We start from the raw sequence: 55,284 nt of genomic DNA, 5'->3' as shown, positions 1-55,284 counted from the left end.
CGTTCAGGGCATTGCGGACCTTGTCCAGGTTGCGGCCAGTCGCAACGACGCGATCGCCGGCCTTCAACGCCGCCCTGGCGGTTGCCGCGCCAATGCCGCTGCCGGCGCCCGTGATGAACCAGACCTTGCTCATGATTACTTCCTGTTCCCGGTGTTGAAAGGGCACTGGCGCCGGGGCTTGGCGGTCAGCCGCTAATTTGCAGGGACTGCGCCGATTTGCTGAAGCAATCCGAGCAGATCGGGCTGGCCGGTTTCTTCGATGATCTGCCCGTGCGACAGCCGATAGATGTTCAGCGCCTGGACCTCGATCTTCTTCCCGGTCGATGGGGTGCCGAAGAAGGTGCCGAGGTGAGTGCCTCGCATCGTGAAGCGAGCGGCCACCTTGTCATCTTCGGCGACCGTTTCATCGAGTGTCCATTGAATATCCGGGAAACCTCCGCGCATCATCTGGATAATGGCAAGATAACCCGCCGGTCCCCGCATCGGCTCGCTGCGCCCGGGGACATGGAAGATCGCATCGGGAGAAATGAGCTCTGCGGCCAGAGTCTCACTGGCAGTGTTGATGAACTCCGTGAAACGGATCATCACTTGCTTGCTCGCGCCTGATGTCATGACGTCATCTCGCTCTTCATGGACAATGTGGATCTTCGGACGACCACCGGGGCGGCCGCCGCCTGATCAGGCCAGTTTGAACGGGAGCTGACGCAGCGGCTTGCCGGTCAGCCGCGCGATGGCATTGGCGAAGGCTGGTGCCAGAGGTGGCAGGCCGGGTTCGCCCACGCCCGTGGGCGGCTCGGCGCTGGGCACGATGTGGACGTTGAATTCGGGCATGTCGGTGATGCGTGCGACGGTGTAGCCGTCAAAATTGCTCTGTTCGACCACGCCGTCCCTGAGCGTGATCGCCGACCCCGGCAGGCACATCGAGAGGCCAGTGACTGCGGCGCCCTGTACCTGGGCCTCCACGGTGCGTGGGTTCACGGCCAGATTGCAATGCACGCCGGCGGTCACGCGATGCAGCGCAGGCCGGCCGTCCTTCGCCGAGGCTTCCACCACATAGGCCACCACGGTATCGAAGGACTCGTGCACGGCCACGCCCCAGGCTCGACCCTCGGGCAGGCGCGTCTTGCCGTAGCCACTCTTGTCCACCGCCAATTGCAGCGCATCCCTGTGGCGCGGATGCTTGTCGCCGAACATCTGCATGCGATAGGCGACCGGATCCTGCTCTGTCGCGCGGGCGATCTCGTCGAGCAGGGTCTCCATCACGAAGGCGGTGTGGGTGGAGCCCACGCTGCGCCACCACAGCACCGGCACGTTGAGCTTGGGATGATGCACGGTCAGGCGCATTGGCAGCGGGTAGGGATCGCGCATGCCTTCGGTGGCCGTGCCGTCGATGCCGTTCTTGACCTGGAACTGCTCGAACACAGAGCCGGTGGTGATGGACTGACCCACAATGACGTGGTCCCAGGCCAGAACGTTGCCGCGCTCGTCGAAGCCGATGCGGGCGCGATGCAGATGCATGGGACGATAAAAGCCGCCCCGCATGTCATCTTCTCGGCTCCACAGCGTGCGGACCGGCGCGTTCAGCCCGGCGGCGCGCGCGGCCTTCGCGATCTCGCAGGCCTCGACCACCATGTCGCTCGTGCTGGAGAAACGCCGGCCGAAGCCGCCGCCGGCCATTTGCACGTTCACCGTGACCTGCTCGGGCTTGAGGTTCAGCACGCGTGCCGCCGCGCCCGCGTCCAGCCCGGCGCACTGGCTGCCGATCCACAATTCGGCGCGGCCCTCGGTGACGGCAACGGTGCAGTTCAACGGCTCCATCGCCGCGTGGGCGAGGTAGGGGAAAACGAACTCGGCTTCCAGTTGCCGGGGGGCCGTGGCGAGGGGCGCCATATCGGCGTCGAACTTGCGCGGGCCGGGGTGGCCAGCCAGTTCGCGATACTGGGCGAGCTGCCGTCCGCTGTCGACCTTCTCCACCTTCGCGGTGTCCCATTCCAGCTTCAGGGCGTCGCGGCCCTGCGTGGCCTGCCAGTATCCGTCGGCGACCACCGCGATGCCTTCGGCGCCGCCATCCAGCGGCACGCGCAGCACGACCTTGACGCCCTTGACGGCGCGCGCCGCGCTGTCATCCACCCGGGCAAGGCGCGCCCCGAACACTGGCGGACGCGCCACGACGGCGGTCAGTTGGCCGGGCAGGCGCATATCGATGCCGAAATCCTGTCGCCCGCTGCTCTTGGCGCGCGCATCCAGGCGCGGCGTCGGGCGGCCGATGATGCGGAAATCCTTCGGATCCTTCAGCGTAACCTTCTCGGGCACCGGCTGGGCCATGGCAGCCTTGGCCAGTTCGCCGTAACCGAGCTTGCGGCCGCCGGGGCCGAGCACCGTGCCGGCCTGCGTGCGCAGCGTGGCCACATCGACCTTCCAGCGTGCGGCGGCGGCGCCGAGCAGCATGGCCCGCGCGCGTGCGCCGAGTTCGCGGTATTGCGTAAAGCTGTTCTTGATCGAATGGGAGCCGCCGGTGAGATGAATGCCGAAGATCGGATCGGCGTAGGCTGCATCGCTCGTGCCGTGCCGGCTGCGCACCAGGCTCCAATCGGCGTCGAGCTCCTCCGCCAGGATCATCGGCAGCGCAGTATGAACGCCCTGTCCAAATTCCAGCCGGTTGATCGTCACCATGACCTCGCCATTGCCTTCGATTTGAACGAAGGCCGACGGCTGCTGCGTCGGCTTGAGGCTGCTGGCGGCATTACCACCGGCGGTCGTCGCGCCCATCGCGATATGCGGAAAGGCGCCGAGCGCCAGGCCGGTGGCGCCGGCGAATTTCAGGAAGCTGCGGCGTGGCAGCGTCTTCACGGTCTGATCCCGCTCCAGCATGTGCTGTAGCGCGCGCGGCAGGTCGGTATAGTCGATGTTGGGCAACATGGCGGCTCCTTCAGGCGAGCGTGCGTGCGGCGTCGGCTACGGCGGCGCGGATGCGGACATAGGTGCCGCAGCGGCAGATGTTGCCGGCCATCGCCTCGTCGATTTTGTCGGCGCCGGGTTGCTGGCCGCGGGGCAGCGACTTGAGCAGAGCGATGGCGCTCATGATCTGGCCGCTCTGGCAGTAGCCGCACTGCGCCACGTCGTGCTTGATCCAGGCGGCATGCACGGCGGCACCGACGCGGTCGGTGCCGTCGGTCGCGGCTTCGATGGTGGTGAGTTTCTTGCCCTCGGCCTCGGAGACGGGTGTGATGCAGGAACGAATGGCCTCGCCATCCAGATGCACCGTGCAGGCTCCGCACTGGGCGGCGCCGCAGCCGAACTTCGTGCCGGTCAGCCCAATGACGTCGCGCAGCGCCCAGAGCAGGGGCATCGCAGGATCGGCATCGATCGTGACCTCTCGGTTGTTCACCGTCAGCTTCATGAGTTTGCTCCTTGCGGACTGTCGAGCAGACCGGCGTGATCAATCGGAGTTGCCGACATCCGGATTATGTTCGGACGGTCGCCTCGGCGTCGTCTGAACCGGTGCGGCCCGCTGACTGATAACCCTGGTTGTCGATTCCGATTAGGCGCTATAATTCGCTTAAGCTTATGCATGTGGTGCATGAATGAAACGCGACGATCTCTATGACCTCGCCGCCTTCGCGGTTGTCGCGGAGCAGGGCAGTTTCACCCGCGCGGCAGCCGAGCTCGGCATGTCGCAGTCGGCGTTGAGCCATGCCATGAAGGCGCTGGAAGAGCGGCTCGGGGTGCGGCTGCTGTCGCGCACCACGCGCTCGGTATCGACGACGGAGGCGGGCGAGACGCTGCTGCGTTCGCTGCGTCCCGCGCTGGACGAAATTTCCTCAGGCGTGAATGCGGTCGGCGCTCTGCGCGGCAAGCCGTCCGGCACCGTCCGCCTCACCGCAACCAAGCATGCCGTCTCATCCGTCGTGATGCCTGTCCTGCCGCGTTTCCTCGCGGCCTATCCCGATATCCGGGTGGATATGATCGTTGATGACAACCTGACCGACATCGTCGCGGAGCGTATCGACGCCGGCATCCGTTTCGGCGACATCGTCGAGAAGGACATGATCGCCGTCCGCATCGGGCCGGACATCCGGATGGCCGTCGTCGGCGCGCCCTCGTATTTCGCCGACCATCCGGTGCCCAGGACACCCCGCGAGCTCGCCCGGCACCGCTGTATCAACTACCGGCATGTCAGATCAGGCGGGCTCTATGCCTGGGACTTCGAGGAGAAGGGGCGACCGTTCGAGGTTCGTGTGGAAGGCCCCCTGGTCTTCAACAACTCCGACCTGACGCGAGAGGCGGCCCTGGCAGGCCAGGGGCTCGCCTATGTCTACGAGGATGAGGTGATGGCTGACGTCAAGGCCGGGCGGCTCAGGCGAATTCTGGAGAGATGGTGCCCGACTTTCCCCGGCTACTATCTGTATCACACCAGCCGCCGGCAAACGCCGCCCGCACTGGCTGCACTCATTGCTGCGCTTCGTTACAAGCCGTAAGCGAGGACGTCGTGTGGCTACGATGCCGCCCGCGATGCGTCGGCCGACAGCCGCGCCAGCAGTGACCTTGCCGTATCCGACGACGACAGCGAGTCCACGCTGACCACGGGATCGCTGCGCATCTCGTGCTTGCCGTTGGAGGTGTGCCGCATCACCGCGGAGAGGCGGCGGGCGATCATGTGTGCCGTGCGGAAGTCGGTCTCGGCGAACACGACGATGACCGAGCCGTCCTTCTGCGCCGCGCCAAAGTCCATCTGCCGCATCAGGCGGCTCAGGATGCGCGCGGCATCGAGCTGGGCGCGGGGATTGTTGGGATCGAACGCGAAGCGTGCCACCGACAGGCCGCCGCCGCGGGCCAGTGCCTGCTCGACAGCCTTGGCAAAATCGCGGGCAAAGGCTTCCGTCGTGAGCAGGCCGCTGCGCGGATCGAGCCAGCCGCCGGCGTCGATCGAGCGCAGCGTGCGGCTCAATTGCGCTTCCATCGCGTGCTGACGGATCAGCGGCAGCGCGTTGGCAGCGACCTTCGCCGGCTCGCCCGGAATGAGCTCGAGATTGGGCAGATCGTAGGTCTGCACCAGCTGGTGTGCGGTGACGACCACGGGCAGGGTGCGGAAGCGGGTGTCCTCGGCCAGCACCGTGAGAAAGGCATCCGTGACGCGCGCGGTAAAGCCTTCGGCGAGCACGACGCCGTCGATGTCGCGGGTGTTGAGATGCTTGGCCGCGGCCTCGATCGAGAGCGCGCCGATGACGCCGACGCGCTCACCAAGCGCAACGGAGAGCGCAGGATAGGCCGCGCCACGACCGATCAGCAGCACGGTCGCGTCGCGCGACGGATCGCTCTCCGGCAGCACGACCTTCATCTCGGGCAGCCGGCGCAGCACGGTGGCATGAAGGGTGCGCACCCGTAGCGCGGCGCGCAACCGCGCGCTGAGGCGATCGGGATGGCCGGCACGCGAGGCGAAGGGCAGGGCGTTGTGGGGCAGCGTGCCCGGCGCATCCAGGGCGACGAAGGGAAGGTAGGGCGATTGGTCGGCGATCTTGCGGGCGAGCAGCGCCAGATGCGGCTCGCGTTCACTGGTCATCGCGGCGAGGACCGCGGCCGGCTGCACCTGCTCGACCGCGCGCGCCGCGCTGGCCCAGTCGGTGTCGACCACGGGGAAGAGACGGGCCTCGTCCAGCGCCGCGACGATTGCGGGTCGCTCGGCATTGGACACAAAGAGGATCGGGCCCGCCTGGGACATTAAGGAACTCTGATGACGCAACAGATGCTGCGCAATCTAGTCCGGCCGCCTTAATGCAGCGTCAATGATGGGTGCGAAAGTGCGCCTAGGCCGCCCCGGAGCGGTCGCGAAAAGCCTCGACCATCAGGGGGTTAAGCCCGAGCTCGTTGAGCGCCTCGCGGGCGCGGGCATTGTCCTGGGCTCTTCCCGCCAGCCGGTGACCGCTGAGGCGGTCCGGCAGCGCGGTGAGCAGGGCGCCCTGGCCGAGCCGGCGCGCCCATTCCTGAAGGTCGTTGGAGAGGAAGCGGTAGCCGCCGACGGCCATGATGCCGGAGGGCGGCGCGGTGATGCAGATCGCGCCGCTCGGACGGTCGAGCCGCGCCGCATAGCCGGTGTCGACAAAGTCGCGCGGCGGCTGCGCGATCAGGGTGTCACCGACCGGCTGCGGTGGGGCGTAGGCGGCGATCGGCACCATCGGGCCGCGCAGGCCAAGTGTGCCCTTCGGCGTCAGCAGGATCTCGCCGGCGATGGAGGAGCCGGACTGTTCGCGCGGAGCACCGTGCGGCCCGGGCATCACCGCCACAGGCATGCCGTCCTCGCCGCGGCGGGCGCCGAACAGGCCGGCCTCGCCGAACAGATAGACGTCGGTCAGCGGCGCATGCGGCGCGGTCCACGCCTCGCTCGTCGACACCTGCTCTGGCGCGCGCCACAGGCCGATGACGTTACGCAAGCTCGGCATTCGCGCCGCCAGGCCGGAATCGCCGAGCCGCAGCGCGAGCTGCGCGGGCGCGATCAGCACCTCGCATTCATGCTCGTTGATCTGCTGCTCCAGCACGTCGTTCTCGAATGGATGATGCAGCGCCAGCGTGCCGCCCGAGAGCAGCCACACCGCGAGCGAGGAGGCGAGCCCTGCGAACGACATCGGCGTGAATGCCGCCATCACGGTCGCGCCCTGCCTGATGTCGGCTTCGAGCGACATCGCAAGCCCACCGGCGATCAGGCTGAAATGCGGCCGCGGCACCGGGCGAAAGCCTTCCGCCGTGACGTCGAAGGAGATCATCGCCGCCTTGCGGCCGTCCTGGATCACGGCGCGCCCGGTGCCGGGCGGGCGGGCCAGCACGTCGTCGAGCGAGGCCATGCCTTCGGGCAGATCGGTACCGAAGCCGCAGACATGGCGAATCGAGAAGGCTTCCGCGGCGGCATGCATCGCGAGGTCGGCATAGCTGACGCCGTCGACCTTGCTCATGGTGACGATGGCGCGCGCCGCGGTGCGGTTGAGCGCGGCGGTCAATTCCGCATGGCGCCATAGCAGCGGCAGCACCGCAACGACGAGGCCGGCGCGATGGGCGGCGAGCACGGTCAGCACGAACTCGACCGTGGCGGGCAACTGGATCGCGATGACCGAATTGGCCGGCAGGCCCGATTCGACGAAATAGGCCGACAGCGCCTCGATGGCGGTATCGGCCTCGGCATAGCTCAGCCGCCGCGGCTCGTGCCCGGTCACGCGCGCCTTGTTGAGCGGATCGAGCAAGGCGGGCGCATGCGCCTGCCGCATCAGCGTGCGCTGGAACAGCGTGTCGAGCGTCGGCGATATTGCTGGCTGGTTCACGGCGTCACTTCGCTTGCCTGGCCCTAAGGCTCACCCTTCGACCACCAGCTCTCCGGCAGGTAGCCGGACAGCGCGGTAGCCTTTGGTCGTTCTATCCGATTCCAGCGCGCGATCCATTGCTCGGATACGTTAAACAGGGGGATTGTGTAGAAGCCCGCGATCAGGGCGCGGTCGAGCGCGCGCACCGCCGAGACGAAGGCCGTATGTTCACGGGCTTCCAGCAGGGCGGCGATCATGGCGTCGACGGCCGGATCCCTGGCGCCCATGTAGTTGCGGGTGCCCGGATTGTCGGCGGCAGCGCTGCCCCAATAGAAATACTGCTCGTTGCCGGGGGAGAGCGACTGGTCCCAGCGGTTCTGGATCATGTCGAACTCGTAGGCGAGCCGGCGCTGGTCGAACTGGACGGGATCGACCGCGCGCACGCTCGGCTCGATGCCGGCGCGCTTGAGGTCGCGCTGGAAGGCAAGCGCAACGCGCTCCTGGTCGCGGGTGGTGACCAGGATCTCGAAGGTGAAGGGCGCCTTGGTCGTGCGGTTGCGCAGCACGGTGCCGTCGAGATCGTAGCCGGCCTCCGACAACAGCTTGAGCGCCGCGCGCAGCGTGGTGCGGTCGCGCCCGGATCCGTCGGTCACCGGCAGGCGGTAGCTGCCGTCCATGATATCGGGCGGGATTTGTGCCGCGAACGGTTTGAGCAGCTCGCGTTCGCGCGCATCCGCAGCCTTGCCATAGGCCGACAGGTCCGAGCCGGCGAAATAGCCGGCAGCGCGTGAATAGAGCGAGAAGAAGTAGTTGCGGTTGACCAGCTCGAAATCGAACAGCAACGTCAGGGCCTGGCGCACGCGGATATCGGCGAATACAGGACGGCGGGTGTTGAAGACCAGGAATTCGGAAGGCTGCGGCACGCCGGGCTTGACGGTGTCACGGATCACCTCGCCAGTCTTCGCCGCGGGAAAATCGTAGCCGTCGTGCCAGCGCAGCGGCTCGTTCTCGACACGGAAATCATAAAGGCCGCGCTTGAAGGCTTCGAACTGGCCGTTGGCCTCGCGGAAATAGTCGAGCCTGATCTCGTCGAAATTGTAGAGCCCGCGATTGGTGGGAAGGTCGCGGCCCCAATAGTCGGGATTGCGCGTCAGCGTCACGCTGGCGCCGGGCTTCACCGCGGTGACGCGATAGGGCCCCGAGCCGACCGGGCCCGTCAGCGTCGTCTCCTCGAAGGTCGCGACATCGACCGCGTGCTTCGGCAGGATCGGCATCAGGCCGAGGATCAGCGGCAGCTCCCGGTCGTTGGCACCGGTCAGATCAAAGCGGACCGTGAGGGGATCCGTCGCCTCGGCCCTGGTGGCCTTGGCATAGTATTGCCGCAGGTTCGGACGGCCGTGGTCGCGCAGCAGCTGCCAGGAGAACAGCACGTCCTCGGCGGTGACCGGCTTGCCGTCGGAGAAGCGGGCGCGGGGATCGAGACGGAAGGTGACATAGCTCCGCTCGTCGTCGGTCTCGACAGATTTGGCGAGCAGGCCGTAGAGCGTAAACGGTTCGTCCTGGCCGCGCGCCAAAAGGCTCTCGACGACGTAGCTCCGCATCTGCTGCACGGCCAGTCCCCTCACGATGAAGGGATTGAGGCTGTCGAAGGTGCCGAGCAGGCCCCAGGTCAGCCGGCCGCCCTTGGGGGCATCCGGGTTGGCGTAGGGCATGTGGGTGAAATCGGCTGATAGCGCCGGCTTGCCGTGCATGGCGATGGCATGGGCCGGCTCGGCGCGCGCGCTGCCGGCCGTCAGCCCAACTGCGAGCGCAACGGCAAGGACGCAGAGGCGGATACCGGGGCCCTCGAGCAGGCGCTGGAACATGAACATCGGCACACGTTGATTCGAGGACCGGCTACCTTGAATCCTATCACAGGGAATTTGACTGAACGCTGAGTCCGATGCGGTCAAAGACGCTTGTCGGCATTGATCTTTTCGTCGGCCACGTTAAGAAGGCACGCAATCGCGCAAGAGCGTCGAGCCCGTCACTTATCCGCCTCAATTGACGGGGAGAGAGCCGCGCCCAAGGCGGCCAGGTTCGGCGCTTCGGAGCGGTTCGGGCACTTCCCGTTCAGAAAGGGTTTTCCGCAATGAATTTCCGTTATTTGGCCGCGCCCGTCCGGCCGCGCGGGCAGCTTCTCGCCCTGCTGACGGCGACGGCGTTGGCCGTTCCGTTTGCCGCCGAGGCCCAGACCCCGGCGCCGGCTCCAGGCGCGCCCGCCGCACCAAAGGCGGCTCCGGCCCCGAAAGCGGCTCCCAAGGCTGCCCCCAAGGCTCCCGCACCGGCGGCCCAGGCGCCCGCCCAGCCAGCTCCTGCTCAGGGCGCTCCGGCGCAGCAGGGCGCGGCTCAGCCGGCCGATCAGCAGATCCAGCTGATCTACGCCCCCTGGACCAAGTTTTGCCTGAAGGGCCAGGACGCCAACGCCAAGCAGGTTTGCTTCACCGGCAAGGACGGCCGCATCGAATCGGGCCAGCCGGTCATCGCGGCCGTGATCATCGAGCCGGAAGGCGAGCCGAAGAAGATCCTGCGCGTGACGCTGCCGCTCGGCATGCAGCTCGTGCACGGCACCCGCATCATCGTGGACAACAACGCGCCGCTGCAGAGCCCGTATGTGATCTGCTTCCAGAACGGCTGCATGTCGGACTACGAGGCCACGCCCGAGTTCATCGCCGCCATGAAGAAGGGGCAGAATCTGGTGGTGCAGGCGATCAATGCCAACGGCGCGCCGCTGACCCTGCCGCTGCCGCTCGCCGGCGAATTCCAGAAGGCCTATGACGGTCCGCCGACCGATCCGAAGGTGTTCGAGGAAAACCAGAAGAAGCTCCAGGAAGAGCTTCAGAAGAAGGCCGACGAGCAGCGCAAGAAGCTCGAGCAGGGCGGTGGTGTCCCCGGCGCGCCCGCGGCGCCGCAGAAATAATCGGACGGCCGACGTCCAGACATGAAAAAGGCGCTCGTTTCGAGCGCCTTTTTTGCTGGGTCGCGTGTTGGCGGCAAAACTTCAAAGCGATTTAATTCAGCGACGGGTTGCGCGGACGGTAACCGCCGGTCTTGTCCTTGATGAAGATCTCGGCGACCTGGGAATGACGGATCGGCTCGCCGGACTCGTCGGGCAGCAGGTTCTGCTCGGAGACGTAGGCGACGTATTCCGACTCAGCGTTCTCCGCGAGCAGGTGGTAGAACGGCTGGTCCTTGTGGGGCCGCACTTCCTCGGGGATCGACAGCCACCACTCCTCGGTGTTGTTGAATTCCGGATCAATGTCGAAAATCACGCCCCGGAACGAGAAGATCCGGTGGCGCACGACCTGTCCGATCTGGAATTTGGCGGTCCGCGCTTTAATCATTCCCCGTCGATAGACCAGGATTGTGGCCGATGCTAGTGCCCTCATCTGGAATTAGCCTGCGCTTCAGGGGCGGATAGCCCCCAAATCTTCAGAAAACACTTCATCAATGGTCGATATCCTCAATCTGGCGCTACCTTATTTCGGCTTGATCTTCGTCGGATTTGCCTGCGGCAAGGTCAAGTCTCTGCCGGAATCGGGTCTGGCCTGGATGAACTTCTTCCTGCTCTACGTGTCGCTGCCGGCGCTGCTGTTCGCGATCATGTCGAAGACGCCGTTTGCGGAGTTGAACAACCCGCCGTTCCTGATTGCGACCACGCTGTCGACGGTTACCGCGTTCACCCTGGCGCTGCTTGTCGGCAAGGTGCTGGGACGGCTGACGCTGCGCGAGGCGACACTGGCGGGGCTGTCCGGCGGCTACGGCAACATCGGCTATATGGGTCCGGGGCTGGCGCTGGCCGTGCTGGGGACCAAGGCCTCGGCGCCGACCGCGCTGATCTTCTGCTGCGACAGCATCTTCCTGTTCACGATCGTGCCGCTGCTGATCGAACTGTCCGACCGCGACCATCCCTCGATCGTGCATGCCTTCGGCGTCGTGCTGAAGCAGATCGTGCTGAACCCGCTGATCATGTCCGCCTGCTTTGGCGCGGCGGTGGCAGCGCTGCATATCGAGCTGCCGGTCGCGCTCGACCGCACCATCACCTTTCTCCAGAACGCAGCCGCGCCGACCGCGCTGTTCGTGTTGGGGGTGACCGTGGCGCTCCGCCCGTTCGACCGGGTGCCGTGGGAAGTGCCGGGCGTGGTCGCGGTCAAGCTCCTGATCCATCCGCTCACTGCGTTCGGCCTGATGCTGGCATTCGGTCCGTTCGCGCAGCCCTGGGCCGCGACCGCCGTGCTGATGGCCTCGCTGCCGCCGGCGCTGAATGTGTTCGTGATCGCCCGGCAGAATGACGCCTGGATCGAATCCGCCTCCGTCGCGGTCTTGCTCGGGACCTTTGCGTCCGTGGTCACGCTGACCAGCGTGATGTGGCTGCTCCAGACCGGGCGGCTGGCGTTTCCCTGAGAAGCTTTACCTTCGCCAGGTTGGCGTCAGCCCCTCGCGCATCGCAAAGCGCCGGAGCGGGCCGATGGCGCCGAGCAGGTGCATGCCGACGGCGCGGACCGGCTGCAGCGGCAGGAAATCGTTGAGCAGCGAGCGATTGGCGATGTCGATCGCAAAGGTCCGGCTCAGGATATCCGGGCGCCGCGCCCGGTCGTAGCGCTTGAGCACCTCGTCCGCGCCGGGATCCCGGCCTGATGCGATGGCCTCGCCCGCAAGCCGCGCAATATCGGCGGCATCGCGCAGGCCGAGATTGAGGCCCTGGGCCCCGATCGGGGGGACCACATGGGCGGCTTCGCCGACCAGCGCGATGCGGTCGCGGCCGAAGGATTTTGGACGCTCGATGGCGAGCGGGAACAGGTTGCGTCCGGGCTCGACGGTCATGCGTCCGAGGATGGAATGCGACTGCGTCTCGATCGCGGCGGACAGCTCCGCGTCGCTCAAGCCGCGCAGCCGCTCGGCCTCCGCAGGCGCCGAGACCCAGACGACGCTGGAGCGGTCGCCGGGCAGGGGCACGAACACACAAGGGCCATGCGGCGTGTGGAACTCGGTCGAGACATTGCGATGCGGCCGCGCATGGCCGACGTTGAAGGTCAGCGCGGTCTGCGTCAGCTCGCGCCGCGTCACCGCGATGCCCGCAGCTTCGCGGCACAGCGAATGCCGGCCGTCGGCGCCGACCACGAGCCGGGCCGAGAGGAATTGCGCGGAGGCGGTGCGGATCGCGACGTCATCGGCCTCGATCAAGACAGTCTCTGCCTCGTCGTCGAAACGGACGATCTCCGGCAGCTCAGCCGCGCGCGCTTCCAGCGCCAGCATCAGCGAGCGATTGTCGATGTTGTAGCCGAACGCGGCGAGCGCGATTTCGTGACAGGAGAAGCGGACCTCGGGCGCGCGGAACAGCCGGCCGGTGTCGTCGACGAGACGCATGACCTCCAGCGCAGCCGCCTTGTCCTTGCAACGCGGCCAGACGTCGAGGCTCTCCAGGAGATCGACGGAGGCCCCCAGCAGTGCGGTGGTGCGATTGTCGGCATAGGGCAGGCGCCGCGCTACCAGCGCGGTCCGCGCGCCCGCCTGCGCCAGTGCGATGGCTGCGCTCAGGCCGGCGGGTCCGCCGCCGATCACGGCCGCGTCAAAAAGTGTCGATGCCTCTGTCATGGAACGACATTTGACACGCCCCGCGGCAAATTCAAGCCCACCTGTTTTTCCTTGGTTTTATGACGAATTGTGCGACAGGGCGCCGCAATGGCTTGTGTGCAAATCGCCCCCGTTCTGATAGCAGGAGCCATGGATATTCAGCAGGATTCCCTGAAGCCGAGACCGGCGGTCCGCGCCGCGGCCTTCTCGGTGCACATCTTCACCGCGTTCGGTGCGGCGATCGCGCTGCTGGCGATGCTGGAGGCCGTGCGCGAGCACTGGGCGGGGATGTTTCAGTGGCTCGGCGTCGCCCTGATCATCGACGCGATCGACGGCCCGATCGCGCGCCGACTCAACGTCAAGGACGTGCAGCCGAACTGGTCGGGCGACGTGCTCGACCTCGTGGTCGATTTCGTCACCTATGTCTTCGTGCCGGCTTACGCGATCGTGGCCAGCGGGCTGCTGCTGCCGGTCGCTGCGCCGCTGCTCGGCGTCGCCATCATCGTCACCAGCGCATTATATTTCGCCGATCTGCGCATGAAGGCGGACGACAATCATTTCCGCGGTTTTCCGGCGCTGTGGAATGCGGCGGCGTTCTATCTGTTCCTGCTGCACTGGCCGCCGCTGTGGTCAACACTGCTCGTCGCAGCGCTGGTGGTGCTGACCTTCGTGCCGTTTCATGTGCTGCATCCGGTCCGCGTCGTGCGGCTGCGCTGGCTGACGATGTCGCTGATCGCGGTCTGGGCGGGGCTCTCCCTCTACACGCTGGACATGGACTTTCGCGTCGGCACCGGCGTGACGCTCGCGCTATGCGCGATCGCGCTCTGGATCAGCTTCAGCGACGCATTGATCCGCCTGGCAAGATCGTTTGCATGATGCATCTCCTCACAAGCCCCGAAGCCTGGGCCGCGCTGCTGACCCTGACCGCGCTCGAGATCGTGCTCGGCATCGACAACGTCATCTTCCTGTCGGTGATCGTCTCGCGAATCCCCGAGAAGCAGGCGAACCGCGCCCGTCAGATCGGGCTGGCGCTGGCGCTGATCTTCCGCATCATCCTGCTCAGCGTGCTGGTCTGGCTGATCGGCCTGACCGCGCCGGTGTTTTCATTTTCCGGCTACGACTTCTCTTGGCGTGACCTGATCCTGATCGGCGGCGGCCTGTTCCTGATCGCGAAGGCGACGCACGAGATCCACGCCGAAGTCGAGGCGGATGACGGCGAGGGCGATCAGAAGTCCAGCGGCAACGCCTTCTTCTGGGTAATCGTGCAGATCGTCATCATCGACATCGTGTTCTCGCTGGACTCGATCATCACCGCGATCGGCATGGCGCAGGACATCGAGATCATGATCGCGGCCGTCGTGATCGCCTGCCTGATCATGTACATTTCGTCCGGGCCGGTGTCGCGATTCGTCGCGGAGCATCCGACCACGAAAATGCTGGCGCTGGCCTTCCTGGTGCTGATCGGCGTCGCGCTGGTCGCCGACGGATTCAAATTCCACATTCCGCGCGGCTACATCTATTTCGCAATTGCGTTCTCGGCGGCGGTCGAATTCTTCAACGTGCTGGCCAAGCGTAATCGCAAGAAGGCGAGCAAGCCGTCGGTTTAATCGTTCCAGCCAGCGCCGAGTTGACAAGGCGGGCGCGATGGCTTTCGCTCAGCCGCGAGAAGAGGAGGTCAGGCGATGACCAAAGCGGTCCGTGTGCACAAGGTCGGAGGCCCCGAAGCCCTCGTCTATGAGAGCGTCGACGTGCCGGCGCCCGGTCCCGGCGAGGTGCGCATCCGCCAGCATGCGGTCGGGCTGAACTTCATCGACGTCTATTACCGCACCGGCCTCTACAAGGCGCCGGGATTGCCCTTCATCGCCGGCAACGAGGCCTCGGGCGAGGTCATCGCCGTGGGACCCGGTGTGACCAATTTCCATCCCGGCGACCGCGTCGCCTACTACCACAACCTCGGCGCGTATACGAGCGAGCGCAACATCCCTTGGGAGAAGCTGGTCAAGCTGCCCGACCACATCACCCACGAGCAGGGCGCCGTGCTGATGCTGAAGGGGCTGACGGTCTGGTATCTCTTGCACAAGACCTTCAAGGTCGAGCCGCATCACCGCGTGCTGATCCACGCCGCGGCGGGCGGCATCGGCCTGCTTGCCTGCCAATGGGCAAGGGCGCTCGGCGCCCACGTCATCGGCACGGTCGGTTCGCGCGAAAAGGCGGAGCTTGCGGAAGCCAATGGCTGCGACCACGTCATCCTCTACAACGAGGAAGATTTCGTCGCGCGCGTCAAACAGATCAGCCGCAACGAGGGCTGCGACGTCGTCTATGACGGCGTCGGCAAGGCGACCTTCCCGGGCTCGCTGTCCTGCCTGAAACCGCGCGGCATGTTCGTTTCTTTCGGCAACGCGTCGGGTCCGGTGCCGCCGTTCTCGATCGCCGAATTGAACAATCACGGCTCGCTGTTCGCGACCCGGCCGAAGCTCAACGATTATGTCGGCACGCGCAAGGAACTGCTGGAAGGCGCCGACACGCTGTTTTCCGCTGTCATCAACGGCAAGCTGCACGTGCCGATCAACCATGCCTACGCGCTGAAGGACGCCGCGAAGGCGCATATCGATCTCGAAAGCCGCAAGACCACCGGCGCGTCGATCTTGAAGCCGTAGCCCGCGCCGTCATTGCCCGCTCCCGTGTCCCGGACAAGCTGCAACGCGCAAGCGTTGCGGCGCAGAGCCGGGACCCAGATGCGGCCCCCGGTGCGGAGAGATGGGCCCCGGCTCTGCAGCGCACCGCCGAAGGGGCGCTGCGCTGCGTCCGGGGCACGAGACCGTCCTCACGCCACCCGACGTGCCGCGCCGGCCTTGGTCAATATCCCGTCGAGACAATCGATCATCTCGGCGATCTCTCCCTTCGTGACGTTCAGCGCCGGCATGAAGCGCAAGCTGTCGACCTGAGGTGCGTTCAGCAGCACGCCGGCCTCGAACGCCTGCGCGATGATCCCGGGCGCGATCGGCAGCTTGAGGTCGAGCGCGAGCAAGAGCCCGCGTCCCCGCACGCCGCCGAGGCCGTGCCGGGCCGAGACCTTCTGCAACTCGCTTTCGAGCAGCAGGCCGGTCTCGGTGGCCGACTTAAGGAAATCGGGCTTGCCGACCTCCTCGAGCACGGCGAGCCCCGCCGCGCACATGATCGGGTTGCCGTTGAACGTGCCGCCCTGGTCGCCATGCTCGAAGCAGGAGGCGCGTTCGGTCGCGAGCAGGGCAGCCAGCGGCACGCCGCCGCCGATGCCCTTGCCGAGCGTCATGATATCAGGGGCGATGCCGGCGTGCTCATAGTGGAACAGCTTTCCGGTCCGGCCCATGCCGGTCTGGATCTCGTCAAAAATGAGCAGCAGGCCGTGCGCCTCGGTCAGCGTGCGCAGCTCCTTCAGGAACTGATCGGTCGCCGGCCACACGCCTGATTCACCCTGGATCGGCTCGAGCATCACGGCGACGGTGTTGGCGCTGATCAGTTTCTCGACCGAGGCAATGTCGTTCAGCTTCGCCTTCTTGAAGCCGGCGACCTTCGGCTCGAACAGCGGCTCGAACGCCTTCTTGCCCGAGGCCGACATCGTTGCCAGCGTCCGGCCGTGGAAGCCGCCTTCGAAACTGATGATCTCGAACGCGCCGCCCTTGTGCAGGCTGCCATATTTGCGCGCGAGCTTGATCGCGCCTTCATTGGCTTCCGCGCCGGAATTGGCAAAGAACACCTGGTCGAACGCACTGTTCGCGACCAGCGCCTCGGCAAGCTTCAGGCTCGGCTCGTTGTAGAACGCCGGGCTCGGCGTCAGCAGCCGCCTGGCCTGCGAGGCAAGCGCATCGGCGATCGCAGGCGGGGAGTGGCCGAGGCAGTTCACGGCCCAGCCCTGCACGAAATCGAGATAGCGCTTGCGGCTGTCGTCCCAGAGGTAGGAGCCGGCGCCACGAACGAACACGGTCTTGGGCCGTGCGGTGATGTCCATCAACGCGTCATACGGATGGGTGGCGGTGGTCATGTCGAACTCCTCTTGAGATAGCGAAGATCTGGGGGCGGGTGGAAAATGGACGCAAAAAGCAAGAAGGCCGCACTTTGCGGGTGCGGCCTTCTCGAAAACTGGCTGAATTCAGTGCTTCAGCGGCGTCGTCGGACATGGCGCAACCCATCATCGTCGCGGGAGCGACGACGCATGGCCTGGCGCAGTTGGGTCCGAGAATTGATCATGGGCGGGTCCCTACAGCCGAATGACGGAGCTTGTCAAGCGGTCGTTTTGCGAAACACCCGTCCGGCGTGCATCGACGATGGAGCATGTCACTCAACACCGTAGCGCGCGAACATATCGGCGATGCCGGCGTTGATCGCCTTCGCCGCCGCGATGTCGCGCTCCGCAGCTTCGGCATCGCCTTTTCTGCGCTTCGCAAGGCCGCGGCCGTAGAGCGCGCTGTCGAGCCCGGGCTTCGCGCGCAGCGCCGCGTCGTAGTCCGCAATCGCCGCATCGACGTTGCCGAGCTTGAGGTGGGTGAGGGCGCGGCTGTCGAGCGTGTCGGGATCGCCGGGGCGCATCCGCAGCGACTGCTCGCAATCGGCCAGCGCCTCCCGCAAGCGGCCGAGGATCGCGCGCGTCATGCAGCGGGCATTGAACACGCCGGCATAGCTCGCATTGGCGTTGATGGCGCGGTCGTAATCCTCCAGCGCCCGCGCATAATCGTGGTCGTCGAAATACATGTTGGCGCGCGCAAAGGCGTCGCGGTCGTTGTTCGGCGTGAGCTGGAGCGACTTGGCGAAATCGGCCAGTGCCCGTGGCCGCTCACCCTTGTCGCGGAAGAGGCGCGCGCGGTTGCCATAGGCCGGGCCGTAATCGGGATCGAGCTTGATCGACATGTCGAAGTCGGCAAGCGCCCGCTCGGCCTCGCGGTGCTCGCGCAACGCAGTGCCGCGGTTGAAATAGGCGAGCGCGAATTTCGGATCGAGCTTGATCGCCCGATCATAATCGGCCATCGCATGATCGTAGTCGGTCTTGCCGATGTAGGAATTGCCGCGGTTGTTGTAGTAGCGCGCCTCATCGGGCCTCAGCCGGATCGCACTCGTATAGTCGCTGATGGCGTGGTCGCGATCGCCGAGATCGTCATAGGTGATGCCGCGATTGTACCAGGCGATGGCGTCCTTGGGATCAAGATCAATGGCCCGGTTGAGATCGGCAAGAGCCCGCTCGGTTTCGCCCTTGCGCCGAAAAACCTCGCCGCGATTGGCAAGCGCCTCCGCATTGGATGGATTGGCCTGCAACACCGCCGAGCAGCTGGCGAGGCGCTGGTCGTCACCGAGCTTGCTGGTGCCGAAGCACCATTGCCGCGCCTGCCCGGGCGAGGGAGATTGCGCCGCCGCGGGAAGTGCAAGCAGGATCAACGCCGTGCCGATTGTGCATAGCCCGGTCCGGGTACCAGCCTTGTGATTGAATTTCATCGATTGCCGCGCAGAAACCATTGAGCCTCTGGCGCGTTTGTGATCGAAGGACGCGAATTGGTTCGAACCGAACGCCGGATGGTTGAGACCAATTTGGCGGGACCAACCAGATAGTTTTCAGCCTTGTCCGACACCCCTTACCCGATCGATCTCGACAGCATTCGCGGCGCATTTCCGCCGGGCATCGAGGCGCCGCCGCTGCTGGTGGATTTTGCCGACTGGCTGAACGGGCGCCCCTGGGGCAGCGTCGGTTGCTTCTCCCTGCAAGGCCAGTTCTCAGATCAGGCACCGATCTTCGACGGCAGTCCGCTGCGCGACAGGTTCTCGCTGTTCATGCGGCTGCCTGACGGCTCGGCCGTCGGCGGCTGGTATGGCGCGGGTCTTGATCGCGACAATCCGCCGATCGTCGGTCTGGGATCGGAGGGCGACTACGAGCTGCTCGCACCAAGTCTCGACGGGCTGCTGGCAAAACTGACGTCGCAGCAATTCGACAAGGCCTGGAGCGATCTCAAGCCGCATGACGAGGTCGAGTGCCAGACCGTCGAGCTTGCGCAATGGCTCGCCGGGCAGCCGATCGGCGACAGGACGGCGTGTGACGACGGCGTGGCGGAGCTTCCCGACTTTCGCGGCTTCGTCGAAAAATGGAGCCGGGATCGCGAAGACTATTGGGCCAATCACCGGATGATGGCCGAGCTCGGCTGGCGGCTTGCCGCGCATCTGCCCAAGGGCAAGAACCCCTGGGACAAGACCCATTTCGAGGTTGCGATCGTCGGTGCGCAATACCAGGCGCGCGTGCTCTCACGCGGGCCGCAGCCGTTCGAGGAAGCCGCCTCGATCGAATCCCTGCTGCGCGATCTGCGCGAGGAAATGCGCAAGGCTCAGCCCGAGCTCGGGCTGTGGCACGCGATGAAATTCGGCCTCTATGCCGACGGCCGCGTCATGCCGAATTTCGAATATGACATTCGCCCGATGATCGACGGCGAGCTTGCGCTGCTCTCCGAAGCAAAAGCCGATCTCGCCCGCGCCCCGCGCCCGGAGCGCTGGGTGCCGAAATGGCTGGCTGAAGCCTGATCGCGACTTCGCCCTTGCGCCCGCGCGTGCTTGGTGATGCTGCTTCAGGCAGTTTTGGGGGTATTAGGGGCGCGCTTGATCAGATCAATGCAGTTCGAGAAGATTGGCACGGCGCCGACGCTTCCCGGTTTCTCGCTCGTTGCAAGCGGGGTTGCGGGCGATCAATCGCTGCTCTTTCTGTTCGTTGAGGACTCTGGACGTCAGGCTGTGATCGGGAGCGATCGCGGTGGAGTCGGCTTGTTTCCGCGGGCGCCCAAGCGATGTCGTCTCCTGAGGGAGAACGCTGGATCGGTCCAGTGGATCGATTTTCCGCCGCTTGATATCGCCTTCCCGAAGCTGGATATATTTCCTGACGGGAGGGTTCTGCTGGCAGGAGCCAGGTGGGCCGTGCAGGCCGAAACGGATGACGACTTTGACGGAGTCATCTTTGACCCCGGGATCGGACAAGCCAATAGCATTCATCTGGGCTACGGCATCAGCGATCTCCAGATCGATGACCGCGGCCGGATATGGGTCGCGCATTTCGACGAAGGCGTTTTGGTCGAGCCGGCAGGGCTGGTCTGCTTCTCGGCTCTTGGGGAGCAGGTCTGGGAATTTCCAGCAGATGCTGATCACATGATTGACGACTGCTACGCGCTCAACGTGGCAGGCTCAGAGGCATTCATTTTCTTCTACTCGGATTTCCCGGTCTACAGAATTGACGCAGACTTCCGATTGAGCTGGTGGCGAACGGAGCTAAAGGGCTGTCACGCCTTCGCGATGTCCGGGACCGAAATCCTCTTCTCGTCGCAATATCGGGAAGCGCCTGAGACAGCACATCTCGGGCGATGGGCGACCGGTGAAATCATTGACGTCAAACAGGTGCGCTTGCTGATGCCCGACGGCTCAGCGCGGCCGCCCGGCCGGTTGCAGGGCCGAGGCAGGCATCTGTATCATTTCGGCGAGGACGGCATTTACCGGGCGACCCTCGACTAAGAGCCGCCGGCGGTCGCCGTCAGAACCCCGCGACGCTGCCGTGCAGGTCGTACTGGTCCGCGCGCTCGATCTTGGCGGTGACGATCTCGCCGACGCGCAACGGGCGGCGGCTCGACAGGTAGACCGCGCCGTCGATCTCCGGCGCATCCGCCTTGGAGCGGCCCTTGGCCACCGTCGGGCCGACCTCGTCGATGATGATCTGCTGCCGCGTGCCGACCTTGCGCTTCAGGCGGCGCGCGGAAATCTTCTGCTGGCGGGCCATCAGCGCGTTGTAGCGCTCCTGCTTGATTTCTTCCGGCACCGGATTCTCGATCGCATTCGACGTCGCGCCGGCAACGGGCTCGTATTTGAAGCAGCCGAGCCGATCGATCTCGGCTTCATCGAGCCAGTCGAGCAGATAGGCGAAGTCGGCATCGGTCTCGCCGGGGAAGCCGACGATGAAGGTCGAGCGCAAAGCGAGATCGGGACATTCCTCGCGCCAGCGCTTGATCCGCGCCAGCGTCTTATCCTGCGCCGCCGGGCGCTTCATCGCCTTCAGCACTTCGGGGCTCGCATGCTGGAACGGGATGTCGAGGTAGGGCAGCACCTTGCCCTCGTTCATCAGCGCGATGACCTCGTCGACATGCGGGTAGGGGTAGACATATTGCAGCCGGACCCAGGCCCCGAGCTCGCCGAGCTCGCGCGTGAGGTCGAGGAATTTGGCGCGGACCTGGCGATCCTTCCACGGGCTCTCGGCGTATTTGAGATCGACGCCGTAAGCCGAGGTGTCCTGCGAGATCACCAGCAGTTCCTTGACGCCGGCGCCGACCAGCCGCTCGGCTTCGCGCAGCACGTCATTGGCCGGGCGCGAGACGAGATCGCCGCGCAGCTTCGGGATGATGCAGAAGGTGCAGCGGTTGTTGCAGCCTTCGGAAATCTTCAGGTACGCGTAGTGGCGCGGCGTCAGCTTGATGCCCTGCGGCGGCACCAGGTCGAGATGCGGATTGTGTGCCGGCGGCAGCGCGCGGTGCACGGCGTCCAGCACGCTCTCATATTGCTGCGGGCCGGTGATGGAGAGCACGCCGGGATAGGCCTGCTCGATCTGCTCGGGTTCCGCGCCCATGCAGCCCGTTACGATCACCTTGCCGTTCTCGGCCATGGCCTCGCCGATCGCCGACAGCGACTCCTGCTTGGCGCTGTCGAGGAAGCCACAGGTGTTAACGATGACGATGTCAGCCCCGTCATGCTTGCGGGCGAGCTCGTAACCCTCGGCGCGCAGGCGTGTGATGATGCGCTCGGAATCCACCAATGCCTTGGGACACCCGAGCGACACGAAGCTGACCTTGGGCGCAGCCGTCTGATCCATATCTGATCTGCCTGATTGACGGGTTTGAGCTAGTCCCAATTGCCCATAATTACAACCCTTTGCATCGCCATCCGGCATGCTATGGATGAATCGCCGGGTTGCGAGTGAGCTATGAGCGCCGAACAGTCGCCTAAAATCGTGATTGTCGACGAAAGCCCGATCCGGGCTGCGATCCTCCAGGAGGGGTTGCGGGAGGCCGGATTCACGCAGATCGTCCATATCCGCGAGATGCAGAGCCTGCTCGCCCGTATTTATGCGGTCGACCCCGACATCATCCTGATCGATCTGGAAAACCCCAGCCGCGACGTGCTGGAAGCGATGTTCCAGGTCAGCCGCGCCGTGCGGCGGCCGATCGCGATGTTCGTCGATCAGAGCGATTCATCCTCGATCCAGGCCTCGGTGGAGGCGGGGGTGTCCGCCTACATCGTCGACGGGCTGAAGAAGGAGCGCATCAAGCCGATCCTCGACCTCTGCGTGTCCCGCTTCAACGCCTTCGCAAAACTCCAGGAGGAGCTGGAGCGCACCAAGTCGCAGCTCGAGGACCGCAAGATCATCGAGAAGGCCAAGGGCATTCTGATGAAGGTGAAGGGCCTCAACGAGGACGAGGCCTATGTGCTGCTGCGCTCGACCGCGATGCGCGAGAAGAAGAAAATCGGCGAGATCGCCCAGTCGATCATCACCGCGTCGGAGATGCTGAAATGACCGCTCCCCTCCGCATCGGGTTCATCCCGCTGGTCGATGCCGCCGCCCTGATCGTCGCCGTCGATAAGGGCTTCGCCGCCGCCGAAGGCCTCGACGTCACGCTGGTGCGCGAAGTCTCCTGGTCCAACGTCCGCGACAAGCTCAATATCGGCCTGTTCGACGCCGCCCATCTGCTGGCGCCCGTCGCGATCGCGTCCTCGCTCGGGCTCGGCCACGTCAAGGTGCCGATCGCCGCGCCCTTCAATCTCGGCATCAACGGCAATGCGATCACGGTCTCGCCGGCGCTCCATGCCGCGCTGATGGAGGAGATCGACGGCGACCGGTTCGATCCGCTTGTCACGGCGAAGGCGCTGGCGAAGGTGGTCGCCAGGCGGCGCAAGCTGGGTGCCGATCCGCTGACCTTCGGCATGACCTTTCCATTCTCGACCCACAATTACCAGCTGCGGTTCTGGATGGCGGCGGCCGGCGTCGATCCGGACGAGGACGTGCGGCTTGTCGTGCTGCCGCCACCCTACATGGTGGACAGCCTCGCCAATGGCCATGTCGATGCGTTCTGCGTCGGCGCGCCCTGGAATTCGGTCGCGGTCGATCTCGGCATCGGCCACATTCTGCATTTCGTTTCCGACATCCTGGTGCGCGCCGCGGAGAAGGTGCTGGCAGTCCGCCAGAGCTGGGCCGACAAGAATCCGGACGTGGTCGCTAGCCTGGTGCGCGCGGCGGTGAAAGCCGCTGAGTTCATCGAGCATCCCGAGAACCGCATCGAGGCCGCGCGCATCCTGGCGCAGCCGGAGCGGATCGGCGTCGATGCCGAGGTGATCCAGCGCACCCTCACGGGCCGCCTGAAGATCTCGCCCGATGGGACTTTCCGCGAAAGCGGTCGGTACCTCCTGGTCGGGCGTGAAGGGGCAGGGCGCCCCGATCCGGTCCAGGCCGCCTGGCTCTACGCGCAGATGGTGCGCTGGGGACAGACGGCGCTGACGCCTGATGGCGTCAAGACGGCGATGGCCGTGTTCAGGCCCGATCTTTACGACGCAGCCCTGGGCCAGCAGCCGCCCGCCGAGGCACCCGCCGCGTTCGGCGCATTCGCCGGCCCCACCTTTGATCCCGACGACATTCGGGGGCACCTCAGGGCTTTCGAAGTCGGGCGCTGGAAGGTCTGATTCGGTCCTGCACCGTTTTTGAGCGCTCGACATCCTCGGCTAAATTTTGAGCGGGCTGCTCGAATTTCATGAGAGTTCCCGGCGCGGGATCTTTCCGGTTAGCGCCTAACCAACTGAAATCACAGTTATTTCTATTTCTTTGAAGCTGGCACGCAACTTGTATGTTGCAGTGCGGCCAGCTAGTCACAGATGCCTGCTGAGCCAAGTCCCACAGCAACGAAGCTGATTGGACCGTCGGGAAGCAAGGCAGGCCTTGGGCCAGCTGGGTTTCTCGCGGGTCGTACTCATTCCGTCGATACCACTGAGGTGGCCGCAGGAGCTTCGTTACCGCCCATGAAACTCGAAACAGTCTCCGTCGACTTTACCGACGAGCAGAAACGCTATCTCGAAGGCTTCACGACCGGTTTGCAGATCAGCCGCGTCGGTCGCGGTCTTGGCGGCGGCGCCGGCAAGGCCAATGCCGAGCCGACCGGCCCCGATGCCGTGCACATCAAGGCGCAGGACAAGGTCGTCGCGTCGGGCAAGAAGCTCGCCGACCAGGAAAAGTTCAAGCGCGATGAGCATCCGTTCGATGCCTATCCGCGGCTGCGCCAGCAGGCACGCGACAATGCGCCGCCGAGCCCGGTCGACAATTTCCGCTGGCGCTATTACGGCATCTTCTACGTCGCGCCGACGCAGGATTCCTACATGTGCCGGCTGCGCATCCCGAACGGCATCATGAAGCACTGGCAGCTGTCGGGCCTTGCAGATCTTGCCGACGATCTCTGCGGTCCCTACAGCCACGCCACCACGCGCGCCAATCTCCAGCTTCGCGAAATCCCGCCGAAGAACGCTGTTCTGCTGATCGAGGGCATCCAGGATCTCGGCCTGTGCTCGCGCGGCTCCGGCGCCGACAACATCCGCAACGTGACGGGCACGCCGACGGCCGGCATCGATCCGCAGGAGCTGATCGACACGCGTCCCTTCGCGCGCGAGTGGCACTATCACATCCTTAATGACCGTTCGCTCTACGGCCTGCCGCGCAAGTTCAACGTCGCCTTCGACGGTGCCGGCAGGATCGCGGTGCTCGAGGAGACCAACGACATCGCCTTCACGGCCTATGAGGTGAAGGACGGTTTCGGCGTCGAGCCCGGGGTCTGGTTCCGCCTCGGCCTTGGCGGCATCACCGGCCACAAGGACTTTGCAAAATACTCGGGCATCATCGTCAAGCCGGAGCAGGCGACCGCCGTCGCGGACGCCATCGTGCGCGTGTTCATCGAGCACGGCGATCGCACCAACCGCAACAAGGCGCGGCTGAAATATGTGCTCGACGCCATGGGCCATGACGGCTTTCTCAAGCTCGTCGAGGACCAACTGAAGACGCCGTTCACGCGCGTGCCGGAAGAGGCGTTCGCGCCGCGGCCCGCGTCGGATCGCATGGCCCATATCGGCGTGCACAAGCAGAAGCAGGACGGCCTCAACTGGATCGGCGTGTCGCTGACGCTCGGCAAGATCAGCTGCGACCAGATGCGGGGCCTTGCCAAGGTCGCGCGAGACCTCGGCGACGGCGAGATCCGCCTGACCGTCTGGCAGAACCTGCTGATCCCGGGTGTGCGTGACGAGAATGTCGAGCTTGCCATTGCCGCGATCAAGCAGATCGGGCTTGCGGTCGAGGCCTCGCATATCCGCGCCGGCCTGATTGCCTGCACCGGCAATGCCGGCTGCCGCTTCGCAGCATCGAATACCAAGCGCCATGCCGCCGAGATCGGCGACTGGTGCGAGCCGCGCGTTGACATGGACAAGCCGGTCAACATCCACGTGACAGGTTGCCACCATTCCTGCGCGCAGCACTATATCAGCGACATCGGACTGATCGGTGCCCGCGTGCCGATCAACGACGAAGACACGGTGGAGGGTTATCACCTCTTCACCGGCGGCGGGTTCGGCGCTGATGCCGATGTCGGGCAGGAGGTCTATCACGACCTCAAGGCCGAGGACGCGCCGAAGACGGTCGAGGGGCTGCTCAAGGCCTACATCGCACATCGCTCGTCGCCCGATGAAACCTTCCTGTCCTTTGCGCGCCGCCATGACGGCGAAACGCTGCGCAAGCTTGCCGATGTACAGGTGTCCGCATGAACCAGATCACGCCTCCGCCGAAACTCGACATCATTCCGGCCAGCGCGCCGTTCTCCGACGCGCAGCGCTCCTGGCTGAACGGCTTCTTTGCCGGGCTGCTGTCGCCTGATGTGGCTACGCCCTTGTCGGCGGAGCAGGGCGCCGCCGTCATGCAGGCCGGCGACGGCGATGATGGCGAAGCCCCCTGGCACGACCAGACCATGCCGATCGCCGACCGGATGAAGCTCGCCGAAGGCCGCCCCGTGCGCCGCAAGATGATGGCGGCGATGGCGCAGCAGGATTGCGGCCAGTGCGGCTACAATTGCAACGACTATTCGGAGGCCATTGCGGGTAAGAGCGAAGCGCGGCTCAATCTCTGCGTTCCCGGCGGCAAAGAAACCGCGCGGATGCTGAAGTCGCTCTACGAGGAGCTGGACAAGGCACCGGCGGCCAAGGCGAGTGACAAGGCGGATGCAGTGGCCGCGCCGGCCGTGACCGTCACGATCGCGGAGCCGGGCCGCTCCCGCGACAACCCGACCGAAGCGACTTTCCTGTCGCGGCGCCTTCTCAACAAGGGGAAGTCGGAGAAGGAGACCTATCACGTCGAGTTCGATCTCTCCGCGAGCAAGCTCGACTACGTGGTCGGTGACAGCTTCGGTGTGTTCGCGCGCAACGATCTCGGCCTCGTCGACCAGATCATTGCACTGCTCGGCGCGTCCCATACGACCAAGGTGAACGGCAAGACGCTGCGCGAGGTTCTGATCGACGACGTCTCGCTGTCGCCGGCGCCGGATTCGCTGTTCGAGCTGATCTCCTTCATCACCGGCGGCGCGCAGCGCGAAAAGGCGCGGGCGCTGGCGCAGGGCGAGGATCCCGATGGCGACGCCGCCACCCTCGACGTCATGGCGGCACTCCAGAAGTTTTCGGGCGTCCGGCCGCATCCCGAGGCCTTCGTCGAGGCGCTGGAGCCGCTCCAGCCGCGGCTCTATTCGATCTCGTCCTCACACAATGCGACGCCGGGAAAACTGTCGCTGACGGTCGATTCCGTCCGCTACGTCATCGGCAAGCGCAAGCGCATCGGGGTGGCCTCGACCTTCCTCGGCGAGCGCATCGGCGAAGGCGACAAGCTCAAGGTCTATGTGCAGAAGGCGCATGGTTTCGGCCTGCCCGAGGATCCCAAGACGCCCGTCATCATGATCGGTCCGGGCACCGGCATTGCGCCGTTCCGTGCCTTCCTGCTCGACCGCAAGGCGACCGGCGCGCCGGGCAAGAACTGGCTGTTCTTCGGCCACCAGCGCAGCGATTGCGACTTCTTCTACCAGGAAGAGCTCAATGCGATGAAGACGTCGGGTCAATTGACGCGCTTGTCGCTGGCCTGGTCGCGCGACGGCGACAAGAAGTTTTACGTGCAGGACCGCATGCGCGAGGTCGGTCGCGAATTGTGGACCTGGCTCGCCGAGGGCGCGCATCTCTACATCTGCGGCGATGCCAAGCGCATGGCCAAGGACGTCGAACGCGCGCTGGTCGACATCGTCGCCCAGTTCGGCGCACGATCGACCGACGAAGCCGTCAGTTTTGTCGCCGAGCTCAAGAAGACCGGCCGCTTCCAGGCTGACGTCTACTGACTGTCATCCCACCGTCATTCGAGCCGGTTCCAACTGGCTCGGATTTGAACGAATAAGATTCTCGGAACCTTGGGATGAAGAGAATTTGCTCCTGCGACGCGGGCTCTTCAGAGAACCCGCATCGCTATTTCCGCCGGACTCTTGCCTGACACCCCGGTCGATCCTTCATAATCGCGCAAATGGGGCGTTGGAGATCGACCATGCGCGAACTATCGGCGGAAGCCAGGCTGCACTTCTACGCGCGCTCGCTCTCGCGTCGGACCGGTGCGAGCATGCATCATGTTGGGCTCTACAGCGCCTTTGCGGTCATCGCCGCGATCGTGTTCGGCACGTTGTCGGTGCATCCGTTCTGACGTGACTGCGTCGGGTGGGTTAGCCGAAGGCGTAACCCACCAACTGCGTCCCGCATTCGCTGAAGCATGGTGGATTACGCTTCGCTAATCCACCCTACGAAGAAGCCTCACCCGCGCTTGAACGGCGCGACCTCGATCCCCGCATCCTTCAACGCCTGACGCAGGCCGCGCGCGATCTCGACCGCGCCGGGCGTATCGCCATGGATGCAGACCGTATCCGTCCGCATCTTGATCACCTTGCCGGTCACCGAGACAACCGCGCCGTCCTGCACCATCCGCACCACGCGATCGGCGATCGCCCTGGCATCGTGCAGCACCGCGCCGGGCTTCTTGCGCGAGACGAGGTTGCCGTCGTCCTCATAGGCGCGGTCGGCGAACACCTCGTGCACCATCGGCAGATTGGCGGCTTCGCCTGCTTTCACCAGCTTCGAATTGGCCAGCACGACGAAGATCAGCGTGGGATCGACCGCCTTGATACCGGCGGCGATGGCCTTCGCCGTCATGTCGTCCTCGCAGGCGACATTGGAGAGCGCGCCATGCGCTTTCACATGCGTCACCTTGTGGCCGGCCGCGGTCGCGATCGCCTGCAACGCGCCGATCTGGTAGGCGACGAGGTTCTCGATCTCGGACGCCTTCAGGCCCGCGATCGGATGCCGGCCGAAGCCGTGCAGGTCGCGATAACCGGGGTGCGCGCCGACCGAGACGCCGCGCGCCTTCGCCAGCTCAACCGTCCTCCGCATGATATCGGGGTCGCCGGCATGGAAGCCGCAGGCGACGTTGACCGAGCTCGCCAGCTCGATCATCTCGGCATCGTTGCCCATCTCCCAGGCGCCAAAACCCTCGCCGAGGTCGCAATTGAGATCGACTGTCTTCATGGTTGCTCTCCGCCTCAGGTCTTGTTGCTTATGGTTCCGCCGTAACCTGCCACGTGCCGGCATCGACGGCGCTCACCGCATAGCCTGCGACATTGGCATCCCTGAGCGCTTCGATGTTGAGTTCGATGGTGTCGGAGGAGCGCAGGTGGTCCGGCAGAGTCCGGATCGCTTGCGCGAACTTCCTCGCCTCATCCTGCGCCTCGGCCATGCTGACCTGCTTGAAGTGGAACGCCGTTCCCGCCGAGGTCTGCGCGAGGCGGCCGACATCGGCCGTGATCACGGTTGCGATTTTGGGATAGCCGCCCGAGGTGCCGCGGTCCATCATCAGCGCGATCGGCGCGCCATTGCCGGGCACCTGGATGCTGCCGTTGACCGTGCCGTCGGAGACGATGTTGTGGCCGTGCAGATGCTTGATCGCGGGTCCCTCGAGCCGGTAGCCCATGCGATCCGACGTCGCCGAGATCTTCCACTCGCTGTCGAGGAACAGCGCCTTGTTGGCGTCGTCAAACTCGTCGTCCTGCGGCCCCAGCAGGACGCGGATAGGACCTGTCGCTGGCTTCGGCAGCTCGATGCGCAGCTCGGGTGCGCCGCTTGCGGCATCGACGGTGAATTCGTCACCGGTCTGGAGCGGGCGCGGGTAGGGGCTGCCAAGGCCGGCGCGGGCATTCACGGCAAGGCTGCCGAAGACCCGCTCGCCTTTGAGGCCGCCTTCGATCGCGAGATAGGTGAACGCACCACCGCGGGCAAAACCGAGCGTCAGCGTCTCGCCGTCCTTCAGCGTCACAGAGGTGTCGATGGCGACCGGTCGTCCCGCGACATCAGCATTGCGCGGCGCGCCTGCGATCGCGACGCGTACGGCGCCGTCACGCGCGGTGAAGGTGGCGCCGAACGGGCCGATCTCGACCGCGGCTGCGAGCGGCTCATTGCCGACCAGCGTGTTCGCTGCCGCGAGCGATAGCCGGTCCATCGCCCCGCTGACCGTCAAGCCGTAGCGCTGCGCGCCGTGGCGGCCACCGTCCTGGACGGAGCTTGCAGGGCCGATGCTGGCGATCACGAGCCGGCTCATGCCGTCACCTGCTCGGCGATGATCTCGCCGGCCTCGGCGGCGCGGTCCAGCTCATCGAAGGTCTTGTGGTCGATGGCGAAAAACGTCACGCGATCACCGGGTTCGGTCAGGAAGGTCGGATTTCGGTGGAGCTGATAGGTTCGCACAGGCGTGCGGCCGAGCAGGTGCCAGCCGCTCGGGGCTGCCAGGCACTGGATCCCGGCCTGGATGCCGCCGATCGAGATCGTGCCTGCTGGCGTGAACAGCCGCGGGCTCTGCCGCCGCGACATGTGCAGCGATTTGTCGAGGCCGCTGAGATAGGACCAGCCCGGCGTGAAGCCGATCATGGCGACGCGATAATCGCCGCCGGAATGGCGGGCGACAATGTCCTCGGGCGTCGTGTTGAGCGCCTTGGCGACATCCTCCAGATCGATGCCGTGCTCGCCGCCATAGGCCACGGGAATGCGCCAGCGCCGCGCTTTCGTGGCCGGCGGCAGCGGCTGGCTGGCGATCGGGAGCAGCTTTTCGCCGAGCGCGTCGAAGCCGATCTTGCCGGGATCGTAATGCACCAGCAGCGAACGATAGGTCGGCACCGTCTCGGTGATGCCGTCGATGGGGTTTGCGGCAAGCGCCTTGTCGAGCGCCAGCACACGCTCGCTGGCGGCGTCGTCGATGGTGCGGCTGAACTCGACCGTGACGGCACTGTCACCACTGGGCAGAAGGCGGGGCGGAGGAAGCGTCGCGGCCATTGAGCTGTCGGGCTGTCGAAATCGGGCTTCAAAGGAAACGCGGGCTCATCCTTGAGTTCCGCGCTGTCCTGCTTCGCGTAAATGCGCCCGCAAGTCCAATAAATTAATGCAGGGGGGCGCGATAAAGCCTTGTTATCGCGTCGCATAACAGCCCTGCGGCCCTGCGCTCTCGTCGGCCTTTTGGCCCTTGACGCAAGGGCTGCGGCTCGCAAGATGCGCGCGTTGTTTCCCGCACCTCGGAGCTCGTTCTCGTCCATGTCGCTGTCCCCCGAAGCCCGCAAGACCCTCGCCGGCATCACCACTGCCACCATCACCACGGTCCTGCTGAAGAAGGGCCTGCGCAACGTGTGGATGCGCGGCGCGCGTCCGCTGCGTCCGGGCCTGCCGCGCCTGGTCGGACCGGCCTTCACGCTGCGCTTCGTGCCGGCCCGCGAGGACCTGGCGACGCCGGAATCCTGGTCGTCGCCGATCTCGACCCGCACCGCGATCGAGGCGATGCCGGACGGCTGCATCGCCGTGGTCGATGCCATGGGCATCACCGATGCCGGCATCTTCGGCGACATCCTCTGCGCGCGCATGATGAAGCGCGGCGTCACCGCGCTCGTCACCGATGGCGTGGTGCGTGACGTCGAGGGCGTGCTCGGCACTAACCTGCCAGTGTGGTGCGACGGCTATGCCGCGCCGCCGTCGGTCGCGGGCCTCACCTTCGTCGGCTGGGGCGAGCCGATCGGCTGCGGCGGTGTTGCCGTGTTCCCGAACGACATCGTCGTCGCCGACCAGGACGGCTGCGTGCTGATCCCGCAGGCGATGCTCGACCACGTGCTCAATGAAGGCGTCGAGCAGGAACGCATGGAAGCCTGGATCGTCAACGAGGTGAACAACGGCGCGGTGTTGCCGGGCCTCTATCCCATGAACGCCGAAACCAAGGCGCGCTATGTCGCCAGCAAGAAGTAACAGAAGAGAGGACCCCATGGAGATCACTGTTGCAGGCACCCGGCCGACACGCCGCGCGCCCAAGGAAAACTTCACCGGCACCGTGTGGCAGGACCCCGTGATCATGGCGCCGGCGCCCGCACGGCTGAACTGCTCGCGCGTCTCGTTCGAGCCGGGCGCGCGCACCAACTGGCACCACCATCCGCTCGGGCAGACGCTGTACGTGATTTCGGGCGTCGGCCGCGTCCAGACCAAAGGCGGGCCTGTCATCGAAATCCGTCCCGGCGATACCGTCTGGATTCCGCCGAACGAGCTGCACTGGCACGGCGGGTCGCCGACCAACGGCATGTGCCACATCGCCATGCAGGAAGCGCTCGACGGCGTCTACTCGACGTGGCTGGAGCCGGTGACGGACGCGGAATATTCGACGCCGGTCGGTTAGGTTCACGGCGCATATCAAGGACGCGCGACGCACCGCCTCGGCGGTGCGTTGTCGTTTGAGGCCGGTTTTTTGTAACTCGTCCGACAGCCGGAGGAGTTTCGGTCAAGCATTGCCGACACGCGGCTTATGGTGAGACGGCGCGATGGCGACGCTCGTCACCGAATACATTGCTTTTGGAAGCGTGCGTGCGGCGAGGTCGACGGGACGCGTGCTGGTTACCGGCGCGTTAATTCCGTCGCGTGCACGTTGCATCGAGAACACAGTTTTCCCGGTTCAACCTCGCGCAGCCAGCGCATTGTTGACCGGTTTACAGTGAGTGACATATCGTAACGATCAGAAACATTCCGCTGTCGTCGAACATCGGCGAGACTACAAGCTGCCGATCGAGGCTGCGCAACAAGACCAAAAACAAGGAAGTGAGCGCCATGCGCCAATGCATCGGGGCAGCAGCGATTTCACGACCGATCGATGACAAGCGGCAGTTGAACCAAGCGCGATCACTACTTTCTCGCAGAGGCGCTCAATTCCGTCGTCTGCTGCTGACGAGTATCTCGGTGGCCATGCTATCGGCGCTGCTGCCGCGATCTGCGGCAGCGCAGGGCTGGAACGGCAGCACCAGTTCCGACTGGACCGTGGCATCCAACTGGGCAGGCGGAATCCTGCCCAGTGCCGGTGCCGCGGCCGCCATCAATACAGTGTCCCCCAATCCGACCATCCTCGGCGTCGGCGGTGCTGCGTCGGCCGCGGTGGCCAACTTTGGCGTCGCTCAGGCAGCAGCAACGTCCGGCAGCCTGACAATTCAGAACGGCAGCACGCTGACGAGCGGCGGCACCCAGTCTTTCATCGGTTCGGGCACGGGAAGCACCGGTATCGTGACGGTGACCGGCGCCGGATCGCGGTGGATCGTATCCAGTACGACGTTCATCATCGGCAATTCCGGCAACGGTACACTCAACATTGCGGATGGAGCGACCGTCGTCGCCCAGAACGGGTTAAGGCTCGGAAACCTTGCTGCAGGTTTCGGCACGCTGAACATCAGCGGCGGAAGCGTTCTGGAGACAACCGGTCTGGTTGCGGGCGCCGGCGCGCGGCAGATGAATTTTGACGGTGGCACCGTCCGCGCCCTGGCCGGCAACAGCAACTTTTTTGGCGGATCAATCACCCAGATCAATGTCGCCGCCGGCGGGCTGACGGTCGATACCAACGGATTCACCGTCGGCACGCTCGGATTCAGTGGCGTCGGCGCACTGACCAAGACCGGTGCTGGGACCTTGAGCCTCCGCTCTACGAGCACCCGCACCGGCGAAACGGTGATTCAGCAGGGCACGCTCGCGTTGACGGGCCCGGCTGGCTCTGCCGACGACGCCCTTGCCACGTCCAGCCGGGTGGTCGCGAATGCAACATTCGATATTTCGGCCATCAACGGAACTGGTTCGCACATCCAGAGCCTGGCGGGGACCGGGACTGTCACGCTCGGCGCCAAGAACCTCATCGTCACGAACGCAAGTGATACGTTCTCCGGCATCATCAACGGCACCGGCGGGCTGACGGTCACGGGCGGCACGCAGACGCTGTCGGGAAGCAACGCCTATGGCGGCGCGACCCAGGTGACCGGCGGCACGCTCCGCGCCGGCGCTGCGGGCGCTTTCAGCGCCACCTCCGCCTATGTTGCAAGTGCCGGCGGAACGTTCGACCTGAACGGCTTCAGTCAGACCATGGCTTCGCTGGACAATGCCGGGACGGTGCTGACCGGTGGCGTTCCGGGAGCCACGCTCACGGTGTCAGGCAATTATGTCGGCAGCGGCGGCACACTTGCCCTCAGCACCGCACTCGGCGGTGACGGCTCGGCTACGGATCGCATGGTGGTGCAAGGAAGCACGTCGGGCGCATCGACGCTGCGGATCACCAATGTCGGCGGTTCCGGCGCGCAGACTGTCGGAGGCATCAAGGTGATCGATGTCACCGGTGCTTCGAACGGCACCTTTGCATTGCTGGGCAACTACGTCATCAACGGCCAGCAGGCCGTCGTCGGTGGCGCCTACGCCTATACGCTGCAAAAGAACGGCATCAGCTCGCCGACCGACGGCGACTGGTATCTTCGCTCCAGCCTCATCAATCCCCCGGCCACGGCGCCGACGGGACCGCTCTACCAACCCGGTGTTCCCCTCTACGAGAACTACGGACAGGTCTTGCTCGGGATGAACCAGGCGCCGAGCCTGCGCCAGCGCGTCGGCAGCCGCTATTGGAGTGGCAGCGAAGCGATGGCGCGTGCCGGCGTATCCAACACGCAGGCTTCGGATGGTTCGTGGACGCAATCGGCGTTCTGGGGGCGCATCGAGGGCGGTCAACTTGCGTTGCAGCCCACGAACACCACAAGCTCCACCTATAAGGCCGACGAGGTAAAGGCACAGACCGGCCTCGACGGCATTGCGCTCGACAACGGCCGTGGCCGATTGATCGTCGGCCTGACCGCGCAATATGGCGTGACCACCGCCGATGTCAGCTCGTTCTTCGGCAACGGGCGCATACGTGCCGAGGGAACGGGCGTCGGAGCGACCGCCACCTGGTACGGACATGACGGCATCTATGTCGACGGTCAGGCGCAGACCATGTTCTATCACAGCGACCTGTCGTCGGCCCTGGCCGGCAGCATGACCCACGGCAATGAAGGTTTCGGCTACACCTTCAGCGCGGAAGGCGGCAGGCGCATCGCAGTCGGCAACGGCTTCTGGCTGACGCCGCAGGTGCAACTGTCGTATTCGAAGGTCGACTTCGATGCCTTTACCGATCGGTTTGGCGCGCTCGTCTCCTTGAGCAAGGCCGACAGCCTGCTCGGCCGCGTCGGATTGTCAGTCGATCACCAGAGGATTTGGAACGACGGTTCGGGAATCGTTCGCTCGGACCTCTACGCGATCGGCAATCTTCACTACGAGTTTCTGGACGGCAGCCGGATTGATGTGGCCGGCACCGGTTTCGGCAGCGCCAACGACCGGCTGTGGGGCAGCATCGGCGGCGGCGGCAGCTATAGCTGGGCAAACGGTCGCTACACGGTGTTCGGCGAGGCGACCTACCGCGCGAGCCTCCAGGCGCCCGCCGGGAACTACGGCTACAAGGGCACCGGCGGCTTGCGGGTGGTTTGGTGAGATGGGACGAGAGCGGCCGCCGAGCAGCAGCCGCACGGGCTTCTACAGTTTCTCCGCCGTCCACGTGCCCGTGCACAGGGGCCCGCGCCAGGTGCCAGAGCCTGAAGTGCCGCTGAGGCGGCCGAAGCCGACGGCGCGCTTGATGCCGGTGCTCAGGGTGACGTTGATGCTGCCGGCCTCCGCAACCCGGCCCGATGCCGTTACTGCCGCGCTGCTCGATGCAACCTGACCGTTGTTGATGCCGATCGCGACGGTCGCGCCGTTGCCGCAGGTCTCGCTCGAGGATGAGATGCGGACATTCCAGGCACCGTCGAAGGTGCTGGCGCTGGCCTGGGCGACCGGTAACGCGATGGCGACGATCGTGGCGAAAAGGCACTTGCGAAAACCGTTCATGGCACGCCCCTGTGGTTGAGCCTGCGTGGACCGTGCCACGGGCGAGGGGCGGGCGATGTGAGAGGTGTCACGCCCCGAGAGGCCTCTGTGACGTAGCGCACCTTGCGCCAGACTGCGGCGGTTTCGGCGCCGGCTGACAGGTGTCCGGTCAGGTCTTCATCCGATTGACGAGCCGCGCCAGCAGGCGGGCCTTTTGAGGAGCGGGCGGCGGCTCCTGCTCGAGCGCTTGCTCGATGGGGACCACGGAGGCTGCCGCCGTCTCGGTAATCGACAGCTTGCAAAGCCCGAGCCCGAGAACCCGCCTGTCATGGCTCAGTCCCTCGGCGTGGGGCGACGTCGCGCCGTCGATCTCGAAGACGAAGTCCAGGACATCTTCGAGATGATCAGGTGCAGGAAGCGGTGCCGAGACCCAGCGCGGTCCACCGCCCTGTGCTTCTGCGGGCGTGAACGTCCACTCGGCCATAGGTCTATCGCCGCAGTGAACGCGGACATTTACACCCTCATGGTCTTGCCGCGGCAATTGGGCAAACGCGAAAGCGTTGAGGAAAAGCTGTCTATCCGATTTCGCACTGAGCTTCACCGACAGTTCGGCGCGGCTGCCAACGCTCCATGTGCCCCATGGTTCGGTTTCCGACCAGCCGTTCCCCATGAAGCCGCGTGAATCCAGCGCATCGCCGAAATCGATTTCGTCGCCAATCCGGTAACCCGGCTCTATGTCGGGAGCAGTCCTGGAAAGTGAGACCATGGTTTCGATGAACCGCGGCAAACCGGTTTCCTCCGCGACGCCGGGAGCGAGCTCTCGTGCAGCAGAAGTGAGTTGGTGCGCGTTCTCGAGGCCTTGCAAAATGACGTCGGCCAATGTTTGCCTCGCATGATCCGCAAACGACAGGCCGACGCCGTAGCCCTCCGCGATCTTGTCAGCCATCCAGGTGCCATCAGGCACGATCACGGGCTTGCCCAGGCTGGCAGCTTCCGTGAAGACGCCGGAGGTCAGAAACCGATAAGGCTGCGCTTCGTAGGCCAACACGACAAGCGTCGATCGTGCGAGATTCCCAAAATACTCCGTCGTGCTCATTTGCAGCGGAAGAAGCGCGACGAGCGGACTGTGGCCGAGATCGAGAGCGGCGATGGTCTCCGCGATATCGCCGGCAGGCTTGATCAGGAATTTTGTGGCGGGCACGAGCGCGTGGACGCGCCTGATGGTCTCGCCGAGATCGGTCAAGCATCGGCCTGATCGGCTGTTCACGTGAATATAGACCGTGGGGTCGACGGCTTCCGGCGCCGTCGTGATATCCGGCGGCCTGCCGAAATGGTGCTGCATCATGAAAGGACGCCGGCGAAGCACGCGGGATACCGAGCGCGCTTTGCCCCATGAGTTCACGAGGAAGAACACACGGTCTCGGGCTCGCGCATTGTCGAGATCAGCGGACGCCAGTCGGTAGAACGCAGCCCGGGGCTTGAAACGTCCCGTGTCCAGGTCCGTCAATTCGTCCCCGATGATGCGGAAAAACACAGCCGGCCGCTTGCCGTCCTGCTGCTCCGAGAGCCATTTGCCGATGCCGCTGATGAGCACGGGGTGCCCTCGCGGAAAGTAGATGATGTCGGATGAGCAGAGGCCTTCCGCATCCAGCCAGCTGCCGAATGGGGCGAAGAGACGCGCGGTGTCGGCGAATGTCACCGTGGACAGAACGAAATTCCCGGCGTTGACCTCGAAGGCCGGGAGCGTCTCCAGAACGCGCTCCGCCCCGATTTCCGCGGCAAGTCGCTCGTCAGTTGCGCGAGGCACCAGGATCCGGGGCGTCAGGCCGATATCGGCGCTTTCGTTCTTGAAATGCAGGAGCTCGTTGAATGAATGGCCGGATACGCCGAAGCTCGCAAAAGCCGGAATGACGATCCTCGGCCCGACGGGACCTTTTCGAGCGGGTGGCAAAGTCATCAAGGGGCCCAACAAACGCGCGTGCGCGCTTGTGGACGTGTACGCCAATCCCCTGATCTCAGGAAGCTGTTCGTCTGCCTGCCATGGCACAGGAACAGTGTTCGCGGAGCTTGAGGTCCGTGTCGCTGGATGGGTCTGGCGCGCGCGATCCTAGTTCACCCGCGTCCAGGTCTGGCCGCCGCAGAACATGCCGCCGAACGCGCAGCCCTGCACGCGGAGCCGATCGGTGCCCTTCAGGGCGATCGTGGAATCGTAGGTCGATCCGGTATTGGGATCGAGGATCCGGCCTGACCATTTCTGGTCCTTGTTCTGGTCCTTGCCGGGCTTCATGTTGATCAGGACCTGCTCGCCGTTCTGGTTCGATTTGCTGTCCACCGAATAGCCGCAGAGATTGCTGCCGCATTGTTCGATACGGACCTTGCCTTCCTTCTCCTCGGTGAGCCAGACGCCGAGCGGTGAATTGGGATCGCGTGCGGGCGCTGTGGCTGCGGGAGCCGGCGGCGCCACGGCAGCCGCTTGAACGGGGGCGGGGGCAGGAGGCGGAGCGGGGGGCGGAGGCGGCGCCGGGGGCGCGGCAGCCACGGTCGGGGCGGGCGGTGGTGCGACGGCGGGAGCCGCCGGCGGCTCGACCGGAGCAGGCGCTGGAGGGGGCAGAACTGCCGTCTCGGCGGGGGCATTGGTCGCCGCGGTCGGCGGAGGCGGAGCGGGCGGCGGTGCTGCCGCGGCGGGTGCAAGGACGGGAGCCGGGTCGGCTGCGGGCGGCGGGGCTATGGCAGGTGGTGCCGGCGGCTGCGGATCGACCTTCGCCTGTTGGGGCGCCTGCTGGTCCGGTTTGGTCTCATTCTTCTTGGCCTTTTTGGCCTTGCCCTGGCCGGTGTTGTCGTAGACGCCGGGGATCTGAACCGTACCGCGGTCGGGATCGATGCGGATGGTGCGCCCGCCATATTCGAAAGAGTACTGTGCTTGTGCAGCGGTGCTCGCCAAAAGGAATGCGGCCGTGGCCAACAGCTTCCTCATTTCGCATCTCCTGAACAGATGGTCCCCGCACCGACGCATACGCGCCGGTTCGACCGCAAAAAGTGATCTAGATCACTGTTGTCCGTATGAGTCGTCCTCCCTCCGGTTCGGGTTCAATACCGCCGAAGTCGGTCCACAGTTGGGCGACGTTGGCCGTACGGCGGTGCGAGGGGGTTGCCTGTACGATCCGTACTGATTGAATGTGTTCGATGACGCACGCTGACGGAGACGCTGATCATGCAGCGACGATCTTATCTGGTGATGCTCATAACGGCCTGTTGTCTGGTTGCGACTGCGATGCAGGCGGCCGGGCTTCGCTTTCTCGAGGTCCCGGCCGACGCGGGCGGGCCTGCACTGAAGGGCATGGTCTGGACTCCCTGCGCCGCGGCACCCTCCGAGGTCGCGCTGGGTGGTGGTCTGGTCTTGCTGGGCGTCAAGGATTGTCCGGTCGCGGGCAACCGGCTGCCGCTGATCGTCATCTCGCACGGCAGAGGCGGCTCGTATCTCGGCCATTTCGATACGGCGACAGCGCTGGCCGATGCCGGCTTCGTGGTCGCGGCGATCAACCACCCGGGCGACACGGCGAGGGACACCAGCCGGACCGATGAGTTCTCCGTGCTGGTCGAGCGTCCCGCCGACATGAAGCGACTGACTGATTTCATGCTCGGTGCCTGGACGGAAGCCGCGGCCCTCGACCCCAAGCGGGTCGGCCTGTTCGGCTTCTCGCGCGGCGCCTATACCGGTCTCGTCGTGATCGGCGGCAATCCGGACTTTGCCGCACTGGCTCCGCTCTGCGAGAAGGAAGGGGCCGCAACGCCGAAATGCCGAGCCATTCGCGATGGCCTGGTGCCGACTGAGGCAGCCGTGCACGACCCCCGCGTCAGGGCCGCTGTGCTGGCGGATCCGCCTCTCTATGCGGGCCTCTTCACCCGGGAGCGCCTTGCCAATGTGACGATCCCGCTTCTGTTGTGGCGCTCGGTCCTCGGCGGTGACGGCGTCGTGCCAGCTTCAGTCGATGCGCTGGAGCAGATGCTGCCCGCGCGCCCCGACTTCCGGATCGCGCCGAACTCGTCGCACTTCTCCTTCCTTGCGCCATGTCCTCCGAAACTGGCCGAAGCCGCGCCGATCCTGTGCACGGATCCGCCCGGGTTCGACAGGAAAGCGTTTCACGACACCTTCAACGACGCGGCCGTGAGCTTCTTCCGCAAGCATCTGGAGTGACGGACAAGATCGCGCGCCGGTCGAGCCGCTAATCGAACCAGGCCGCGTAGATCTTCCTGTAGCTGCCGTCCTCCATCGAGATGTGCAGCCACTGGTCGACGAAGGCCTTCAATGCCATGTCGCGCTGGAGCCAATAGGCCTTCTCGGAGAAGTCGAATGGCTTGTCGGGGTGCACCGCGCAGAGCACGCCCGAATGCTGCTTCTGCTGGTAGCGGGTTTCGGAGGCGTCCGTCATCATCAGATCGGCGTTGCCCTTGGCGATCTCGTCGAAGATCACGGTGTTGTCAGGGAAGACGGTGATGTCGGCGTCCTTGATGTTGGCGCGCGCGAAGCGTTCGTTGGTGCCGCCGGGATTGACGATGACGCGGGTGCCCTTCTTGTCGATATCCGGGAGCGTCTGGTACTTGCCGACGTCGGCGCAGCGGGTGATCGGCGTCTTGCCTTCGCGCATGATCGGCGTCGTGAAGTAGCCCTTCTTCTGCCGGTCGAGCGTGACCGAGACGCCGCCCATGGCGATGTCGAACTGGTCGGCCTCGAAATCCTTCATCAGCTTCGGCCAGGCCGTGGCTACGTACTCGACCTTGACGCCGAGCGCCTTGCCGAGCGCTTCCGCCATGTCGACGTCGAAGCCGCTGAACTGCTGCGTGGCCTTGTCCAGATAGGTGAAGGGCTTGTAGTCGCCGGTCATGCCGACGCGCAGGGTGCCGCGCTTCATGATCTCGTCGAGGCGCGAGGGCGATGCCTGCTGGGCGTGGGCCGAAAGGTTCATCAGCGACGCCACGGCCAAAGCCGCAAAGATTCGAACGGTCAATCGAACGGTCATCTCTTCTCCACCCAGGCCCAAGCTGTCATTGTACAGCTCCTCAGACGTGGATTTAGACCAGATGCCCGTCGCTGGCGAGGCAGAATTGAAGGGAAGCTCGACGTGACGATCTCGATGTACGAGGCCTCCGTAGGCCTGTTCGTGCCTTACTTGCGCAACCTGTCCGTCCTGCTCGACAAGGGCGTTGCCTATGCGGAGGCCCGCAAGTTCAATCCGGCGGTCCTGCTCGGCATGCGGCTGTCGCCGAACATGTACGATTTGGCGCAGCAGATCGGCGAGGCCTGCCGCCACGCCACCGTCGCCCCGGCCTTGCTGGCGCAGTGCGAACCGGTCGCGCTGCCGCCGCTGGAGCACGACATGGCCGGTCTTCAGGCCCGCATCGCCACGTCAATCGAGTTCATTGAAAGCCTGCCGCGCGCCGAGATCGATGCGGCGGCGGATCTGAAGGTCTTCTTCAGGCTGAAGAACGGGACCGAGCTGCCCTTCACCGGGCGGACGCTGCTGCTCACGAACAGCGTCCCGCAGTTCTTCTTTCACGTCACAACGGCCTACGATCTGTTGCGGCACGCCGGCGTCGAGCTCGTGAAGAAGGACTTTTTGGGAAGGAAGTAGGGGCACGGTCGATGTGCACCTCTCCCGACGGGGAGAGGTGTACGGCGACATCCGGCCAGAGATGCTCCTACGCTTCGCCCTTGCGCTCGAAATCGGCGAGCGAGCTGCGGCCGGCGATCTCGCTGCGCAGCAGCTCGAAACGCCGGTGTGCCTCGTCCTCGTGCGCGTCGACGAAATGCACGGCGGCTTCGCTGGTCATCGGGCCGCTGACCACGGGGGCGGACTGCTCGCCGATGGTCTCGTGGACGTAGTACTGGCCGTCATCGCCGCGATGCACCGTCCATTTCAGGCGGATCGCGACCATCGGCCCGGGGCCGACCTTGCTGTAGCCGTCGGCGTCGGTGTGGTCAGGCACCAGCGGCTGCTCCTCGACCACGGGATGCTCGTGCTCGTCGACCGCCACATGCTCGTCGGCGGCCAGATGCTCATCGGCCACGGCCGTCTCGGTCTCAGCTTCGGTGTCACGGACGACGAGGACGGGCTCGGGGTGCTCCAAAATGCTGGCGATGGTCGCCAGCGCGTGGTCGGTCGGGTCGATCTCTGACAAGGGTCCATCCTCCAGCTCGACGCGGCCGGCAAGTCTGTCCCATTGCCGCCGCGGCCGGACTTATTACGCGGGTTTGATTAAGGCTGAGTTGGGGCCCGATCTGCACCAAAATGGGACGCATTCTGGCCATCCGAAGGCGACCTGATTGGCCGTCTTCGGATTTACCTCAGCCCAGCACGTCCTGATTGATGACGTTCTGCCGGATGGGATCGCCGTCCAGCACACTCAGGATGTTGCGTGCAGTCTGCTCGCTCATGCGCTGGACCGCCTCGACCGTGACGCCGGCGACATGCGGGGCCATGATGACGTTGGGCAGCGCGAACAGCACGTTGCTGACCGGCGGCGGCTCGACCTCGAACACGTCGATGCCGGCGCCGGCGAGCTTTCCGGACGTCAGCGCGTCGTACAGTGCTGCTTCCTTCACGATGCCGCCGCGCGCGGTGTTGATGAGATAGGATTTCGGCTTCATCCGGCCGATCCTGTCAGCGTCGAACAGGCCGACCGTCTCCGGCGTCTTCGGGCAGTGGATGGTGACGAAATCGGCCTGGGGCAGCGCGGCGTCGAGATCGGCGACGGGCTCGCACCCAGCGGCCTTGATGTCGGCCGCGGGCTTGTAGGGATCGTAGACCTGCACCTTCATCTCCATCGCCTGGCAGCGCTTGGCGGTGCGGGTGCCGATGCGGCCGAAGCCGACGATCAGCACGGTCTTGCCGTAGAGATCGAACGGCAGCATGCCGAGCCGGTTGGCCCATTTGCCGTCCTTGACGCAGGCATGCATCTCCTGGGCGCGTTTTGCCAGTGTCAGCATCATGAACAGGGCCTGCTCGGCGACGGAGGGCGAGTTCGCGCTGCCGGCGACCATCAGCGGCACCTTGCGGCGGGAGAGGGCGGGAACGTCAACCGCGTCGTAGCCAACGCCGATCCGCGTCACCACCTTCATGTCCTTCGACGCCTCGAGCTCGGTCTCGCCGAACGCGGTGGCACCTAACGCCACGCCATGGACCGGCGCATGGCTCTTCAGCAGGGCCTCGAACTCCTTGGCCGAGATCAGGTTCGGAAACTCGACGAGCTCGATATCGTCCCGCTGGGTGAGGAGGGCACGTGCCCCTTGCGACAAAGTTTGTGTAACGAAAATCTTCTTCTTGTTGGTCGCCATCGCTCCCCGCCTGCTTGCGTTTCTTGGATCACGGCGTCACAGCACGACGCCGGTCTCTTCGTTTAGCAGGTGCATATTGTTGAGGTCCATCGCCAAACGCATGGGAGCCCCGTCCGCAGCGCCGGCATTGGGATCGACCCGGCCACAGACCGGCGTGCCCTCGAGGCCGAAATAGACCAGCGTCTCCATTCCCATCGGCTCGGTGACGTCGAGCACGGTGTCGAAGGTCTCGACCCCCGGCGCGAGATGCGCGTGCGACTCGGTGAGATGCTCGGGCCTGATGCCGAGCAGCAGCCTGTCGGTGCGCGACAGCGCATTGTAGCGCGCAGCGCGGGCCGGCGGCAGCGGGAAGGCAATACGGTCGGTCAGGCGGATCTGAAGTGCGCCGCCGACGTCCTCGAGCCGGCATGGGATGAAGTTCATCGCGGGCGAGCCGATGAAGCCTGCGACAAAGCGCGTCGCCGGCTTGTGGTAGAGCTCATTCGGCGTACCGATCTGCTCGATGCGGCCCTTGTTCATCACCACGACGCGGTCTGCCAATGTCATCGCCTCGACCTGGTCATGGGTGACGTAGACCGTGGTGGTGCGCACCTTCTGGTGCACCTTCTTGATCTCGATCCGCATCTGCACGCGCAGCTTGGCGTCGAGATTGGACAGCGGCTCGTCGAACAGGAAGACCTTTGGATTGCGCACGATGGCGCGGCCCATCGCGACGCGCTGGCGCTGGCCGCCGGAGAGCTGCTTCGGCTTGCGGTCGATCAGGTCGGTGATGTCGAGGAGGCGGGCGGCTTCCGTCACTCGCGCCTTGATCTCGGCCTTGGGATAGTGCTTCAGGCGCAGCCCGAACGACATGTTCTCGGCGACCGTCATGTGCGGGTAGAGCGCGTAGTTCTGGAACACCATCGCGATGTCACGGTCTTTCGGCGGGACATCGTTGACGACGTCGCCGCCGATCATGATGTCGCCGTCGCTGATGTCCTCGAGCCCTGCGATCATGCGCAGCGTCGTCGACTTGCCGCAGCCGGACGGGCCGACCAGCACGATGAACTCATGGTCGGCGATATCGAGGTCGATGCCGCGAACGGCTTCGACATCATCGTAACGCTTGACGACCTTCCGCAATGCAACGTCAGCCATGAAAAACCTCAACCTTTCGACATCAACCCTTTGTCGCGCCGGCGGTCAGGCCGGCAATGTAGTAGTCCATCAGGAAGGCGTAGATGACCAACGGCGGCGCGGCGCCAAGCAGCGCGCCGGTCATGATCTGACCCCAGTTGAAGACGTCGCCCTTGATCAGCGTGGTGGTGATGCCGACCGGCAGCACGAGCTGATCGATCGACGTCGTGAACACCAGCGGATAGAGGAACTGTGCCCAGGACACCGTGAAGGCGAAGATGGTCGCGGCGATCAGCCCGGGCAGCGCCACGGGGATGAAGATCCGGGTCAGGGTCTGAAGCCAGGAGGCGCCGTCGATGATGGCGGCTTCATCGAGCTCCTTCGGGATCGAGGCGAAATAGCCGATCATGATCCAGGTGCAGAACGGCACCGTCAGGGTCGGGTAGATGAACAGCAGCACGTACCAGCGGTTGAGCAGCGTGATGCCTGTGATGTCCTGGACCAAAGCGAGCATCTTGAACAGTGGAATGAACAACAGACTGTCCGGGATCAGGTAGGTGAGAAACACCCCCGTGGCGAGCGTCGTCGAGCCCCAGAACTTCATTCGTGCCAGCGCGAAGGCCGAGGGGATGCTGATCAGCATGGTGATCATCACGACCACGATCGAGACCATCGCCGAATTCCAGAAGAAGCGCAGGAACTGGTTCGAGGTCAAAAGCTCGACATAATTCGACAGGGTGGGGTGGAATACCCACCAGGGATTGGTCGCCGCCGATATTTCCGCGCTGCTCTTCAGTGACGTGATCAGCATGTAGATCGGGGGTGTGAGCGAGAAGATCGCAAACAGCACGAGGAAGAAATAGGACCAGCGCAGCGCCCAGGCGCGGTCGCGGCTCATGCTCCCGAGCTTGCGGCGCGGTCCGGCCTTGTCGATTGCGAGCGTGCTCATCAGGCTTCGTTCCCGCGTTTGGAGACATCGCGAAGGATGAAGATTGCCGCGACCGCGAGGATCGGCACCATGAACAGCGAGACGCTGGCACCGAGCGGAATGTCGCTGCCCTCGATGCCGACCTTGAAGGCCCAGGTCGCGAAGATGTGGGTTCGATCCAGTGGACCGCCCGACGTCAGGATCCGGACGATGTCGAAATTGGCGAAGGTGACGATCAGCGAGAACAACGTGGTGATGGCGATGATGTTGCGCATCATCGGCAGGGTGATGAACCAGATCTTCTGCCACCAATTGGCGCCGTCGATCGCCGCGGCTTCATAGAGCTGGTCCGGCACGGATTTGAGCGCCGCCAGATACATGATCATGAAGAACGGAGCACCGTACCAGACGTTGACGAGAATGACGGAAAAGCGCGCCCACGCGGTATCGCCGAGCCAGTTGATGGGGCCGATGCCGAAGAAGGAGAGCGTGTAGTTGAAGGCGCTGTAGGAGGGGTCGAACAACCATAGCCAAGCCAGCGTACTCATCGCCGGCGGGATCACCCAGGGCACCAGCAGCATGCCGCGCCATTTGCGCTGGCCCTTGGCCGGAATGTTGTGGACGAAATGCGCGACGATGAAGCCCATCAGCGCCTTGAAGAACACGGCGGTGACCGCGAAAATGCAGGATTGCTTCACCACCATCCAGAACGTGTCGCGGTTGAACAGGAAGGTGAAGTTCCCGAAGCCGACGAATCTCTGCATCGATTTGTTCAGCGTCGCGAGATGGACGGAGTAGACGGCGGGATAGAGCACCAGCAGCGAAATCAACAGGATCAGCGGCAGCGTCAGAAAGAACGCCACCGTCGATTTTCGTCCCATGGCATTGCGGAGGCTGGTGCGTTTGCGTGTGCTCGCCGTGCGGACTGCACGACCCTGCTCAACGACGATGTCGGCCATGACGTAAGGCTTTCATAAGGGATGTCGAATGGGCAGCCGGCCCGATCGGTCGGCTGCTGGCTGTACGCGAAAGGAAAATCGGAGCGCCCGGCGGCTCACGCGTCGCGCGTGAACCGCCATGGCACACCCCCGGCTAACTTCGCATGAAGCCTTCGCACTCGCCTTCGGCCCAGGCGAGCGTCGTCTCCATCTTCTCACCTTGCGCGAACCGCAGCGCCATCTTGGTCAGCGTCGCCTGGAAGTAGATCTGCTGTGCGATCTTGGGCGGCGCCGGAGACGCTGCGATCGACAGCGTTTGATGGTTGTTGGGGTTCGGATAGTGGTAGAGCGTCCCCTTCGGCGGCCCTTCTTCCGCCCAGGTCTTCAGCGTCGTCATATTGGCGTAGGCGGGCAGATCGTAACCGCCGCTTGCCGCGACGAATTTTTCGATCGATGACGGCTGCGACAGGTAGGTGAGGAGGCTCTTGGCGGCTTCCTTGTTCTTGCTGAAGCTCCAGAGGCCCCAGAAGTACGGCAGGAAGGGCGCGAAGCGGCCCTTGGGACCGGACGGCATGCCATGCGTCCAGCACTGCTCGGCGATCTGCGGCGCGTCGCGCTTGGCGACCGCCCAGGCGCTCGGCGGGTTCAGGATCAGCGCGCCACGGCCCGAGATCAGCCATTTGTTGTTCGAGGCGTCATCCCAGGACGGCGCGTCCGGCGGCAGGAAGGCGATCAGCCTCTTGTAGTATTCGAGGGCCTGGCGAACGGCATCGGTCTTCACCGTGACGTCGCCCTTGGCGTTGACGAGTTCGGCGCCGAAGGACTGGAAGATCGCACCGGCGGTGTCGACGCTGTCGGTGGTTTCGCCGAGACCGATCCCGAACGCGTTGCCGCCCTTCTGGCAGGCTTCGGCCGCCTTCAGGAACGTCTCCATGGTCCAGTTGTCCGCCTTTGCCGGCGCGCCCGCCGGATACAGTTCCTGAACGTCGATGCCGGCATGCTTCTTCATCAGATCGATGCGGGAGCAGGGACCCTTGATCTGACTCCCCGGAGTTGCCGGGACGGCGAGCCATTTGCCGCCCGACTGTCCCAGATATTTGACGGTGCCGTTCACTTCGCCATTTTGCTTGATGAGCGGCTCCATGACGTCGTTGACCGGCTCGAGATTCTCCGAATAAGCGTGCGGCCACCAGGTCGGCATCTGCAAGATATCGTGGCCGGATTTCGCTTGGGCTTCGGCTGCGACTGTGAGCTGGATCTTGTTGTTGTTGCTGGTGATGTAGTCGATGGAGACCTCGACCTTCTCCTTCTCGCCCCATGCTTTGACCATGGCGGTGGAGGCATCGTTGGCACCCGGCACCCAGTGGTCCCAGAAGCCGATCGAAAGTTTGCCGGCGGCGTAAGCGCCTCGGACATAGGGCGCCGCGATCAGCGCCGTGGAGGACATTGCAGTGGCAGCTACAAATTGACGTCGCGTCAGTGTCTTGCGTGACATCTCGTTTCCTCGCCTTGGGTGTGTTTTATTGTTCTGGTGTTTCCTCGTGCATTCCTGAGTTTTGTTTTTGATTTTCTTGTTGGCGTTTCTTCCAGGACGTTTCTTTTGATGCTGTTTCTTTTGATGCCGTTTTCTTTTTGATGCCGTCTGCTTCGATCGCAAATCACGCGAGGCGCGGCAAATTGGTAGCGCGATCAGATCATGATTGACCGCGTCTGTCGAGAAATCCGAATGGCGATCGTCTAGAACTAACGTTGTGCCCGAAAGCGCGGCAGCACCTCCGCTGTCGCGTGCCGATCGTGAACTGCGGTCGCTCCTTTTGCGACGCACACACGTTGCATGAACCGGCCCGGAACGATCCGTGCGCAATTACGCCGCAGTTTCGAATAAGCCTGCATAACCGCTTCGCGCGAAAGACTTTTCGGACGTGGACAGCGATTGCCTGCGTCTGGACCTCGAAGCGGCGGAAACGATAGAGTTGCAGCCGGCGGGTGGCTTCCACCCCGCCAGACCAATCAGATCGACGATGGAGACCAGAATGATCAACCCGGCGCCGCCTGCGCGGCTCTACGTGCGACGGTGGCTCGCGCTGGGGTCCGTGCTCGCATTGCTGTTCGGCGCAGCGGTCGCGAACGCTCAAGGATTGGTCAAAGGCGTTCAGGACGGGGCGGCCGCCGGGAACAAGGCGGCGGGGCCGGTCGGTGGCGTGCTCGGCGGCGCGATTGGTGGCGTGGTCGGCGTCTTCACTGGCGTGCTCGGCGTCGGCAACAATCAGGCGCCGGCCGCCAAGGACGGCAACAAGGACGCCAGCAAGGATGCGGCCAAGGACGCCAAGCAGCCGGGCGCCGGCAAGGACAAGGACGCCAAGAGCGCCAAGGAGAACGCCAAGGCAGGCAAGGGCGCCAAGGCAAGCAAGGAAGCCAAGAACGCACCGCAGGACGGCAAGGACAATAAGGACGTCACCGTCCTCACCCAGCCCGGCGCGCCGCAACAGACCGCCGAGCAGATCGTCGCCAACAGCGATTCCTATATCGAGCGGATCAAGACCGAGTTGAACCTCACGCCGGATCAGGAGAAGCACTGGTTCGGCTTCTCCAGCGCGATGCACTACCTGGGGCATAATGGCGCAGAGCGGCTCAACCTGCGGATGGCGCGCGCCAAGCGGGATCCGCCCGACGACATCATCGAGCAGATGCGCAACGAGTCGCAGTTCCTGATCGACCGGGCCGCCGACCAGCGCAACGTCGCCGACGCCGCCGAACCGCTCTATTCGAGCCTCGATGACAAGCAGAAGCAGGTCTTCATCCAGGAGATGGTGCGCCTCAGCCACGAGCGCGGACTGGATTGATCAAGTTGAATCGGATTGCGGGCGCCTGAATTAACGGCGCCTGCCACGAATTCGTGATACTCCTGACGCTTCGTGTATGATTAGCTTCGCAAGCTGATTGCGGGGTTGATATGGCGGACGGACTCTCCGTTTTCCTGGTCGAAGACGAGGCGTTGATCCGGATGATGATGGCTGACATGGTGGAAGAACTTGGCCACCATGTCGTCGCGGAAGCGGACAATGTCCGGGACGCCAGCGCCTTTGCGATGACGGCGCAATACGATTTCGCCATCCTCGACATCAATCTCATGGGCCTCTACGTCGATCCCGTCGCCGACCTGATCGAGCGTCGCGGCAAGCCATTCCTGTTCGCCACCGGCTACGGGCCGGAACTGCTGCCGTCCTTGCTCCGCCGCAGGCCGATCCTGCGCAAGCCGATTTCGATCGATCAGCTCAAGGCGATGATCGACACGATGTTTCCGGAAGCCACGACGAAGGCGCCGCACTGAGCCACGGCGAAGGCGCTGAGATCGGCAACGAAAATGGCCGCCCGAGGGGCGGCCATTTCACACAGGGTTTATCGCAATCTCAGATCAGGCCGGCGCTGAGATCGATGCCGCGCACCATCAGGCCAAACGAGGCGACCAGGCCTGCGCAGCAGAACAGCAAAATGGTCTTGAACGACGGATCGGCAAAACGCGTTTCGACGACGGCCGGCATTGCGGCGAGCGAAATCATGCTCATGTTCATTCCCCCCTTTGTGTTGATCCTGAATTGCATCAGGTGAGGGAACCCTAGAGCAGAAAGTTTGACACGAGCTTGCGAGGGATCGTTAACGGAATCGCAATCGGCTGCGCACCGGCGCGCGCCGTCATGAGATCGAAAGGCTCAGCTGCGGCCGTTCTTCAGCACCGTGGCGATGGTATGGGCCGTCATCGCGGCGCGATCCGAGGCGCGCTGCGCGGCCAGTCGGTCGCGCGCCTTTTCCTCGATCAAGAGCTCGATCAGGGCCTGCCGCTTGTCTTCGTCGTCCGCCTCGGAGAGCAGACGGTGATAGCGGTGATAGTCGAAACCTACATCCTGCTTACGCATGTCACGCCCCCGCAACTACGCCACACACTGGGCGGATTGTTTCCCATGTGAAACAAACGGGCAAGCACGATCCTGCGTGGAACCGCGTCTTCGGTGCAATCAGCTGTGCATAGTTAACGGACCGGACGGTGCCGCATCAGTTCGGGCGCTCAATCCGGATTGTGGTCGGCGAACATCTTCAGGCCGACGAAGCTCGCGTCGGGCTTGGTGACCAGCCGGGTCGGGATGTTGCGTAAGTAGTCCTGGAAGCGGCCCTTGGCTTCGAAGCGCGCGCGGAAGGCGGACGCCGCAAGGAACTCCGGAAAGCGCGGCGCGATGCCGCCGGCGATATAGACCCCGCCGCGGGCGCCGAAGGTCACCGCGAGATTGCCCGCGACAGAGCCGAGGATGGCGCAAAACATCTCCAGCGTGGCGCGGCTATGTGGGCAGCTGCCGTCCAGGGCCGCCTTGGTGATGGCGGCCGCATCGCGGTGCGGCACCTCTGCGCCATCGACCTCCGCCAGGGCCTCGTAGAGGCTTTGCAGGCCTGAGCCCGACAGCGCGCCGCGCTCGATGGAGACATGGCCGAAGCGCCGGCGCAGGGATGCGATCACGCGTTCCTCGCGCTCGTTCTCGGCCGGCAGGGTGGCGTGACCCGCCTCGGTGACGACGGCGAGCCGCGCACCGTGGCGCTCGACCAGGCAGGAGACGCCAAAACCGGTTCCGGGTCCGACCACCAGCAGCGGTTCGCCTGGAAGGCCGTCTTGTCCGCCGAGCGGAATGAGATCGGCGGGCTCCAGGGCGGGCAGGGACCAGGCCACCACCTCGAAATCGTTGAGCACGTGGACGCTGTCGAAGCCGAGCGCCGGCTGGAGCTCGTAGCCGTCGATGACCCAGGGGCTGTTGGTCATGACGCAGCGATTGTTGGTCACGGGACCTGCCACAGCCAGCACGGCTCGCTGCGGCGGCTTGCCGCCGGAGCGGCGCGCCAGCACGTCGGCAATGGCTTCCCGGACGGTCGGGAAGTCCGCAACCTTCACGTAGTCGATCGGTCCGCTCTGGTCGCTCTCGCTCACCGCGAAGCGCGCGTTGGTGCCGCCGATATCGGCGAGAAGAATCTGTCCTGTCTTGCCGATACTCATCTTGCCGATATTCATGGCCCCTGCGGCTGCCGTGGCCATGCCGGCCGACGGGAACCTTTGCCTCCACTCCTGATCCGATCCGCATTTTGCGGACGGCTTTGAGAATCCGCGCTTGGTCGCGCCTAGTCAACACGGACGAAGCCAAACCGTTGCATCCTGACGCCTCTTTGACCATCGGCGGGTATCGCCGCACGCGGTCGGTGGTTGCGAAGCAGCGCCGGAAGATCGACATTGGGGGAAGCGTTTCGGCGCTGATGGCGCCGGGTGGATGAAACAGGGACTGGCGATGAAGATTTCCGACCGCGACGTGCTGCTGGTGATCGACGTGCAGAACGACTTCTGCACTGGCGGGGCGCTTGCCGTTCCCGGCGGTGAGAAAGTCGTGCCAGCGATCAACCGCATCGCCCAAAAATTCGCCAATGTGGTGCTGACCCAGGACTGGCATCCGGCCGACCACGTCTCCTTCGCGCCGAACCACACGGGCAAGCAGCCGTTCCAGACCATCGAGCTGGACTACGGCACCCAGGTGCTTTGGCCAACGCATTGCGTGCAGGGCACGGCGGGCGCTGAATTCCACCGGGAGCTGGACGCCACCCGGGCGAGCCTGGTGGTGCGCAAGGGTTTTCGTCGCGGCATCGATTCCTATTCGGCGCTGTTCGAGAACGATCACAGGACGCCGACCGGCCTGCTCGGCTATCTGCGCGAGCGCGAGCTGAAGACCGTCTTCGTTGCGGGGCTCGCACTCGACTTCTGCGTCCGATTCTCGGCCGAGGATGCCCGCAAGGCGGGGTTCGAGGTCGTGGTGATCGAGGACGCCTGCCGCGGCATCGACCTGGAGGGGTCCGTGGCCGCGGCCCATCGGAGTTTTGGCGAGCTCGGCATTTCCGTGATCAGCTTCGAGGCATTCTGGTGAGAAGCGCGAGGTAGGCGTGGCGGAGCAGACAGGCAGACAGAAAGGCGGAGCGGATCACGCTGACGATCCGCTGCTGTGGCCGTTTGCGGCGGCGCGGCTCGCCATGGATGCCTGTTTCTGGTGGACGGAGCGCGGTTCGCCTGAGCCGGCCGGCAGCAGCCTGCCGTGGACGACGCCGAGTACGGTTGTGCTGGAGCTTGCGACCATGCGCCTGCGCGATTGCTCGCGGGCGCGGTCCGGCCAGCCGGTGCTGGTCTGTGCTCCTTACGCGTTGCATCGGGCCTTGATCGCCGACTTCGCGCCCGGGCACAGCGTGGTTCAGTCGCTGCAAAATGGCGGCGTGGACCGGGTCTATCTCACCGATTGGCGCTCAGCCACGCCTGACATGCGCTATCTTTCGATCGACAGCTATCTGTCCGATCTCAACGTCGCCATCGACGAGATCGGCGCGCCGGTCGATCTCGTCGGCCTGTGCCAGGGCGGCTGGCTGTCGCTGCTTTACGCGGCGCGCTTTCCGGCCAAGGTGCGGCGGTTGGTGCTGGTAGGCGCGCCGGTTGATCTGTCGATCGACTCGGCGATGTCGCGGCTCGCCCGCAACGCGCCCGGCATGGTCTACGACCAGCTCGTCGCGCGCGGCGGCGGCAATGTCAGCGGCAAGGAGATGCTGCGCGTCTGGTCGAAACCGCCGAGCCGCGAGGATATCGCTGCGGCGTTGCAGAGGGAGCTCTCGGATGGGGAGGGCGCGGCGCTGCTCGCGCGCTTCGGCCAATGGAACGTGGAGCCCCTCGATCTGCCCGGCACTTATTACCTGGAGATCGTCAACTGGATTTTCCGCGAGAACCGGATTGCCGGCGGCAATTTCGTCGCGCTCGGCCGCCGGATTGACCTGAAGGACGTCAAGGCGCCGATCTTCCTGCTGGCCGGGCTCGACGACGAGGTGGTGCCGGCGACGCAGGCGCTCGCCACCGCCGGACTGGTCGGCACGCCGCCAGCCTTCATTGCCGCGGCCTCCGAGCCGAGCAATCATCTCGGCCTGTTCATGGGCGCGCGGACCCACGCGCAGGCCTGGCCCCGCATCGCCGACTGGCTACGGGGCGACCTCTCCGGCGTCCTCGCCCGTAGCGCCTGAGCGATGCGTAAATCCGTTATGCATGACAGCGGATGGCCTGCACGGGGCGGGATCGATGGGTTACATATGGTCAGGAGCTGACGGCTGCGGCCGGCCGGGAAGAGATTAAGGGTACTGCGCTCGATGACGTTCCACTCGATCTACGCCCATGGATTTGCGCGCGTGGCTGCCTGCGTGACCACCTCCCATGTGGCGGACCCCACGGCCAATGCGAGGGCCGTGCTGACGGCGGCCAATGCCTGCCACGAGCAGTCGGTGGCGGTTGCCGTGTTTCCCGAGCTGTGCCTGTCCGGTTACGCGATCGAAGATCTGGTCAAGCAGGATCCGCTGCTCGATGCGGTCGAGCGCGGGCTCGCGGCCATCGTCGAGGCCTCCTCGGCGCTGATGACTGTCCTGATCGTGGGCGCGCCGCTGCGCTTCGGTCATCGCATCTACAATTGCGCTGTTGTCATTCATCGCGGCAACGTTCTTGGTGTGGTGCCGAAGAGCTACCTGCCGACCTACCGCGAATTCTACGAGGGACGGCATTTCGCCTCCGGCGCCGGCATCGCCGGCGAGACCATCGCCTTCGGCGGATTGCACACCCCGTTCGGCGTCGATCTGCTGTTCGCAGCCGAGGACGTTCCGGGACTGACCATCGGCGTCGAGATCTGCGAGGACATGTGGATCCCGGTGACGCCCGCCTCGGAGCTTGCGCTCGCCGGCGCCAGCGTGCTGATCAATCTCTCGGGCAGCCCGATCACGATTGGCCGGGCACGCTCACGCGCGCTGCTGTGCCAGTCGACCTCGGCGCGCTGTCTTGCGGCCTACGTCTATTCGGCGGCCGGGGCGGGGGAATCGACCACGGACCTGGCCTGGGACGGCCAGACCTCGATCTATGAGAACGGGGTGCTGCTGGCCGAGGGCGAGCGGTTCCGCCAGGGCGGCCAGATCACGACGGCCGACGTCGATCTCGACCTGCTCAGGCAGGAGCGCGCCCTGATGGGGACGTTCGACGACAACCGCCGTCAGCGCGAGGGCTTCTACCGAAGGATCACCTTTGCCCTGAAGCCGCCGGCCTCCGATATCGGGTTCCTGCGCAAGATCGAGCGCTTTCCGTTCGTGCCGAGCGACGAGAGCCTGCTCGAGCAGGATTGCTACGAGGCCTACAACATCCAGGTTGCCGGCCTCGTGCAGCGCATGCGCGCCACCGGCACCAAGCGTGTCGTGATCGGCGTCTCGGGTGGCTTGGACTCCACTCACGCCCTGATCGTGGCGGCCAAGGCCGTCGACCTGCTCGGTCTGCCGCGCGAAAACATCCTCACTTATACGATGCCGGGATTTGCCACCGGCAGCGAGAGCAAGACCAATGCGCTGGCGCTGATGAAGGCGTTGCAGACCACCGGTCAGGAACTCGACATCCGCACCACGGCAACGCAGATGCTGAAGGACATCGGCCATCCCTTCGGCAAGGGCGAGAAGGTCTACGACATCACCTTCGAGAACGTGCAGGCGGGTCTGCGTACCGACTATTTGTTCCGGCTTGCCAACCACAACGGCGGTATCGTCATCGGAACCGGCGATCTCTCCGAGCTGGCGCTCGGCTGGTGCACCTATGGCGTCGGCGACCAGATGGCGCATTACAACGTCAATGCCGGGGTGCCGAAGACACTGATCCAGCATCTGATCCGCTGGGTGATCGCCTCAAAACAGTTCAGCGACGATGTCAACCGCACGCTTGGCTTGATCCTGTCGGCCGAAATTTCGCCCGAGCTGGTTCCGGTCAAGCCCGGCGAGAAGCCGCAGAGTACGGAAGCTTCCGTCGGCCCCTACGAGCTGCAGGATTTCAACCTGTTCTACACGCTCCGCTTCGGCATGCGGCCGTCCAAGATCGCCTTCATGGCGCTGCAGGCGTGGAAGGACGTCGCCAAGGGCGAATGGCCGCCGGCATTCCCGAACGACAAGCGCAAGGCTTACGATCTGCCTGAGATCCGGCGCTGGCTGGAGGTTTTCCTGCGCCGCTTCTTCGCCTTCAGCCAGTTCAAGCGCTCGGCGATGCCGAACGGCCCGAAGGTCTCGGCCGGCGGCTCATTGTCGCCGCGCGGCGACTGGCGCGCGCCGTCGGATTCGAGTGCGGCGGCATGGCTCGAGGATCTCGAACGGAACGTGCCGAAGTGATCTGAAGATTGATCGGGCAAACACTGATCGGGTAGGGCGGCCCAAAACGACTTCGCGCCGCGCGGCTCAGAAAGCCGGCGGCGCGAAATTGCGTTCAATCTAGAAAGTTTCGAGGTCCGGAGTGCCTAGGAGTCCGGACCTCGTCACCTTGCCCCAGCCTTTGATCCCCCCGCCCCATGTGGTCCCCCAACCCCATAGTGCGCGATCAGAGGGTGATGCCCTTGGAAGGCCGCCGATCGATGTCCCGCGATGTACGCGAAGTATGATTAGGATTCCATTCCGGATCACTACGGACTCATCCGCGCTTGCTTCTGCACGCCGATGCATTCGTCTGCTTGCGCTGCGATCGCGTCTGCCTGAATTCGATGCACGCGAGCCGACGGGCACGATGTCCACATCTCGTCCGCGCCCCGGAACCTTCATTTCACCGGCCTGTCATTGAACTGGTCTAGCGCTGCTCCCGTCATCGTCGACGGTCAAAGGAGCAAG

Annotated in this window: 52 protein-coding genes (1 of these 52 only partly in view); 24 read left to right on the top strand and 28 right to left on the bottom strand. The window is 64.7% G+C overall.

Annotated elements, in window-relative coordinates; genetic code table 11:
- From AC1RR3_RS28135 to AC1RR3_RS28120, 4 genes are all read right to left on the bottom strand, one after another.
- On the bottom strand, positions 1 to 133 hold the 5' portion of the coding sequence (locus AC1RR3_RS28135) for an SDR family oxidoreductase (RefSeq protein ID WP_492826750.1). It extends 704 nt beyond the left edge of the window; 133 of the gene's 837 nt are visible here — the first part of the coding sequence; it begins with the start codon at positions 131 to 133; its stop codon lies beyond the left edge, outside the window.
- Between the two features lie 59 nt (positions 134 to 192).
- Complete coding sequence (locus AC1RR3_RS28130) at positions 193 to 612, bottom strand: ester cyclase (protein ID WP_492826748.1); 420 nt, start codon at positions 610 to 612, stop codon at positions 193 to 195.
- Positions 613 to 678: 66 nt separating this feature from the next.
- Complete coding sequence (locus tag AC1RR3_RS28125) at positions 679 to 2,919, bottom strand: xanthine dehydrogenase family protein molybdopterin-binding subunit (protein ID WP_492826746.1); 2,241 nt, start codon at positions 2,917 to 2,919, stop codon at positions 679 to 681.
- Positions 2,920 to 2,929: 10 nt separating this feature from the next.
- Positions 2,930 to 3,400: a (2Fe-2S)-binding protein gene (locus AC1RR3_RS28120; protein ID WP_492826744.1), complete on the bottom strand. Its 471-nt coding sequence runs from the start codon at positions 3,398 to 3,400 to the stop codon at positions 2,930 to 2,932.
- Between the two features lie 184 nt (positions 3,401 to 3,584).
- Here AC1RR3_RS28120 and AC1RR3_RS28115 point away from each other — a divergent pair, with 184 nt between their 5' ends.
- Positions 3,585 to 4,478, top strand: coding sequence for a LysR family transcriptional regulator (locus tag AC1RR3_RS28115; RefSeq protein ID WP_492826742.1), 894 nt, complete (start codon positions 3,585 to 3,587; stop codon positions 4,476 to 4,478).
- A 17-nt stretch (positions 4,479 to 4,495) separates the two neighbouring features.
- Here AC1RR3_RS28115 and AC1RR3_RS28110 read toward each other — a convergent pair whose 3' ends face one another.
- The 3 genes from AC1RR3_RS28110 to AC1RR3_RS28100 form a co-directional block, all read right to left on the bottom strand.
- Positions 4,496 to 5,719 carry a GGDEF domain-containing protein gene (locus tag AC1RR3_RS28110; RefSeq protein ID WP_492826740.1) on the bottom strand — a complete coding sequence of 408 codons (1,224 nt, stop codon included), beginning with the start codon at positions 5,717 to 5,719 and terminating at the stop codon, positions 4,496 to 4,498.
- Positions 5,720 to 5,804: 85 nt separating this feature from the next.
- Positions 5,805 to 7,307: an AMP-binding protein gene (locus tag AC1RR3_RS28105; RefSeq protein ID WP_492826738.1), complete on the bottom strand. Its 1,503-nt coding sequence runs from the start codon at positions 7,305 to 7,307 to the stop codon at positions 5,805 to 5,807.
- Between the two features lie 23 nt (positions 7,308 to 7,330).
- Entirely contained in the window at positions 7,331 to 9,157 is a 1,827-nt protein-coding gene (locus tag AC1RR3_RS28100) for an extracellular solute-binding protein (RefSeq protein ID WP_492826814.1), read from the bottom strand.
- 260 nt (positions 9,158 to 9,417) lie between these two features.
- On the opposite strand from AC1RR3_RS28100, the gene AC1RR3_RS28095 reads away from it, so the two are divergent.
- Complete coding sequence (locus AC1RR3_RS28095) at positions 9,418 to 10,245, top strand: invasion associated locus B family protein (RefSeq protein ID WP_492826736.1); 828 nt, start codon at positions 9,418 to 9,420, stop codon at positions 10,243 to 10,245.
- Positions 10,246 to 10,336: 91 nt separating this feature from the next.
- Here AC1RR3_RS28095 and hspQ read toward each other — a convergent pair whose 3' ends face one another.
- Entirely contained in the window at positions 10,337 to 10,669 is a 333-nt protein-coding gene (gene hspQ, locus AC1RR3_RS28090) for a heat shock protein HspQ (protein WP_092028580.1), read from the bottom strand.
- Positions 10,670 to 10,775: 106 nt separating this feature from the next.
- On the opposite strand from hspQ, the gene AC1RR3_RS28085 reads away from it, so the two are divergent.
- Positions 10,776 to 11,729: an AEC family transporter gene (locus tag AC1RR3_RS28085; protein ID WP_492826734.1), complete on the top strand. Its 954-nt coding sequence runs from the start codon at positions 10,776 to 10,778 to the stop codon at positions 11,727 to 11,729.
- A 6-nt stretch (positions 11,730 to 11,735) separates the two neighbouring features.
- Here the strand turns inward: AC1RR3_RS28085 and AC1RR3_RS28080 are convergent, their stop codons facing one another.
- Positions 11,736 to 12,920, bottom strand: coding sequence for a UbiH/UbiF family hydroxylase (locus AC1RR3_RS28080; RefSeq protein ID WP_492826732.1), 1,185 nt, complete (start codon positions 12,918 to 12,920; stop codon positions 11,736 to 11,738).
- A gap of 129 nt (positions 12,921 to 13,049) precedes the next feature.
- Between AC1RR3_RS28080 and pcsA the strand changes: the two genes are divergently transcribed.
- From pcsA to AC1RR3_RS28065, 3 genes are all read left to right on the top strand, one after another.
- Positions 13,050 to 13,775, top strand: coding sequence for a phosphatidylcholine synthase (gene pcsA, locus AC1RR3_RS28075; protein WP_492826730.1), 726 nt, complete (start codon positions 13,050 to 13,052; stop codon positions 13,773 to 13,775).
- Positions 13,772 to 14,506: a TerC family protein gene (locus AC1RR3_RS28070; protein WP_492826728.1), complete on the top strand. Its 735-nt coding sequence runs from the start codon at positions 13,772 to 13,774 to the stop codon at positions 14,504 to 14,506. Before pcsA ends, AC1RR3_RS28070 begins: the two co-directional genes overlap by 4 nt.
- A gap of 75 nt (positions 14,507 to 14,581) precedes the next feature.
- Positions 14,582 to 15,556, top strand: a complete 975-nt coding sequence (locus AC1RR3_RS28065; RefSeq protein ID WP_492826727.1) for a quinone oxidoreductase family protein — start codon at positions 14,582 to 14,584, stop codon at positions 15,554 to 15,556.
- 167 nt (positions 15,557 to 15,723) lie between these two features.
- Here AC1RR3_RS28065 and AC1RR3_RS28060 read toward each other — a convergent pair whose 3' ends face one another.
- The gene (locus AC1RR3_RS28060) at positions 15,724 to 16,920 is read right to left on the bottom strand and encodes an acetylornithine transaminase (protein WP_492826725.1); all 1,197 of its coding nucleotides are present in this window, start codon (positions 16,918 to 16,920) and stop codon (positions 15,724 to 15,726) included.
- A 293-nt stretch (positions 16,921 to 17,213) separates the two neighbouring features.
- Positions 17,214 to 18,362 carry a tetratricopeptide repeat protein gene (locus AC1RR3_RS28055; RefSeq protein ID WP_492826723.1) on the bottom strand — a complete coding sequence of 383 codons (1,149 nt, stop codon included), beginning with the start codon at positions 18,360 to 18,362 and terminating at the stop codon, positions 17,214 to 17,216.
- Between the two features lie 123 nt (positions 18,363 to 18,485).
- Here AC1RR3_RS28055 and AC1RR3_RS28050 point away from each other — a divergent pair, with 123 nt between their 5' ends.
- Positions 18,486 to 19,433 carry a hypothetical protein gene (locus tag AC1RR3_RS28050; RefSeq protein ID WP_492826721.1) on the top strand — a complete coding sequence of 316 codons (948 nt, stop codon included), beginning with the start codon at positions 18,486 to 18,488 and terminating at the stop codon, positions 19,431 to 19,433.
- Positions 19,434 to 19,520: 87 nt separating this feature from the next.
- Entirely contained in the window at positions 19,521 to 20,408 is an 888-nt protein-coding gene (locus AC1RR3_RS28045; protein ID WP_492826719.1) for a YxiH-YxzG fusion protein, read from the top strand.
- A 19-nt stretch (positions 20,409 to 20,427) separates the two neighbouring features.
- Here the strand turns inward: AC1RR3_RS28045 and rimO are convergent, their stop codons facing one another.
- Entirely contained in the window at positions 20,428 to 21,753 is a 1,326-nt protein-coding gene (rimO, locus tag AC1RR3_RS28040; protein WP_492826717.1) for a 30S ribosomal protein S12 methylthiotransferase RimO, read from the bottom strand.
- A 111-nt stretch (positions 21,754 to 21,864) separates the two neighbouring features.
- On the opposite strand from rimO, the gene AC1RR3_RS28035 reads away from it, so the two are divergent.
- The 5 genes from AC1RR3_RS28035 (at position 21,865) to AC1RR3_RS28015 (ending at position 27,687) form a co-directional block, all read left to right on the top strand.
- Entirely contained in the window at positions 21,865 to 22,455 is a 591-nt protein-coding gene (locus AC1RR3_RS28035; RefSeq protein WP_492826715.1) for an ANTAR domain-containing response regulator, read from the top strand.
- Positions 22,452 to 23,615 (top strand): CmpA/NrtA family ABC transporter substrate-binding protein, encoded by a 1,164-nt coding sequence (locus AC1RR3_RS28030; protein WP_492826713.1) that lies wholly within the window; start codon positions 22,452 to 22,454, stop codon positions 23,613 to 23,615. The genes AC1RR3_RS28035 and AC1RR3_RS28030 overlap by 4 nt, the downstream gene beginning before the upstream one ends.
- Before the next feature lie 333 nt (positions 23,616 to 23,948).
- Positions 23,949 to 25,730 carry a NirA family protein gene (locus tag AC1RR3_RS28025; RefSeq protein ID WP_492826711.1) on the top strand — a complete coding sequence of 594 codons (1,782 nt, stop codon included), beginning with the start codon at positions 23,949 to 23,951 and terminating at the stop codon, positions 25,728 to 25,730.
- A complete protein-coding gene (locus tag AC1RR3_RS28020) occupies positions 25,727 to 27,334 on the top strand; it encodes a sulfite reductase subunit alpha (RefSeq protein WP_492826709.1) in 1,608 nt (535 codons plus the stop codon). Before AC1RR3_RS28025 ends, AC1RR3_RS28020 begins: the two co-directional genes overlap by 4 nt.
- A gap of 200 nt (positions 27,335 to 27,534) precedes the next feature.
- Positions 27,535 to 27,687: a hypothetical protein gene (locus tag AC1RR3_RS28015; protein ID WP_014495196.1), complete on the top strand. Its 153-nt coding sequence runs from the start codon at positions 27,535 to 27,537 to the stop codon at positions 27,685 to 27,687.
- A gap of 107 nt (positions 27,688 to 27,794) precedes the next feature.
- Here AC1RR3_RS28015 and AC1RR3_RS28010 read toward each other — a convergent pair whose 3' ends face one another.
- Genes AC1RR3_RS28010 through pxpB form a run of 3 tightly spaced genes read right to left on the bottom strand, consistent with a single transcriptional unit; the run spans position 27,795 to position 30,356 of the window.
- The gene (locus AC1RR3_RS28010) at positions 27,795 to 28,562 is read right to left on the bottom strand and encodes a LamB/YcsF family protein (protein ID WP_492826706.1); all 768 of its coding nucleotides are present in this window, start codon (positions 28,560 to 28,562) and stop codon (positions 27,795 to 27,797) included.
- A gap of 28 nt (positions 28,563 to 28,590) precedes the next feature.
- Positions 28,591 to 29,628: a 5-oxoprolinase subunit C family protein gene (locus AC1RR3_RS28005; protein WP_492826704.1), complete on the bottom strand. Its 1,038-nt coding sequence runs from the start codon at positions 29,626 to 29,628 to the stop codon at positions 28,591 to 28,593.
- Positions 29,625 to 30,356 carry a 5-oxoprolinase subunit PxpB gene (pxpB, locus tag AC1RR3_RS28000; protein WP_492826702.1) on the bottom strand — a complete coding sequence of 244 codons (732 nt, stop codon included), beginning with the start codon at positions 30,354 to 30,356 and terminating at the stop codon, positions 29,625 to 29,627. Before pxpB ends, AC1RR3_RS28005 begins: the two co-directional genes overlap by 4 nt.
- Positions 30,357 to 30,611: 255 nt before the next feature.
- Here pxpB and AC1RR3_RS27995 point away from each other — a divergent pair, with 255 nt between their 5' ends.
- From AC1RR3_RS27995 to AC1RR3_RS27980, 4 genes are all read left to right on the top strand, one after another.
- Positions 30,612 to 31,310 (top strand): ribonuclease activity regulator RraA, encoded by a 699-nt coding sequence (locus AC1RR3_RS27995; protein ID WP_492826700.1) that lies wholly within the window; start codon positions 30,612 to 30,614, stop codon positions 31,308 to 31,310.
- 16 nt (positions 31,311 to 31,326) lie between these two features.
- Positions 31,327 to 31,731, top strand: coding sequence for a (R)-mandelonitrile lyase (locus AC1RR3_RS27990; RefSeq protein WP_492826698.1), 405 nt, complete (start codon positions 31,327 to 31,329; stop codon positions 31,729 to 31,731).
- Between the two features lie 142 nt (positions 31,732 to 31,873).
- Positions 31,874 to 32,047: a hypothetical protein gene (locus AC1RR3_RS27985; protein WP_492826696.1), complete on the top strand. Its 174-nt coding sequence runs from the start codon at positions 31,874 to 31,876 to the stop codon at positions 32,045 to 32,047.
- 109 nt (positions 32,048 to 32,156) lie between these two features.
- A complete protein-coding gene (locus tag AC1RR3_RS27980) occupies positions 32,157 to 34,874 on the top strand; it encodes an autotransporter family protein (RefSeq protein WP_492826694.1) in 2,718 nt (905 codons plus the stop codon).
- A gap of 42 nt (positions 34,875 to 34,916) precedes the next feature.
- Here AC1RR3_RS27980 and AC1RR3_RS27975 read toward each other — a convergent pair whose 3' ends face one another.
- From AC1RR3_RS27975 to AC1RR3_RS27965, 3 genes are all read right to left on the bottom strand, one after another.
- Complete coding sequence (locus tag AC1RR3_RS27975; protein ID WP_492826692.1) at positions 34,917 to 35,267, bottom strand: hypothetical protein; 351 nt, start codon at positions 35,265 to 35,267, stop codon at positions 34,917 to 34,919.
- A 148-nt stretch (positions 35,268 to 35,415) separates the two neighbouring features.
- Positions 35,416 to 37,251 (bottom strand): glycosyltransferase, encoded by a 1,836-nt coding sequence (locus AC1RR3_RS27970; protein WP_492826690.1) that lies wholly within the window; start codon positions 37,249 to 37,251, stop codon positions 35,416 to 35,418.
- Positions 37,252 to 37,353: 102 nt separating this feature from the next.
- Positions 37,354 to 38,220, bottom strand: coding sequence for a DUF2147 domain-containing protein (locus tag AC1RR3_RS27965; RefSeq protein ID WP_492826688.1), 867 nt, complete (start codon positions 38,218 to 38,220; stop codon positions 37,354 to 37,356).
- A 237-nt stretch (positions 38,221 to 38,457) separates the two neighbouring features.
- Here AC1RR3_RS27965 and AC1RR3_RS27960 point away from each other — a divergent pair, with 237 nt between their 5' ends.
- Positions 38,458 to 39,441, top strand: a complete 984-nt coding sequence (locus AC1RR3_RS27960) for an alpha/beta hydrolase family protein (protein WP_492826686.1) — start codon at positions 38,458 to 38,460, stop codon at positions 39,439 to 39,441.
- A 28-nt stretch (positions 39,442 to 39,469) separates the two neighbouring features.
- On the opposite strand, the gene AC1RR3_RS27955 is transcribed toward AC1RR3_RS27960, so the two are convergent.
- Positions 39,470 to 40,264 carry a transporter substrate-binding domain-containing protein gene (locus AC1RR3_RS27955; protein WP_492826684.1) on the bottom strand — a complete coding sequence of 265 codons (795 nt, stop codon included), beginning with the start codon at positions 40,262 to 40,264 and terminating at the stop codon, positions 39,470 to 39,472.
- A gap of 114 nt (positions 40,265 to 40,378) precedes the next feature.
- Here AC1RR3_RS27955 and AC1RR3_RS27950 point away from each other — a divergent pair, with 114 nt between their 5' ends.
- Positions 40,379 to 40,876 (top strand): DUF1993 domain-containing protein, encoded by a 498-nt coding sequence (locus AC1RR3_RS27950; RefSeq protein WP_492826812.1) that lies wholly within the window; start codon positions 40,379 to 40,381, stop codon positions 40,874 to 40,876.
- Between the two features lie 67 nt (positions 40,877 to 40,943).
- Here AC1RR3_RS27950 and AC1RR3_RS27945 read toward each other — a convergent pair whose 3' ends face one another.
- From AC1RR3_RS27945 to AC1RR3_RS27920, 6 genes are all read right to left on the bottom strand, one after another.
- Positions 40,944 to 41,423: a hypothetical protein gene (locus AC1RR3_RS27945; protein WP_492826682.1), complete on the bottom strand. Its 480-nt coding sequence runs from the start codon at positions 41,421 to 41,423 to the stop codon at positions 40,944 to 40,946.
- 166 nt (positions 41,424 to 41,589) lie between these two features.
- The gene (locus AC1RR3_RS27940; RefSeq protein WP_492826680.1) at positions 41,590 to 42,579 is read right to left on the bottom strand and encodes a hydroxyacid dehydrogenase; all 990 of its coding nucleotides are present in this window, start codon (positions 42,577 to 42,579) and stop codon (positions 41,590 to 41,592) included.
- A gap of 36 nt (positions 42,580 to 42,615) precedes the next feature.
- Positions 42,616 to 43,716, bottom strand: coding sequence for an ABC transporter ATP-binding protein (locus tag AC1RR3_RS27935; RefSeq protein WP_492826678.1), 1,101 nt, complete (start codon positions 43,714 to 43,716; stop codon positions 42,616 to 42,618).
- A gap of 22 nt (positions 43,717 to 43,738) precedes the next feature.
- A complete protein-coding gene (locus AC1RR3_RS27930; protein ID WP_492826676.1) occupies positions 43,739 to 44,644 on the bottom strand; it encodes a carbohydrate ABC transporter permease in 906 nt (301 codons plus the stop codon).
- The gene (locus AC1RR3_RS27925; RefSeq protein WP_492826674.1) at positions 44,644 to 45,582 is read right to left on the bottom strand and encodes a carbohydrate ABC transporter permease; all 939 of its coding nucleotides are present in this window, start codon (positions 45,580 to 45,582) and stop codon (positions 44,644 to 44,646) included. Before AC1RR3_RS27925 ends, AC1RR3_RS27930 begins: the two co-directional genes overlap by 1 nt.
- A 133-nt stretch (positions 45,583 to 45,715) precedes the next feature.
- Positions 45,716 to 47,056 carry an ABC transporter substrate-binding protein gene (locus AC1RR3_RS27920; protein WP_492826672.1) on the bottom strand — a complete coding sequence of 447 codons (1,341 nt, stop codon included), beginning with the start codon at positions 47,054 to 47,056 and terminating at the stop codon, positions 45,716 to 45,718.
- 538 nt (positions 47,057 to 47,594) lie between these two features.
- Here AC1RR3_RS27920 and AC1RR3_RS27915 point away from each other — a divergent pair.
- Complete coding sequence (locus AC1RR3_RS27915) at positions 47,595 to 48,404, top strand: Spy/CpxP family protein refolding chaperone (RefSeq protein ID WP_492826670.1); 810 nt, start codon at positions 47,595 to 47,597, stop codon at positions 48,402 to 48,404.
- A gap of 110 nt (positions 48,405 to 48,514) precedes the next feature.
- Complete coding sequence (locus AC1RR3_RS27910) at positions 48,515 to 48,892, top strand: response regulator (RefSeq protein WP_492826668.1); 378 nt, start codon at positions 48,515 to 48,517, stop codon at positions 48,890 to 48,892.
- Between the two features lie 79 nt (positions 48,893 to 48,971).
- Here the strand turns inward: AC1RR3_RS27910 and AC1RR3_RS27905 are convergent, their stop codons facing one another.
- From AC1RR3_RS27905 to glk, 3 genes are all read right to left on the bottom strand, one after another.
- On the bottom strand, positions 48,972 to 49,127 hold the full coding sequence (locus tag AC1RR3_RS27905) for a hypothetical protein (RefSeq protein WP_492826666.1): 156 nt from the start codon (positions 49,125 to 49,127) through the stop codon (positions 48,972 to 48,974).
- Between the two features lie 144 nt (positions 49,128 to 49,271).
- Positions 49,272 to 49,475 (bottom strand): hypothetical protein, encoded by a 204-nt coding sequence (locus AC1RR3_RS27900; protein WP_492826665.1) that lies wholly within the window; start codon positions 49,473 to 49,475, stop codon positions 49,272 to 49,274.
- 149 nt (positions 49,476 to 49,624) lie between these two features.
- Entirely contained in the window at positions 49,625 to 50,596 is a 972-nt protein-coding gene (gene glk, locus AC1RR3_RS27895) for a glucokinase (RefSeq protein WP_492826810.1), read from the bottom strand.
- Positions 50,597 to 50,864: 268 nt separating this feature from the next.
- Between glk and pncA the strand changes: the two genes are divergently transcribed.
- The 3 genes from pncA (at position 50,865) to AC1RR3_RS27880 (ending at position 54,795) form a co-directional block, all read left to right on the top strand.
- Complete coding sequence (pncA, locus tag AC1RR3_RS27890; RefSeq protein ID WP_492826663.1) at positions 50,865 to 51,509, top strand: bifunctional nicotinamidase/pyrazinamidase; 645 nt, start codon at positions 50,865 to 50,867, stop codon at positions 51,507 to 51,509.
- Positions 51,510 to 51,525: 16 nt separating this feature from the next.
- Entirely contained in the window at positions 51,526 to 52,638 is a 1,113-nt protein-coding gene (locus tag AC1RR3_RS27885; protein ID WP_492826661.1) for an alpha/beta fold hydrolase, read from the top strand.
- Between the two features lie 123 nt (positions 52,639 to 52,761).
- Positions 52,762 to 54,795 (top strand): NAD(+) synthase, encoded by a 2,034-nt coding sequence (locus tag AC1RR3_RS27880; RefSeq protein WP_492826659.1) that lies wholly within the window; start codon positions 52,762 to 52,764, stop codon positions 54,793 to 54,795.
- The last annotated feature ends 489 nt before the right edge of the window (positions 54,796 to 55,284 follow it).

The organism is Bradyrhizobium sp. GW821-FHT13H05 (assembly GCF_058804065.1).
Note: the sequence above shows the minus strand (reverse complement) of the source record. Positions and strands in the feature narration are given on the sequence as shown.

What these genes read in the sequence shown, in the direction of transcription:
- AC1RR3_RS28130 (WP_492826748.1), bottom strand. Translation starts at nt 612, where the DNA reads ATGACATCAGGCGCGAGCAAGCAAGTGATGATCCGTTTCACGGAGTTC.
- AC1RR3_RS28125 (WP_492826746.1), bottom strand. Translation starts at nt 2,919, where the DNA reads ATGTTGCCCAACATCGACTATACCGACCTGCCGCGCGCGCTACAGCAC.
- AC1RR3_RS28120 (WP_492826744.1), bottom strand. Translation starts at nt 3,400, where the DNA reads ATGAAGCTGACGGTGAACAACCGAGAGGTCACGATCGATGCCGATCCT.
- AC1RR3_RS28115 (WP_492826742.1), top strand. Translation starts at nt 3,585, where the DNA reads ATGAAACGCGACGATCTCTATGACCTCGCCGCCTTCGCGGTTGTCGCG.
- AC1RR3_RS28110 (WP_492826740.1), bottom strand. Translation starts at nt 5,719, where the DNA reads ATGTCCCAGGCGGGCCCGATCCTCTTTGTGTCCAATGCCGAGCGACCC.
- AC1RR3_RS28100 (WP_492826814.1), bottom strand. Translation starts at nt 9,157, where the DNA reads ATGTTCATGTTCCAGCGCCTGCTCGAGGGCCCCGGTATCCGCCTCTGC.
- AC1RR3_RS28095 (WP_492826736.1), top strand. Translation starts at nt 9,418, where the DNA reads ATGAATTTCCGTTATTTGGCCGCGCCCGTCCGGCCGCGCGGGCAGCTT.
- hspQ (WP_092028580.1), bottom strand. Translation starts at nt 10,669, where the DNA reads ATGATTAAAGCGCGGACCGCCAAATTCCAGATCGGACAGGTCGTGCGC.
- AC1RR3_RS28085 (WP_492826734.1), top strand. Translation starts at nt 10,776, where the DNA reads ATGGTCGATATCCTCAATCTGGCGCTACCTTATTTCGGCTTGATCTTC.
- AC1RR3_RS28080 (WP_492826732.1), bottom strand. Translation starts at nt 12,920, where the DNA reads ATGACAGAGGCATCGACACTTTTTGACGCGGCCGTGATCGGCGGCGGA.
- pcsA (WP_492826730.1), top strand. Translation starts at nt 13,050, where the DNA reads ATGGATATTCAGCAGGATTCCCTGAAGCCGAGACCGGCGGTCCGCGCC.
- AC1RR3_RS28070 (WP_492826728.1), top strand. Translation starts at nt 13,772, where the DNA reads ATGATGCATCTCCTCACAAGCCCCGAAGCCTGGGCCGCGCTGCTGACC.
- AC1RR3_RS28065 (WP_492826727.1), top strand. Translation starts at nt 14,582, where the DNA reads ATGACCAAAGCGGTCCGTGTGCACAAGGTCGGAGGCCCCGAAGCCCTC.
- AC1RR3_RS28060 (WP_492826725.1), bottom strand. Translation starts at nt 16,920, where the DNA reads ATGACCACCGCCACCCATCCGTATGACGCGTTGATGGACATCACCGCA.
- AC1RR3_RS28055 (WP_492826723.1), bottom strand. Translation starts at nt 18,362, where the DNA reads ATGAAATTCAATCACAAGGCTGGTACCCGGACCGGGCTATGCACAATC.
- AC1RR3_RS28045 (WP_492826719.1), top strand. Translation starts at nt 19,521, where the DNA reads ATGCAGTTCGAGAAGATTGGCACGGCGCCGACGCTTCCCGGTTTCTCG.
- rimO (WP_492826717.1), bottom strand. Translation starts at nt 21,753, where the DNA reads ATGGATCAGACGGCTGCGCCCAAGGTCAGCTTCGTGTCGCTCGGGTGT.
- AC1RR3_RS28035 (WP_492826715.1), top strand. Translation starts at nt 21,865, where the DNA reads ATGAGCGCCGAACAGTCGCCTAAAATCGTGATTGTCGACGAAAGCCCG.
- AC1RR3_RS28030 (WP_492826713.1), top strand. Translation starts at nt 22,452, where the DNA reads ATGACCGCTCCCCTCCGCATCGGGTTCATCCCGCTGGTCGATGCCGCC.
- AC1RR3_RS28025 (WP_492826711.1), top strand. Translation starts at nt 23,949, where the DNA reads ATGAAACTCGAAACAGTCTCCGTCGACTTTACCGACGAGCAGAAACGC.
- AC1RR3_RS28020 (WP_492826709.1), top strand. Translation starts at nt 25,727, where the DNA reads ATGAACCAGATCACGCCTCCGCCGAAACTCGACATCATTCCGGCCAGC.
- AC1RR3_RS28015 (WP_014495196.1), top strand. Translation starts at nt 27,535, where the DNA reads ATGCGCGAACTATCGGCGGAAGCCAGGCTGCACTTCTACGCGCGCTCG.
- AC1RR3_RS28010 (WP_492826706.1), bottom strand. Translation starts at nt 28,562, where the DNA reads ATGAAGACAGTCGATCTCAATTGCGACCTCGGCGAGGGTTTTGGCGCC.
- AC1RR3_RS28005 (WP_492826704.1), bottom strand. Translation starts at nt 29,628, where the DNA reads ATGAGCCGGCTCGTGATCGCCAGCATCGGCCCTGCAAGCTCCGTCCAG.
- pxpB (WP_492826702.1), bottom strand. Translation starts at nt 30,356, where the DNA reads ATGGCCGCGACGCTTCCTCCGCCCCGCCTTCTGCCCAGTGGTGACAGT.
- AC1RR3_RS27995 (WP_492826700.1), top strand. Translation starts at nt 30,612, where the DNA reads ATGTCGCTGTCCCCCGAAGCCCGCAAGACCCTCGCCGGCATCACCACT.
- AC1RR3_RS27990 (WP_492826698.1), top strand. Translation starts at nt 31,327, where the DNA reads ATGGAGATCACTGTTGCAGGCACCCGGCCGACACGCCGCGCGCCCAAG.
- AC1RR3_RS27985 (WP_492826696.1), top strand. Translation starts at nt 31,874, where the DNA reads ATGGCGACGCTCGTCACCGAATACATTGCTTTTGGAAGCGTGCGTGCG.
- AC1RR3_RS27980 (WP_492826694.1), top strand. Translation starts at nt 32,157, where the DNA reads ATGCGCCAATGCATCGGGGCAGCAGCGATTTCACGACCGATCGATGAC.
- AC1RR3_RS27975 (WP_492826692.1), bottom strand. Translation starts at nt 35,267, where the DNA reads ATGAACGGTTTTCGCAAGTGCCTTTTCGCCACGATCGTCGCCATCGCG.
- AC1RR3_RS27965 (WP_492826688.1), bottom strand. Translation starts at nt 38,220, where the DNA reads ATGAGGAAGCTGTTGGCCACGGCCGCATTCCTTTTGGCGAGCACCGCT.
- AC1RR3_RS27960 (WP_492826686.1), top strand. Translation starts at nt 38,458, where the DNA reads ATGCAGCGACGATCTTATCTGGTGATGCTCATAACGGCCTGTTGTCTG.
- AC1RR3_RS27955 (WP_492826684.1), bottom strand. Translation starts at nt 40,264, where the DNA reads ATGACCGTTCGATTGACCGTTCGAATCTTTGCGGCTTTGGCCGTGGCG.
- AC1RR3_RS27950 (WP_492826812.1), top strand. Translation starts at nt 40,379, where the DNA reads ATGTACGAGGCCTCCGTAGGCCTGTTCGTGCCTTACTTGCGCAACCTG.
- AC1RR3_RS27940 (WP_492826680.1), bottom strand. Translation starts at nt 42,579, where the DNA reads ATGGCGACCAACAAGAAGAAGATTTTCGTTACACAAACTTTGTCGCAA.
- AC1RR3_RS27935 (WP_492826678.1), bottom strand. Translation starts at nt 43,716, where the DNA reads ATGGCTGACGTTGCATTGCGGAAGGTCGTCAAGCGTTACGATGATGTC.
- AC1RR3_RS27930 (WP_492826676.1), bottom strand. Translation starts at nt 44,644, where the DNA reads ATGAGCACGCTCGCAATCGACAAGGCCGGACCGCGCCGCAAGCTCGGG.
- AC1RR3_RS27925 (WP_492826674.1), bottom strand. Translation starts at nt 45,582, where the DNA reads ATGGCCGACATCGTCGTTGAGCAGGGTCGTGCAGTCCGCACGGCGAGC.
- AC1RR3_RS27920 (WP_492826672.1), bottom strand. Translation starts at nt 47,056, where the DNA reads ATGTCACGCAAGACACTGACGCGACGTCAATTTGTAGCTGCCACTGCA.
- AC1RR3_RS27915 (WP_492826670.1), top strand. Translation starts at nt 47,595, where the DNA reads ATGATCAACCCGGCGCCGCCTGCGCGGCTCTACGTGCGACGGTGGCTC.
- AC1RR3_RS27910 (WP_492826668.1), top strand. Translation starts at nt 48,515, where the DNA reads ATGGCGGACGGACTCTCCGTTTTCCTGGTCGAAGACGAGGCGTTGATC.
- AC1RR3_RS27905 (WP_492826666.1), bottom strand. Translation starts at nt 49,127, where the DNA reads ATGAGCATGATTTCGCTCGCCGCAATGCCGGCCGTCGTCGAAACGCGT.
- AC1RR3_RS27900 (WP_492826665.1), bottom strand. Translation starts at nt 49,475, where the DNA reads ATGCGTAAGCAGGATGTAGGTTTCGACTATCACCGCTATCACCGTCTG.
- glk (WP_492826810.1), bottom strand. Translation starts at nt 50,596, where the DNA reads ATGAGTATCGGCAAGACAGGACAGATTCTTCTCGCCGATATCGGCGGC.
- pncA (WP_492826663.1), top strand. Translation starts at nt 50,865, where the DNA reads ATGAAACAGGGACTGGCGATGAAGATTTCCGACCGCGACGTGCTGCTG.
- AC1RR3_RS27880 (WP_492826659.1), top strand. Translation starts at nt 52,762, where the DNA reads ATGACGTTCCACTCGATCTACGCCCATGGATTTGCGCGCGTGGCTGCC.